Genomic DNA, 56,612 nt, shown 5'->3' with positions numbered 1-56,612 from the left:
GGGTCAGGCCATCATCGAAGCGGGTGATGCCGGTATGCGGCACGCGGTGCGAATCGGTACCGGCCGAGCGCATGAGGAAACCAACCGCGCCCTTGCGGATCGCCTCGGACGGGCCCTTGCTGCGGATCGCGCCGCCACGGCCGTAGTCACGGCCATCGCGGAACGGCAGCATCTGGTAATCGACGAAGGCGATCTTGCCCTTCAGCGAACCTTCCGGTGCCGCCTGCAGCGCGGCAAGGTCGGCAAACCGCACCACCTCGGCCTCGACGCTGCCGCCGGGGCTGCCGCCCAGGGCGGTGATCTGCAGCGGCTGCGGGTTCCTGCCGGTCACCGCGGCATGTTCAGTGCGGCGTTCCCACTTGGGGAAGGTCACAGGCTCTTTCCACACCTTGTCAAAGCCGAGTGCCTTGAACTTGGCTTCGGCCCAGGCCACGGCGCGGGCGTCGGCTTCGCTGCCGGCGATGCGCGGGCCGATCTCGGTGGTCAGCGATTCCACCACCTTCCAGCCGGTGTCGTCGGCCAGTGCCTGGTCACGCAGCTGCGCAGCGGTGGCCAGCGAGGCCGGGGGCAGGGTGGTGGTGCGCGGCGCCGCGAAGGCCGGCGCGGCCAGCAGGGCGAGGGAGGATGCGATGGCAAGGACGCGGCGACGCATGGACAGCTCCGGGAAGGGAATCAGCCTTGGAGCTTAACAGTCGTTCAGTGCCGCGCATGGGCGGGAGGTCACGGTGGCGGCGAACGCTGTTTTCCGGCCATGACCGGCAAAGCGGTAGCGCCGGGCCATGCCCGGCGAACGTCGACCAACCGCTGCGCTCGCCGGGCATGGCCCGGCGCTACCGGTGGCTGTCCTTATTTTTTCAGGCTGTCGCGGATCTCGCGCAGCAGCACCACTTCTTCCTTCGGTGCGGCCGGTGCCGCTTCCTTCTTGCGAGACAGGCGGTTGATCACCTTGATCACCATGAAGATGGCGAAGGCCACGATGATGAACTGCACCAGCGTGTTGAGGAAATCACCGTAGCCGATCACCACGGCCGGAATCTCCTTGCCATCCGGTCCGATGCTGGCGGCCGACAACGTCCAGGCCAGATCGGAGAAATCCACCTTGCCGATCAGCATGCCCAGCGGCGGCATGATGATCTTCTCCACCAGCGCGGTGACGATCTTGCCGAAGGCCGCGCCAATGACCACGCCGACGGCGAGGTCGATGACGTTGCCGCGCATCGCGAATTCCTTGAACTCGGTGAGCATTCCCATTCTTGTTCTTCTCCTGAGGGCGAGGGTTCGAGCGCAGGTTAACGCAGCCGATGTCAGCCTGCGATGACGCCGTGGCGTTCGGCCACGTTTTCCAGTCGTGCACTGAAACGGTCGCCCGGCTTCAATGCGGCCACGCCCGACGGGGTGCCCATGAACACCAGGTCGCCGGCGCGCAGCTGCCACAGCTTGGACAGCTCATGCAGGATTTCCGGCACGTTCCAGATCATCTGGTCGAGCAGCGATTGCTGGCGCACTTCGCCGTTCACTTCCAGCGACAGGTTCAATGCGGCCAGGTCGCCCACTTCACCGGCGTGCACGATCTCGCTGATCGGTGCGGAGGCATCGAAGCCCTTGGCCGAATCCCACGGGTGGCCCTTTTCCTTGGCGGCGGCCTGCAGGTCGCGGCGGGTCAGGTCCAGGCCCACGGCGTAGCCGTAGATCAGCGCCTCGGCATCGGCCACGGCCAGCTCGCCGGCGGGCGCATCAACGCCGATCGCCACCACCAGCTCCACTTCGTGGTGCAGGTTGCCGGTGGCGGGGGGATAGGGGATTACATCGTCATGGCCGACCACGATGGCATCGGCCGGCTTGCAGAAGAACATCGGGCGGCCGCGATCGTCGGCCGCCGGCACCGCAGCACCCATCTCACGCGCATGGTCGGCGAAGTTGCGGCCGACGCAGTAGATGCGGTGGACCGGGAAGGTACCACCGCCCACCACCGGTACGCGCGGAACGGTGGGGGCAGGGATCACATCGGAAACAACGGCAGTGGACATGCGGGGGTTCCAGTAGGAAGGCCCCTGCAGTCTAGAACGGTGCGGCGCCCACGTCAGCGGGCGAGCGCATCAGCGCGACATCGGCAAAGCTGATTTGCGCACCACGCGGTATTCGCCTTCCACCACGTTGGCATCCGCCGCACGGCGCGTGACGCTGGGCTTGCGCGACGCCAGCAGCTTCCACGCCAGGCCGATCAGGATCATCGCCGCCCCGACGAACACGCCGATGAACACCATCGCTGCCAGGATCGCCAGGCCGAGCAGGCCCACGGCAACACGCACCAGCGGGTGGCGCGGCTTGCGCGGCGCGAACAGGGTGCGGAACTGGTTGAAGGCGGAAGCGCGAGTAAACATGGCGGCTCGATAGGGCTGGGATCAGCGAAACCAGAGTATCGGGATGCGCCACTGTCATTGAGTGAAAAACTCGTTAAATATAGCCTTTGCTTATTACGGATCAATGACTTGTGTTCATGTCGCAGCCAGTCATATGAGCGGCCGTGCGACAATCCGGTTTTCCGCAAGAGCCTTCCGCCATGACTGCCGCCGCTGCCCTGATCGCCCTTGATGCCCTTGCCGACGGGGCCTTTGCCGAGGTCGAAGCGGTGGTCGAAGGCGATGCCGAATCGCTGGTGCTGTACCGCGATGGCGCGCAGGTGCGCGCATTCCTGAACATCTGCCCGCACGCCGGCCGCCGTCTTGACTGGGCTCCCGGCCAGTTCCTGAAGAGCCGTGAAGGCCACCTGGTGTGTGCTGCGCACGGCGCCTCGTTCGCGCTGGACAGCGGCGACTGCATTGCCGGCCCGTGCAAGGGCGACCGCCTGCGCGCGGTGCCGGTGGATATCCGCGACGGCCAGGTCTACCTGGCCTGAGGCCAGCGTCGGGGCGTCAGGGTAGAAGCAGAAGCATCCACGCATGGCGTGGATCTACTGTCGACCCAGGTCGACCGATCGCGGCCAGTAGATCCACGCCATGCGTGGATGGAACCCGTCAGATATCGAATTTCAGATTGGGGCCAGAGGCTGTTGCGCAGCAACGGGATCCGACCCCGTGCCGACCAACGGTCGGCACCCACCACACCCGTGGTGGTCCGCACCTTCCGCAGGTGCAGGGCTCAGAACATCAGGTTGATCATCACCACCACCACCAGCGTGTAGATCAGCGACAGCGGTCCGCCGACCCGCCACATCTCGCGCGGGGTGTAGTTGGCCGGGCCGGTGATCATCGAAATCACCGGGTTGGAGGCCGTCATCAGGTTGTTGGACGCTGACAACGCCACGATCAGCGCGAACGCAGTCGGATTGCCGCCCGCCGCCAGCGCCAGGTTCACCGCGATGGGCACCATCACGATCGTCGCGCCCACGTGGCTGATCACCAGCGAGAACACCGTGGTCAGCAGTGCCAGCGCAAGCTCCAGCACCCAGATCGGGATGCCGGTCGGCAGCTTGTCGATCGTGTGGCCGGCCACCCAGGCCGCCGCGCCGCTGGAATCCATTGCCCAGCCGAGCGGAATCAGCCCGGCCATCATGAATACCGTCTTCCAGTTGATGGAGGCATAGGCCTCGTCCATGCGCAGCACGCCGGTCAGCAGCATGCCGGCCACGCCGGTCATCAGGGTCAGCGCCACCGGCAGCTTGCTGGTCAGCGCGATCAGGATGGTCAGCGCGAAGATCGCCATCGCGATCTTGAACTTGTGCGGGCGCTGCTCGCCGGTCGGGTAATCGGTCACCACCACGAAGTCGCGGCTCTTGGCGGCCTGCGCCAGGTCGGTCCAGATGCTGTGGAAGACCAGCATGTCACCGGCGCGCAGCTGCACGTCGCGCACGTCCTCGCGGATCACCTGCTTGTCGCGGTTGATCGCCAGCAGGCTGATGCCGCGCTCCTTGCGCAGGCGCAGATCGGCCGCGCTCTTGCCGATCACGTTGGAGGTCGGCGGCACCACCGCCTCGGAAATACCGGCACGGCTGGGGTTGAACAGGTCGCCCAGGTGCTTCAGCCGCGAGGACATGCGCAGGAACTGGTTCTGCGCGAAATCGTGCACGTCCTGGCGCGGGCCCATCGCGCCCAGCACGCTGCCCACCCAGATGCGCATCTCCGCCGGCGGTGCCAGGCGGGTGTCGTTGCCGGTCTTCAGCGCCAGCAGCAGCGGCGCATCATGCAGGGTCTCGGCCTCGCCCAGGGTCATGCCCACCAGCGGGCTTTCGGCGGTGACCACCAGCTCGAACACATCGCCTTCGATGCCGTAGGTCTTGGCGAAATAGCTCTCGGTGCGTGCCGGGGTCACCCCGTCATTGACCAGGCTTTCCTCTTCGATCAGCTTGCGGTCGCCGTAGTAGCGGAAATACAGCAGCGAAGCGATCAGCAGGGCCACGCCGATCGGCAGCGGCGCGAACATGCGCAGCGGCTCGATGGTCGCCAGGCCCGAGGGCAGGTTGTTGTTGGCCGAGGCCAGCAGATCGTTCAGCAGGATCAGCGGCGAGTTGCCCACCATGGTCAGCGCGCCGCCCATCACGATCGCTGCCGAGATCGGCAGCAGCAGCCGCTGCAGGGTCAGCCCGGTGCGCGCGACCAGCCGCGAGGCGACCGGCAGGTACAGCGCCATCACCGAGGGGTTCTGCATGAAGGACGAATTCAGGCCGGCGATGGCCGTGGTCATCATCAGCAGCCGCTGCTCCACGCCGTGGCCGCGCCGCAGCAGCCACGCGGCCAGCCGGTTCAGCGCCCCGGTGCGGTCCAGGCCCGCACCAAGGATGGTGGTGGCGATGATGCTCATCACCGCGTTACCCGAGAAGCCACCGAAGATTTCCTCCGGGGCGATCAGGCCGGTGACGCCCAGCACCACCAGCACCACCAGCGCGACCACGTCGGCGCGGATGCGCTCGAACAGGAACATCGCCATCGTGAAGCCGACCAGCCCGAGCACGAGCTTCATGTCGTTGGTCAGCGTCAGCGCGGTATCCATGTGGGGCGCAGCGTCCTCGGGCGTGGGTCAGGTGCGGTCGTACAGCAGGTCCCAGACGCCGTGGCCGAGCTTCTGGCCGCGGGTCTCGAAGTGCGTCTGCGGGCGCCAGTCCGGGCGCGGCACGCTGCCACGCGGGCCGGCACGGTTGACCAGGCCAGCGGTGGCGTCCAGCACGTCCCACATCTGCTCGGCGTAGTCTTCCCAGTCGGTGGCGCAGTGCAGGCGGCCACCCGGGCGCAGCTTGCGCACGATCAGTTCGGCGAAGGCCGGCTGCAGCAGGCGGCGCTTGTTGTGGCGCTTCTTGTGCCACGGGTCCGGGAAGTAGATGCGCACTTCATCCAGCGCACCATCGGCGATCTCGTTCTGCAGCACTTCCACCGCATCGTGGTGGTACAGGCGCACGTGGTCGGCGTTGTCATCGGCCAGCGCATTCAGCAGGCGGCCCACGCCCGGGGCGTGCACTTCGATGCCGATGTAATCGCGCGACGGATCGTGCTGCGCGGCGAAACGCAGGGCAGCGCCGTTGCCGAAGCCGATTTCCAGCACCTTGTGCGCCGGACGGCCGAAGGTGGCATCCAGGTCGCGCGGCTGGCCGTTGTAGTCGATGCCGAAGCGCGGCCAGCGTTCGTCGAACGCGCGCTGCTGGGCGGGGGTGAAGCGGCCCTGGCGCAGCACGAAGCTGCGCACCTCGCGGCGGCCCTCGCTCACGGTGAAGGGCTTGGGCGGGGCCTTGGAGCCGGCGCTGTCAAAAGGATTGGTCATCAGCCGATCAGCCCATCCACCGGGGAGGAGGCGCTGGCGTAGCGCTTGCGCGGAATGCGCCCGGCCAGGAAGGCCTCGCGGCCGGCTTCCACGGCCTTGCGCATGGCGCTGGCCATCAGCACGGGATGGCGCGCACCGGCAATGGCGGTGTTCATCAGCACGCCGTCGCAGCCCAGCTCCATCGCAATGGCGGCATCGGAGGCGGTGCCCACGCCGGCGTCGACGATGATCGGCACCTTGGCGTCTTCGATGATCTGCAGCAGGTTGTACTTGTTCTGGATGCCCAGGCCCGAGCCGATCGGCGCGGCCAGCGGCATCACCGCAGCGCAGCCGATCTCTTCCAGGCGCTTGGCCAGGATCGGGTCATCGGAGGTGTAGACCATCACCTCGAAGCCGTCCTTGACCAGCTGCTCGGCAGCCTTGAGGGTCTGCACCACGTCCGGGTACAGCGACTTCTGGTCGCCCAGCACTTCCAGCTTGGTCAGGTTGTGGCCGTCCAGCAGCTCGCGGGCCAGGCGGCAGGTGCGCACGGCGTCTTCGGCGGTGTAGCAGCCGGCGGTGTTGGGCAGGATGGTGTAGCGGTCCGGCGGCAGCACGTCCAGCAGGTTCGGTTCGCCAGGGTTCTGGCCGATGTTCGTGCGGCGGATGGCCACGGTGACGATCTGGGCGCCAGCGGCCTCGGTGGCCAGGCGGGTTTCTTCCAGGTCCTTGAACTTGCCGGTGCCGGTCAGCAGCCGCGAGCCATAGGTCTTGCCGGCGATCACCAGCGAATCGGGGGAGACAGGGAGGTTCATGACGCGATTATCGCTTATCCGCCTGAAGATGGGGTCGTCACTTCGACGCCGCCGGGCATGGACCGGCGCTACCGGAAGAGATGCGCAGGGTAGCGCCGGGCCAAGCCCGGCGAGCGCGGAGCGTGGGTTTTCCTCAGCCGCCGCCGAGCGCGTGCACGATCTCCACCACGTCACCTTCGGCCAGCACGTGCTCGCCATGGCGGCTGCGGCTGACGATCTCGCCATTCACTTCCACCGCCACCCGGCGCTGCAGCAGCTGCTCGGTGGCGAGCAGGTCCAGGAGGGTCGCCGAAGCGGGCAGGGTGCGGGGTTCGCCATTGAGCTGGATGTTCATGCGCGCATTGTCGCTTATGGCCCGCCATGATCGGAACCGTCGCCTCCGTGCGTCGCACGCCATCACCGGCACAGCCCGCCAGCGCAGTCTCAGGCGACAATTCATGCGGCGGCGCAGCGTGAGCAATCGGCGACACGGTGAAACCATTCACCGTGCGCCGGCGTACGTGTGCGCCGGATCCCCAACATTTCCCCCCAGGAGTTCTACATGCTGCTCAGCAAACGCCCGATCCGCTCCCTGATGGCGGCCGCGATCGCGCTCGCCGCGCTGCCGGCCATGGCAGGCGAATCCCCGTTCACCCGCACCGTGTTCTTCGGCGACAGCCTGACCGACAGCGGCTACTTCCGCCCGCTGCTGCCGCCCGATGTGCGCCCGGTCACCGGCCAGTCCACCACCAACCCGGGCTGGGAATGGGCGCAGTTCGTGGCCGATTACTACGGCACCAACGCCAGCCCCAACGGCAACGGCCAGAACGGTGACAACTACGCCGTCGGTGGCGCCCGCGTGGGCGTCGACCTGACCCAGCCGGCGCTCGGCAACGTCGCCGTGCCCTCGCTGAAGACGCAGATGGCCAACTATCTGGCCGCCAACGGCGGCAAGGCCGACCCGAACGCCCTGTATACCGTGTGGGGCGGCGCCAACGACCTGTTCTCGATCACCGCCCCGGCCCAGGCACCGGCCGTCATCGGCGCGGCGGTCACCACCCAGATCGGCATCGTGTCCAGCCTGAAGCAGGCCGGTGCGCAGTACGTGCTGGTGCCCAACCTGCCTGATATTGGTTCCACCCCGGGCTTCATCGATCGTGGCGCCGCGGCGCGCGCACAGGGCACCGCCCTGTCCAACGCCTACAACAACGCGCTGTACGGTGGCCTGAAGCAGGCCGGCATCGAGTTCATCCCGCTCGATACCTACACCCTGCTGCACGAGATCATCGCCAACCCGGGCATGTACGGCTTCAGCAACGTCACCGGCCGCGCCTGCCTGGTGGCCTCGTCGCTGACCTGCAGCCCGCTGGCCTATGTGCGCCCGGATGCGGCCAGCACCTACCTGTTCGCCGATGACGTACACCCGACCACGGCCGCGCACCAGATGCTGGGCCAGTACGCCATCTCGATCCTGGAAGGCCCGCGCCTGCAGCAGATCCTGACCCACTCGGCGCAGACCATCGGCCGTTCGCGCGCCGACCAGGTCAGCCTGCACCAGGCCGGCCGTCCGGCCGATGGCATGTCCTGGTGGGGCGGCGTGCGCGGCGACATGCAGCGCTACGACCACGCCGACGTGTATGACGGCGTGGCCCCGGCCGGCCTGTTCGGTGTCGACTGGGCACGTGACGGCATGGTCGTCGGCGGCTTCGCCGGTTTCGGCCGCATGAACGCCGACTTCGGCAACAGCCGTGGCGACTTCACCCAGAAGGACACCACCGCCGGCCTGTTCGCGGGCTGGTACGGCGACCGAATCTGGGTCAACGGCCAGGTCAGCTACACCTGGCTGTCCTATGACGTGAACCGCAAGGTCCAGCTCGGCCCGGCCACCCGTGAACACGGCGGCTCGCCGGACGGCAGCAACCTGACCGCCGCCCTGAACGCCGGTTACGAGTTCGGCACCGAAGGCGGCTTCCGCCACGGTCCGATCGCCTCGGTGATCTGGCAGAAGGTGAAGATCGACGGCTACACCGAAACCGCCGATGCCAACACCCTGGCCACCGCGCTGGGCTATGGCAAGCAGGACGTCGATTCCACCGTCGGCCGCATCGGCTGGCAGGCCCGCTTCGATGGCGGCAGCGTCAAGCCGTACGTGCAGGTGACCTACGACCACGAGTTCGAGGACACCAAGCAGGCCAGCGCATGGGTGCAGAGCCTGCCGGACGTGGGCATGTACCGCGTGCCGGGCATGGACTTCGACAAGAACTATGCAACCGCCATCTTCGGCGCGCGCATGGAGCTGTTCGGCCTGCAGAGCAACATCGGTCTGAGTGCCACCACCCTGCAGAAGCGTGCGCAGGATGCCACGCTGTTCGCCAACTTCAGCGGCAGCTTCTGATCCAGGGCGGGGTCGGATCCCTTTCCACCCGGAAAGGGCTCTGACCCCGTTGCCGCCGGCATTGCGCAACACCGGCCGGTCCGCATAGACTTTCACCCTGCAATGCGGGCGTAGCTCAATGGTAGAGCTGTAGCTTCCCAAGCTACTGACGAGGGTTCGATTCCCTTCGCCCGCTCCAGTTCGGCCATTTGCACACCTAAGTGCATGAATGCGAAGGGGCCGAGTCAAAAAGGCTGCGTGCGCTCCTTGCCAGAGCTGCTTTTTCCTGCGCGCCCGTCTGGGCTTTATGCCCGCTTCCTTGTTCCTCTTTATCTTCGGTCCCGCTTGGATTGTCCCTTCATCGTCCGTGCGCCGGGTTTGCCCTCCGGCGATCGCGCACGATACGTTCGGATGATCTGCGGGGCGCAAAGGCGCGGTCCAGCAATCTCATTGAGAGCTGCCAGATACTCCGCACCCTGCTGGGGTCTGTAGGGGATATCCCTGCATCGGGCGACGACTGACTGTGTCAGGGCGTTGTGGGATGGCGTCCAGTATTGGCCGAAGAACGGAACCAGGCGCGTGAATACCGCAGGTCAAGCGTCCGGCAGACGGTTGCGCTTGCGGCGAAGACCTCTGGCTTCCTGTGGTCGGGGGCAGCAGAGGGTCGACCATAAGTGCCGCAACGGTGCCCCACGAGCAGGTAATCTTATCCCGGAAGCAGCAAGGGGCGATCGATCATGAGCCTGACCAAACTCGAGTTGTGGTGCCAGGATGCGATCACCATCCTCGCTGGCCCTGACGACATTCCCCGCCTTATCGAGCTGCGGAGGGAGACTGTCAGGGGATTTGCTCACAGTCCTCATCTCTACGAGGTGGCTGCCGATATTGCCGAGGATCTCAACGACCTCGTGCCGGACTCCCAGCGGGTGGTCAGGGAATACTTGATTGCCAATTATGGGTTCAGCTTCGAGTTTTTCATTGACAAGAAGTTGGCCGAGGTGAGGAAGGTTTTGGCGCGCGGACGGATAGACGGCGAAAAAGACGTTCGCCTCCTTTCTGATTTCGCTGCTGATACGTCAAACGACGAGGTCCTGACCGCAGCGGCCGATTCATTGCTGGAGGATTACGCGAGATTGATGAAGAGGTGATCGCTTACCGAGCTACGCCTGCTTCAACGTGCTGTCAGGCGATTTTATTCGCCGCTCAAGGCGCACTTCATTGTCTCTTTCCATTGCAACGCTTGAATGGTGCACGGATGCCGATGCGATGCCCGGATGACTGCTGATCGAAGCACGCTCCGTCGCTTTGCCCAATGGTTGCCGTTGCTGGCATGGGTGGCCATCTGTGTCGCCTGGTGGTCACCGTTGGGCGTGGTGGTCGGCCTTGCCGTGTGCATTGCGTTGGGCGTCGTGCTGCAGCGCCTTGACCTGGTCGGTGATGCCGTCGGCGGCGCACGGCTGCGTTCGCAGTTGCCGGGGCGCCTGGCCGAGCGTCCCCCCACTCATGATGTGCTGCTGGAATCGGCTGAAGTGGGCATGGGCGGGCCTGTTTACCGCGTCCAGATGCTGCGCGATGGCGCCATCGTCGAAGGGGTAGCCATCCTCGGCAGCAACGAGGCCAGCTGTGGATGGACGTCGCTGCCGGGCAGCGCGCTGCGCCTGGCCACCGGCTCTGTCGACCGGGGCGAGGGGGTGATCGTCTACGACGAGCAGCACAAGGTGGTGCATCTGCTGGCCGTCGCTCCAAGCGTGCTCGCGCAGGAACTGGGTGCCCGTCGGCAATCCGATGGCGATGTGGCGGCGGCATTGTGGCTGCGCAGCCTGCCTTGCCGCCTGATCCAGCTGCATCCCTGTCGAGGGCTATGGCTGGCGGAGGGGCACGCGGCACTGGCTGCAGGCGTGCCGAAGGCGCTTCGCCACGTCCTGCCCGACGGCCGGGTCCTGCAGGCCATCCCCATGCTTCCCGAGGATCTGCGCCCGACCGCGCATCCGGCCCTGTTCACGCGACTCTGTCCGTACTCGCTTCACTTCGACGGTGAGGCCACGGGCCGCCATGTGTGCGGTCTGGAGACGGTGATTGCCAGCCCATCGGGACGATGCGTGGTGGTAGCGGGCAGTGTGATGGATGCGGATCTGCGTCCCCGTCAGAGCGTGTGGCTCATTTACTGGCGGGGGCGTTGGCAGGCCATCGCCGGCCAGGCCGTGGGCGGTCGTGGCAAGGCCACGAGCATGGTCTGGATCAACGTGATCGAGGTGAGCGATGACGGCACGCTCCACGGCCAGGCCCAAGAAGATCACTGGGTGGCCGGTGCCATCAAACAGGTCCCCACGCCGCACACGGCACTGGAACTGCCCGTGGAGTGGCGGCAAACCGGGCTGGCCCTGCGGGTCCGCGACGGACGCTTCACGCTGCGCCTTCCCTGATCTGCGGCAGCACGTCGCGGAGCATCATCCTGCCGCCACACGCTCGCGCTATGCTGCGCGCCTGCCGTCCACTGCCGCCGCGATGAAGCTCGCCATCCTGTCCCGCAACAGCTCGCTGTACTCCACCCGCCGGCTGGTCGAGGCCGCGCGCGCGCGCGGCCATACCGTCCGCATCCTCGACCCGCTGCGCTGCTACATGCGCATTGCCGCCGATGGCTTTTCCATGCACTACAAGGGCCGGCCGATGACCGGCGTAGACATGGTCATCCCGCGCATCGGCGCCTCGATCACCCGCTACGGCACTGCGGTGCTGCGCCAGTTTGAGCTGATGGGCGCGCGGACGCCCAATCCGTCCGACGCGATCCTGCGCTCGCGCGACAAGCTGCGCGCGCACCAGCTGCTGGCGGCCAAGGGCATCGACATGCCGGTCACGGTGTTCGGCGACAACCCGGACGATACGGTCGACCTGCTCTCCATGCTCGGCCCGCCGCCGCATGTGGTGAAACTCAACGAGGGCACGCAGGGCCGCGGCGTCATCCTCACCGAGAAGGCCAGCGCCTCGCGCGGCATCGTCGAAGCCCTGCGCGGCCTGTATGCCAACTTCCTCATGCAGGAATTCATCGGCGAGGCGAAGGGCGCGGACCTGCGCTGCTTCGTCGTCGGCGACCAGGTGGTGGCCTCGATGCAGCGGCAGGCTCCGGAGGGCGACTTCCGTTCCAACCTGCATGCCGGTGGCACGGCGGTGGCGGCCAAGGCCAGCCGGGCTGAACAGCAGGTGGCGGTGCGCTCGGCCAAGGCCTTGGGCCTGTCGGTCTGCGGGGTCGACCTGATCCGCTCCGAACGCGGCCCGCTGGTGCTGGAGGTGAACTCCACGCCGGGCTTGGAAGGCATCGAAGCGGCCTGCCAGGTGGACGTGGCCTCACGCATCATTGCCCATGTCGAGAAGATTAAAAAGCCTTGATTATCAGAGGCTTGTAATTTTCCTGAAGATTGCCGGCCGGGTTTAACAAGGCTTTAATCGGGGCCGGCGTAGGCTTCAGCGAACCGCAGCTCTGCCTCTCAGCAGGATCGGTAATCGGGATACGACTTCAGGCCCAGGCGGGTAGACCGCCTGGGTCTTTTTTATGCCCGTCCGGTTCCTGCCAAAGGTCTCTTGTGGTGGCGCAGGGCGGCTCGTAGAGTTGGGCCTTCGTTCCGGGATGGATCGGGAGGCTGGCGATGTACCGCATCACCGTGTTTGCAATGTTGCTGGGGCTGTCCGCGGCCGCACAGGCCGGGTCGGAAAAGCCCGTCGTGCAGATGGACCGGCAGGCGCCGGTAGCCGACCAGGTGCGCCAGGTCGAAAAGGCGCTGGACAACGGCGAGTACGCCGAAATTTCAACGGATGACCGTGCGCAGGTGCGGCAGTCGCTGGCCCGCATCACCCAGCGGATGGGTGACCGCCAGACGGTGCAGGAGCTGCCCGCGACGGTGCAGAACGAGGTCTTCAACGACCAGGAGCGGATCAACACCATCCTCACCCGCGCCCACGCCGACAGCCGGCAGGTCTGCCAGCACACCCGTACCACCGGCAGCAACATGCCCAAGAGCCGCTGCCTGACCGTGGCCGAGCGTCGGAGGATCGAGGAGAAGGGCAAGGCGCTGCTCAACGACCAGCGCACCTTCACCGACCTTTCGCCTCCCGGCAACCGCTAGGCCGTCCGCCGCCCCTGCGCTTGGCACTTGCTGGCGTGAAGGCGGTGCGAATACAGTCAGTGATCCATTCAAACAAGGATTCGTTTGTCATGAAGTCCCTCCTGATGTCGGTGGTGCTGTTTTCGGGGCTGAGCCTGTCCATCGCCGCCTCCGCGTCCAAAGGGGCCGGCGAAGTCTTCATCCCCGGCAAGCCGCTGCAGCAGCAGATCGAGCGCATTGAAATCGAACTCAGCGATGGCGAAACCTACAGCGAGCTGAAGCTGGCCGACCGCAGTCGCGTGCGTGAGGCGCTGGTGCGCATGCGCGCTGCCGTAGAGCAGCACCCGAACCGCGATTCGATGCCTGAACAGGTGCGAACCGACGTCTTCAACGACCAGCAGCTCGTGAACACGGTTTTGACACAGGCGCGTGAGGATAGTCGTCTAATATGCCAACGTGAAAAGGCGACGGGTTCGAACCGGGCTACAACGCAGTGCTCCACCGTCGCCGAGCGAGCCCGGCAGAAGGAAAGGGCACAGCGTGATATGAGCCAGGCCCAGCGCACCGGCAAATTCGTCAATTAGAGGTGACAGTGAGAATTCTGGTAATCGAAGACAACAGCGACATTGCGGCCAATCTGGGTGATTACCTGGAAGACCGCGGGCACACGGTGGACTTCGCGGCTGACGGCGTCACCGGCCTGCATCTTGCCGTGGTGCACGAGTTCGACGCGATCGTGCTGGATCTCAACCTGCCGGGCATGGACGGCATCGAAGTCTGCCGCAAGCTTCGCAATGAAGCCCGCAAGCAGACCCCGGTGCTGATGCTGACCGCGCGTGATTCGCTGGACAACAAGCTGGCCGGTTTCGATTCCGGCGCCGATGACTACCTCATCAAGCCGTTCGCGCTGCAGGAAGTGGAAGTCCGCCTCAACGCCCTGTCGCGCCGCGGCAAGGGCGTGCAGACCCGCGTGCTGGAAACCGGCGATCTGGAATACAACCTGGACACGCTGGAAGTGCGCCGCCAGGGCAAGCTGCTGCAGCTCAACCCGACCGCGTTGAAGATCCTGCAGGCGCTGATGGAGGCTGCTCCGGCGGTGGTGACCCGGCAGGAACTGGAAACCCGCGTCTGGGGCGAGGAGCTGCCGGATTCGGATTCCCTGCGTGTGCACATCCACGGCCTGCGCGCGGTGGTCGACAAGCCGTTTGAAGTGCCGCTGATCCAGACCCGCCATGGCATCGGATACCGCATCGCCACCCCGGAAGCCTGATCCGGTGGCAACCAGGGGGGGGCGTCGGCGCACGCCTTATCGGCGGCGCCTGCGCAGTCGCATCATCGTCTCGTTCGTGTTGTTGGGCTTCTGCCTGACGACACTGTTCGCGTTCGCCACCAACTGGGCCCGCATGCGCGTGGAAACCCAGCTGGTCGAAGACGTGATGAACCGCAACATCAACGAGTACGCGCGGCGTTACTACGAAGACCCCCTGCGCAGCCCCGACCTTCCGGTGCAGCAGATCAAGGCGTATGCCTACCCGAAGGACAAGTTCGAACGGGTCAGGGAAGAACGCGCGCAGTGGGCGGCCTTCCCCGATGGCATCCACACGGTCACCGGTGACGAGCATGGCGAGCAGTATTCGTACAAGCTGGCCGTGCGCAAGACCCCTGACGCCTGGTTCTTCCTCGCCTATGACATGACCGACAGCGTGCGCGGCGGGCAGCAGCTCAACCGCGCGCTGATCCTGTCAGTGCTGGTGTTCAGCCTGCTGTCGCTGGTGCTGGGCTGGTGGTCAGCATCAAAGGTGATGAAACCGGTGTCCGACCTGGCCGCGCGGCTGCGTGCCTACCGCGGTGGCACCAGCGATCCCGAGCCGCTGGCGCCGCGCTTCCCGGATGACGAGGTGGGCCAGCTGGCGCAGGCGCTGGATGACTATTCCTCGCGCCTCACCGAGGTCGTGCAGCGCGATCGCGAATTCAATGCCGACGTCAGCCACGAGCTGCGTACGCCGCTGGCGGTCATCCGTGGCGCGACCGAGCTGCTGCTGACCCGCCCCGGCCTGGATGAGAAGGTGCTGCAGCGGCTGCAGCGCATCCAGCGTGCCGAACAGCAGTGTAGCGACCTGATCGGCGCCTTGCTGCTGCTGTCGCGCAACGAGCGCGGGCAGGGCACCAGCAATGTGGCGCGCGTGGCCGATCAGCTGCTGGATGCCCACCGCGCCCAGCTCGGCGGCAAGCCGCTGGAGCTGGTGCTGGAAGGCGAGCGCGACCTGGTGATCGATGCTCCCGAAGCCGCGTTGTCGGTGGCGCTGGGCAATCTCATCGGCAACGCCGTGAAGTATTCGCAGGATGGCAGCGTGCGCGTGCACGTCAGCAGCAATGCGGTCTCGGTGACCGACAGTGGCCCTGGTCTGAGTGAAGAAGATGCGGCCAAGCTGTTCCAGCGTGGCTATCGCGGTACCCATGCCGGCCACTCGCAGGGCGGCGGCATCGGCCTGTCGATCGTCAGCCGCCTGTGCGACCTGTACGGCTGGCAGGTGAGCGTGCGCCCCGGTGGCGACCGCGGCGTGATCGCGACCCTGACGTTCTCGCCGAAGCCGCTCTGATCATCCACGCATGGCGTGGATCTACTGAACCCTGCTGGCGGTGGGTGCGGACCGTTGGTCCGCACGGCGGATGAGTCCGGTGAGTGGTGGGTGCGGACCGTTGGTCCGCACGGCGGATGAGTCCGGTGAGTGGTGGGTGCGGACCGTTGGTCCGCACTGCAGGTGTCCTCATCCACGCATGGCGTGGATCTACTGTCGTAACCGGCGTGCTTGGGCTCTACTTCTGTCAGTGGACGTCCATCCATTCCCTTGCCGCAGAGCGCTTTGACGCATTTGCCTGCTGACATCGCCCCGCGCAGCTGGCCAGATGGCCTACCACCTGCACGGAGCCCGGCCATGTCCCATCGCACTCGTTACCCGAACCTGCACCAGCTGGTCGGTGATTCGATCGACCTTCTGTCCGCGGAGATCGCCGAACGCGTCGAAGCCGTCCTCAAGGAACCTGGTGACCTGATGCCCATCCTGCAGGAAAGGATGGAAGCCGACGCTGCAACCAGCCAGGCCGCCCAGCGCGCCGGGCTCAGCGAGCCGCAGACCGGCACGATGGCGGGCCTGAGGCGTACCGTGTCCGGTATCAGCACGCTGACCCGGCTCATGCACGCCGCGCACATCGCGCGGACGCGTGGCGGCCCGCTGCAGGCTGTGCCAGCAGAGACGATGGAAGGCCTGATGGTGGCCGCGCGTGAGCTGACCCGCCACGTGCAGCAGCAGCTGCAGGCCGAGCGCATGCGGGGCGCTGCGACGCTGCAGTAGGGCCGGGTCCATGCCCGGCTGCCGTGGCGGCGGTGCCGCCGCCCGGAAATCGAGCCCGGTGGACGGTGGGTGCGGACCGCTGGTCCGCACTGCCGATGCTCTCATCCACGCATGGCGTGGATCTACTGGGCCATCCACGCATGGCGTGGATCTACCGGGCCTTCGTGGCCGCGGGCTCGCCTGGGATCGGCGTCGCAGTGCCGAGCGCTTCGACGACATAGAGCCGCTTGACCAGCACATACAGCACCACCGTCAGTGGCGCCGCCAGCAGCACGCCGGCCGGGCCCAGCAGCGAGCCGATGCCGAACAGGGAGAACAGCAGCAGGGCAGGGGGAAGGTCAACCGCACGCTGCTGGATAAGCGGCTGCAGCAGATGTCCCTCCATCTGCTGCACCACCACGAACAGTGCCACCGTGGCCAGGGCAATCTCCGGGCTGACGGTGAAGGCCAGCAGGATGGCCGGAACCGCCGCGAGGATGGGGCCGACGATCGGTACGAAATCCAGCAGCGCAGTGATGATGCCCAGCCCGAAGGCGACCGGCACGCCCAGTGCCCACAGGCCCAGCCCGGTCAGCAGGCCGACGACCGCCATGGCCAGGAGCTGGCCGCCCAGCCAGGCCTTCAGTGCATTGCCGCTGGCGTGAAGTGCGTCGTCCACGGCCGGACGCTGCCGCGTCGGCAGCAGCTTCAGCAGGCCCGTGCGGTACAGCGCCGGTTGTGCGGCCAGATAGATGCCGCCGATCAGCACCAGGAACAGGTCCGCCACGCCGCCGGTGGCCGACATCGCCAGTGACCCGGCGCGGGCCGCCATCGTGGACACGCTCGATTGTGCGTTCTGGGTCAGCTCATGGACCGTGGGCCCGATAGGGCTGTCCGCCAGCCACGTCTGGAAGTTCTCCCATGCGGCCGGCAGCGTCTGCCGCAGGGTGGCCATCTGCGCACTCAGCTGCGACCCGAACAGCCACATCGCCAGCGCGAACAGCACCATCAGCAGCAGCACGGTCAGGCCCAGCGCCCACCCTTCCGACAGCGGCGTGTAGCGAAGCACCGCGCCGACGATCGTCCGCAGCAGCGCGGCCACGACCACGGCGCCGAAGATCAGCAGCACCAGTTGCGACAGTTGCCACAGCAGCAGGCCGAGGGCGACCAGCGCCAGGGTCACCGCCACGCGGGCGGTATAGCAACGGAGAGAGGCGGTGGGCACGGGGTGATCTCACAGGCAGGCGCAATGACAGGCGCAGGACCATAGCGGGAGGCGTGAGAAGACGGTGTGTGTCTGTCCGGTTACAGAGAGGTGGCTGCCAAGGCCTTACGGCGCAGCCAGTTCGAGATACCGCGTATGCAGGGCTTCCACCTGCGCCTGCAGGTCTTCCGGGTGGCCATCATTGACCACCACATCATCGGCCAGGGCCTGGCGCTGCGCGCGGCTGGCCTGGGCGGAAATCATCCGGTCCGCCAATGCAGCATCGATGCCGTCGCGCTGCATCAACCGCGCGTGCTGCACGGCCTCGGGCGCATCAACCAGCAGGATACGGTCCAGCCAAGGGTAGGCCTGGCGGCCGCCAACCTCGGTCAGCAAGGGAATGGCGGCCAGCGCATAGGGGCTGGCTGCCTGTTCGCACTGCTGCTGCATCAGGCGGCGAATTGCCGGGTGGGTGATTGCCTCAAGGGCCACCCGTTCGGCGGGGTCGGCGAACACATGGGCCCGCAGGCGGGCCCGGTCCAGGCTGCCATCGGGCAGCAGCATGGTGGCGCCGAAGCGCTCGGCGATCATGGCCAGCGCTGGGCTGCCGGCAGCGACCACCGCACGCGCGGCCAGATCCGCGTCGGCGACCACGATCCCCAGCGCCTCGAAGCGCCGGGTCACCTCGCTCTTGCCGGCGGCGATGCCGCCGGTCAGGCCGACCACGTAGCGGCTCATGACGGCAGCGTCAGCGCAGCCCGCTCATGACCAGATACTGGTTCACTACCGGCTCGCCCCACATGAAGTACACCCAGCCAGCCAGCGCCAGATAGGGGCCGAAGGGGATCGGCGTGGCCTTGTCGCGGCCGCGGGTGTACAGCCAGATCGAGCCGATGATGGCGCCCAGCACGGACGACAGCAGGATGATGGGCAGGATGCCCTTCAGCCCGCACCAGGCGCCCAGTGCCGCGAGCAGCTTGGCATCGCCACCGCCCATGCCGTCGCGGTTGGTCACCAGCTTGTAAGCCTTGGCCACGACCCACAGCACGAGGAAGCCGGCAGCGGCACCGATCAGGGCGGGCTTGGCTGGCATGTACAGGTTGTCCATGCTCCCGACCAGGCCCAGCCACATCAATGGCAGGGTGACCTGGTCCGGCAGGTACTGCGTGCGCAGGTCGATACCCGACAAGGCGATCAGGAAGCAGGTCAGCACGATGGCGCCGAAGCCCTGCCAGCCGAAGCCGAACTGCCAGACGCAGGCCAGCACCAACACCGCGGTCAGCGCCTCCACCAGTGGGTACTGGATGGAAATGGGCGCCTTGCAGTGGCGGCACTTGCCGCCCTGGATGATCCAGCTGAACAGCGGGATGTTTTCGTACCAGGACAGCTTGTGCTTGCAGTGCGGGCAGTGCGACGGCTCGACCACGATGCCGGGTGGAGGCGGGTCGTAGATGTCCGGCTGCTCCAGGACCTCACGCGCCTCGCGCTTCCACTCCCACATCATCCGCCTGGGCAGGCGCAGGATGACCACGTTGAGGAAACTGCCGATTAGCAGGCCCAGGGCGGCCGCGGCGGGGTAGCCGAGGCCGGGATGCTGGTCGAGAAATGCCATGTATTGATTATCCGACGACGGAAGCGAGCTTGAAGATCGGCAGGTACATGCCGATGACCATGCCGCCTACGATGGTACCAATGAAAACCATGATCATCGGTTCGAGCAGGCTGCTGAGGGCATCAACCGCGTTGTTGACTTCTTGCTCATAGTATTCCGCTACTTTGAACAGCATGGCGTCGAGAGCACCTGCCTCTTCACCAATACCGGTCATCTGGATGACCATGTGCGGGAAAAGGTTGGTCTGCTTCATCGCCATATTGACCGGGTAGCCCACTGACACGTCATCGCGCATGCGCAGAACGGCATCTTCGTACACCGCGTTGCCGGTTGCGCCGGCAACGATGCTCAAGGCCTCCACCAAGGGCACGCCTGCCTTGAAGGTCACCGCTGTGGTGCGGGCGAAGCGGGCGATGGCACTGTTGTGCATGATCTGCCCGATCACCGGAACCTTCAGGATCAGCCGGTCCATGCTGTGCTGCATCTTGGGTGATCGCTTGTAAGCGGCGACCAGTCCGACGGAAGCACCGATCAGGACCAGCAGCATCACCCACCACCATGCAACCATGAAGCGGGACAGGTTGACGATCATCTGGGTAAAGGCGGGCAGGTCGGCGCCGAATCCCTTGAAGACATCCTCGAACTGCGGAACCACCCACACCAGCAGGATGCTGCTGACCAGCAGGGCGACGGCCATGACCATGGCCGGATAGAACAGCGCCTTCTTGATCTTGCCCTTCAGCGCTTCGATGTTCTCCTTGTACGTGGCCACGGTGTCCAGCACTGTTTCCAGCACGCCGGCACCTTCGCCGGCCCGCACGAGGTTGCGGTAGAGCTCGTCGAACTGCACCGGGTGCCTGCTGACGGCCTCGTAGAGCGAGGAGCCGCCCTCGATGTCGGTACGGACCGAATCGACCATCTTCTTCATGCGCGGGTTCTTGTGCCCGCTGGCAATGATGTCCAGTGCGCCAACGATCGGCACGCCCGATTTCATCATGGTGGCCATCTGTCGGCTGAAAAACGCGATGTCCTTCGGCGAGATCTTCTTGCCGGCTGAACCGAACAGCGGCTTGGGCTTGAGCTTGACCACACCGGGGTTGATGCCCTGGCGGCGGAGTTCGGCCCGCAGCAGGTTCGCGTTCTTCGCGGCCTGCTCCCCTTTCATCTTTACGCCGCGCTTGTCGGTCCCCTCCCAGACAAACGGCTGAAGGTCCGTGGTGCTACGCGCCACGGGCTCTTTCTTTATCGCACTGCGACTGACAGACATGTTGGCTCCCCAAGGCCCGCCATCCCCAGGCGGGCATCATGACCGACGATGTTAGCTGGTTCGGGGGCGTCCGGGGAGTCCGCCAGCGTGACGTTCCGTGGGATTTCCGTCGTGACGGGGCGAAAGGTGACGCACCGCGTCACATTGGCGGATTCGTCGCATTTCCTGATCGGGGGGCTTCACATACAACAATTTGCTGCCATCATTGGCGCCGGGGAAATCCAGGGGGAGGCGTGCCGGGGTTGGCACGCAACCTGCGTTGATCCACCCGCAGGGTGCAGGATCTGCTCAGCCGGCCAGAGGCCGGTACGCTCCTGTGCACTGAACTCAACCACCACTATCTTGGGGACGTACGTATGAAGAACCAGAAGGGCTTCACCCTTATCGAACTGATGATCGTCGTTGCGATCATCGCCATCCTGGCTGCCATCGCTCTGCCGGCTTACCAGAACTACGTCGCCAAGTCGCAGGTCACTGCCGGCCTGGCCGACATCCGCGGCGGCGTGACTGCCTATGAAGAAGGCATTCAGTCGGGCACCAGGACCGGCACGCCGGTCGTCGCCGATCTGGGCCTGAACGCCAGCACCCCGCGTTGTGCCATCAGTGCCACCGGCGCCTGGGGTGATGATGCGGACCAGTCGATTGTGTGCACCCTGAAGGGCAATCCGAAGGTCGCAGGCGAAACCGTCACGCTGACCCGCAATGGTTCGGGTGCCTGGAACTGCACTGCTTCGTCCAAGCTGGCCGACTACAAGCCGGCTGGCTGCTGATAGCTGCCCTGCAGTTGTCTGAAGAAGGGGGCGGATTCGCCCCCTTTTTTATTTTCCATCGCGGAGATCAAAGGATTCAGGGGGCGCCATGCGAGGGGAGCGTGGTTTCACGTTGATTGAACTGATGATCGTGATTGCGATCATCGCGGTGCTTGCGGCCATTGCGTTGCCGGCGTATCAGACGTATGTGGCGAAATCGCAGGTGACGGCAGGTCTGGCTGAGGTCAGTGGTGGCCGGACGATGTTCGAGTCCCAGGTCTTGGCGAACAACATCATGACGTTCCAGCTGGCCGATATCGGCCTGCAGTCTAGTACCGCCCGGTGCGACATGAGCATGGACCCGTCGGAAACCGGAAACATCACCTGCCGCCTGAAGGGCAATCCGATGGTTAATGGAAAGACGGTCCAGATCGTTCGCAATACCTCCGGAACCTGGCGCTGCAGAGTGGACGCCAGCATCCCCGAGCAGCTCTGGCCGCGTGACTGCAGTTGATGTCGATGCCGTCGAATGAGTCGCCTGTGAATAAATTGTTCGCCTCACCCCGGGTGTGGATGGTGGTGCTTTTGCTTCTTGTAGCGGGCATCTACTGGCCAGGCCTGGGCGGTGCTTTCCTGTTTGACGACTTCGGCACGATAGTCGACAACAAGGCCGTCCATGCGACGGCCTTGGACTGGACGGAGCTTTGGAGGGCGACGACTTCGTTCGATCCGGGCGGCCTGCTTGGAGCGCGTCCGCTGTCGATGGCAAGCTTTGGACTGAACCACGCGCTCGGCGGTCTCGATCCCTGGGGGTTCAAGTTCGCAGGTTTGCTTGTTCATCTGGCCAACGTCGTTCTGGTACTGCAGCTTACCCGCCGTATCCTGGCTCACCTGCTCGAGGCTGCGCCGGGCGTTGCATTGCGCATCAGTTTCGTCGTCGCACTGGTCTGGGCCGTTCATCCCCTGCAGGTTTCAAGTGTCCTCTACGTCGTGCAGCGAATGGAGACGCTGGCGGCGACCTTCATGCTGAGTACCTTGCTGTGCTACGTGAAGGCGCGCGAGCGGCAGATCCGGGGCGAGCGGGCGTGGCCTTGGTTTTTTGCATGCGCGCCGCTTGCCCTGCTGGGCGTGCTTGCCAAGGAGTCGGGCATTCTGGTGGCGGCCTACGGTGTGTTGCTGGAGTGGGGTGTGCTCGGATTCCGAGCGCGCTCACCACGCGTTGCCCGTACTTGGAAGGTGCTTTGCATCGGTGCAGTGGTCGCGGCAGTAGCGGTATTTGTGCTGGTGGTGGCGCCCACCTACTGGGTGGATACCTACTTTGGCCGTGAATTCGGAACCTACGAGCGTCTGCTCAGCCAGCTGCGCATTCTCAGAATGTATCTGGGCCAGATGTTCCTGCCACTGCCGAGTGGCTTGACGTTCTACTACGATGATTTCCGGCCTTCGCGTGGTTGGCTGGACCCTGTCTCGACCTTCGTCTCAGGTGGGGTGTTGCTGGGGCTGCTGCTGGCAGCACTGCTGCTGCGTAGGCGGGCGCCGCTGTTCTGTCTGGGCATCGTCTGGTTCTTCGTTTCCCACATCTTGACCAGCAACGTTGTGGGGCTTGAGTTGATCTTTGAGCATCGCAATTACCTTGCGCTGCTGGGAATCCTCTGGTCCGTTGTGGCGGTACTCATGCACGTTCGCATTGCATCGCCACTGGTTCGCTGGTCCGCCGTCGGAGCGATCCTCGTACTGTTGTCCGGGGCATCGTTCATCCGTTCCAGCATTTGGGGCGACCGGCTGCTGCTGGCCACCGACTTGGTGCTGGAAAATCCGCGCTCGGCCCGTGCGGCCAACGATCTGGGTGCGACCTATCTGGAAATGTCCGATGGTTACGAGGATTCCCCGTTCAACGACTTGGCCATCGCCCAGTTCGAGCGTTCAGCTGCTCTGTCGGGAAGCTCGATCATCAGCGACCAGGCTTTGATCCTGGCCGCGACCCAGGCCAAGCGCCCGGTACCAGATGCTTGGTGGGAGCGTTTGATCGACAAGCTGCGGTACCAGCCGATAGCGCCCGAAGTGAGTGGTGCGCTGTTTTCGCTGATGAACAGCCGGTATCAAGGCTTTGCGTTGGATGATGGGCGTCTGGTGGAGGCATTCGGCGTGCTGTTCGAACGCGCCAGCTTGCCACCTAATAGTTACGCGCAGTTCGGCGATTATGCGTTGACCCATGCCAACAACCCGGCCATGGCTGACTGGGCGTTTGCCAAGGCGGTGGAAGAAAGCGTGACATGGCCGGGCTACGCGCAGAAGGTCGTTAATGGACTGGAGCGGAAGGGTCATGTCCGTCAAGCTACGATTGCGCGAGAGAAGGCGAAGCAATTGGGTATCGCACTGGCCCCGGTTGCCGCAACATCGGTGCCGAACGCTCAGTAGACGGCGCGGCCCGATATGCTCGCAAGAGTAAGCAGGTCGGCCAGAGCGGCTCCGCGGTGGTCCCAGTCGCGTACCTGCGCGCGGGCCGGATGCCGTGGAGAGGCCAGTTGACGGGCAACGGCTGCGACCAGCTCTTCAACATTTCCGGGACGGTACAGGCAGGCATTTTCGCGATTCACCAGAATGCTGGCATCCCCGATGTCGGCGGCGACCACCAGTATCCCACACGCCAGGCTCTCAGCCAACTTGAGGGGATAACAGCAGCGCCCGAAGGCGGTATCGCGATTGCAGGTGATGGCGACATCCAATGCATTGAGCAGTAGCGGTACTCGCTTCCAATCAAGTACGCCGAGGTCCAGCAGGCGAGGGTGTTCGAAACGAGCAGCTGTTCCATCGCCGGGGCCGGCAACCACGAGGTGGAGGCTGGGATCGTGTTCCGCCAAGTGCGTGAACGCCCGGAAGAGGTCCGAGATGCCGCGGCTCTCATCAATAGCTCCAGCGCATCCGATCAAGCGCGCGTTCGCAGGCAGCCCCATCGCCTGTCGGCATTGCTGTTTGTCCATAGCGCGAAAGATATCGGTACGCACTGCGTTGCCAATTACCTGCACGATCGCGCTTGGGCCGACGGTGGTGCGGACCTGGTCGGACAGCGTGTAGGTGACGGCACTGATGCCATTTGCCGATGCGCATGCATTTCTGAATGCGGTGGTGACGCTTGGGATGCGGCTTAGGCCAAAACTCTCATAGTTGTCGTACAGGTCGAGCACGTAGGGCACCGCAAGTCGATCTGCGACTTTCCTGCCAAGGATGCAGCAGGGGGCATCCGAGCTTGCAAGCACGACATCTACCGGGCTGCGGCGATGGATGGCCCGGATGGTACTAGGCAGGGTAATGAGGCCCAGCGGCCCGACATTGATCGATCGCCAATCAACCCCCGCTGCGGACCGATGCGCCCTTTCTGGCCGCGGGCGATAGCTGAGAGCGAGGCCGCTGACCGTAAACCCACGGCGGGCTAGACCTTCCGGCAGTTCGTAAAGCCTTCCGTACTGGTCATCGAGCAGGTCCCGCCCGGTGTACTGGCGCTTGCAGAGCATGAGCACATGCATGGAGGGACCTGTGTGGCTATTCTGTCGGGCAGTACCGCATGATGGGCAGTTGCAGGTGGAAAGTCACCTTGGGGAAAGGCGATGGGACTGACAGTAGTGCTTCGGCGGCTGGCAAACAATCTGAGCTTCGGTGAGCGGCCGGGGGTGGCGCAAAGCGTATTCCGGCGCGTATTCCGGCACTGGCGCGGGCGTCAGGTTGTTCATGATTTCGACGGGCGGTTCACAGTGGCTCTGGACCTGTCCGAGCATATGCAACGGCGCATGTTCTGGGTGGGTTACTACAATCTACGGCTGGTCTCGCTTCTGGATCGGATTCTCGAGCCCGGAATGACCGTGGTCGATGTGGGCGCGAACATCGGTGAGATCAGCCTGGTGTGTGCCAACCGCGTGGGACCGGACGGTGCAGTTGTAGCACTGGAGCCCATTGCCGGCATCGCAGACGAGCTGCAGGTCAACGTCCAGCGCAACAACTTGCAGGACGTGGTGCAGATCCATCGGCAAGGCCTGGCCGCCGGGATCGGGCGACTCCCCATCTACGCATCCTGCGGGCAGCACGATGTGGAGGAGGTGCACCAGGGCCTCGGCAGTCTTCATGGAACTGCTGGGGTGGATCACTACCTGGGCGAGGTCGACATCACCACGCTGGACGAGTTGGCACACCGTATCGGCTTGACGCGGTTGGATCTTCTGAAGATTGATATCGAAGGAGGGGAGCTTCCCTGTCTGCAGGGCGGATTGGAGACCGTGCGCCGTTTCCTTCCCGTGATCGCCATTGAAGTGCAGGATAGATCCAGCCTCGCGGCCGGTTACCACGGCCGGGACATCCTGGCGTTGTTGGAGCCGCTCGGCTATCGCTTCCATCGACTCGAACCGCACGGGCGTCTGGTGAGGATCAGGATCGAGGATCTGCGCGAGTACCAGGATGTCATCTGCATAGCCGGGCCTACCCTGGCAGTCGAATCGGCATGATCTGGCTGTTGGCCAGCCGCTGGGAGCCGGGCGGCCTGGAGCGTGTGCAGCTGAACCTGCTGCGCGGTTTCAGGGAACGGGGCGAGGCTGCCCGGGTCATCGCCGGCCGCGATCTCGGCGGCCCTGGCCATGCGGGGGAAGTCGATTTCGTTGCGCCGCGCGGTGCCTGGCAGCTGCTTCTGCGGTTGCCATGGCTGATCAGGCGCGAGCGTCCCGCGATCGTGGTGACGACCGCCAACGATCTCGCCATCTGGATTGTCTTCTGGCAACGGCTGCTCTATCCCGGCACGGCCGTGGTGATCGCCCAGCATCTTGCGCTGTCCGCACCGCGAAAGAAGGCGCGCGGTTCTGCACGATGCAAGCGGGAGGTCATCGGTTGGCTCATGCGTTTCGCCACGCCGGCAGCGCAGGCAGTAGTTGCAGTTTCAGCCGCTCTGGCCAGGGATATGGAAGAGGAGCTTGGCCTTCCGGTCGCGCAGGTTCGGGTCATCCACAACCCCATCACCCGCAAGGCGCGCAGCGCGCCGATCCTGCCGGACCAGGCATGGCCCTTCCCGGATGACGGGATCCCTGTGTTCATCTATGCCGGGCGCCTTTCGCCGGAAAAGCGCCTGGACCTGTTGTGGGAGGCGTACGTCCTTTTGCGGCAGACCCACCGGGCGCGCCTTCTGGTGCTGGGGCAGGGGGAGGAGGGAGGCCGTCTTGCCGGGTGGGTGGCAGCAAGCGCGCTGCAGGATGATGTCGCACTGCCTGGCCGCGTGGAGGACGTGCTGCCGTGGATGGTGCGCAGCACGGCGCTGGTGCTGTGCTCGGACTACGAAGGCTTTGGCAATGTCCTGGTCGAGGCCGTGCACTGTGGCATCCAGGTCGTGGCCACCGATTGCCCGCATGGCCCTGCCGAGGTGCTGGGGGAGGGGCGGTATGGGCAGCTCGTGCCGGTAGGGGATGCGGCTGCGTTGGCGCAGGCCCTGCGCAACGTCGTTGAGGGGAACGGCCACGTGCCTGCGCAGACGCTGCGCGCGCGCGCCGATGCCTTCTCCATCGAGACGGCGTGCCAGGCCTATCTGGATGTGTTCAGTGCTGCGCGCTCGCGCTTGCCGGCGCGGGACTGAAGGACACGACCAGCCAGGCGATGCAGGCCATCACGGCCTCGGCGGTGATGATCATCCACACCGCACCCTGCAGGCCGTACGCGGGGATCCACAATGCCGAGAGCGCCGCCATCAACAGCAGGCCCAGCGCTTCGACGAGGAACTTGCGCAGTTTCCAGCCGCGCCCCAGCAGCGTGTGGCAGCCGATCTGCCGCACGCTGTAGCCGACCACGAACAGGCCCATCCACTGCAGGCCCGGGATTGCCGGGGTGAAATCGCTGCCCAGCAGGTGCGGAAGCATGTGGGCGCCGTAGCCCAGCACCGCGCTGGCGGCGATGCCATAGCCCAGCGCGGCCAGGATCATCGAGGCGACGAGGCGCCGGTACTGGGCGTTGTCCCGTTGCGCCCGGAACAGGCGCGGCATGGCGGACATGATCATGGCGTCGAGCGGCATCGCGAACACTGCCGCGATGCGGTAAGCGGCCGAGTACTGGCCGGCAACCGCGCTGCCACCTGCATGCAGCACGAAGGACTTGTCCAGGGTGGTGACACCCACTGACGAACTCCACGCGACCGCGTGGCCGCTGCCGTGCATCAGGTCGCTTCGGCTGATCCGCGCCGTTGCCGGCCCCGGCGTGAGCAGGCAGCGCACCGCCAGCAGCGCGAGGAGTGCACTACAGGCGGACGCAGCCAGATGCAGCGCGAGATACGCGGTGAGGTCGGCCGATGCGGGCAGGGCGCTGAAGATGCAGATCGCGGCCAGCCGGAGCAAGGCATTCAGCGCGGGCAGGGCAGCCGACCATCCCATCCGCTCATTGGCCGAGAAGGCGAACGCCGCGTTGGTCACGAACGGAAACGCGACGATTTCCGACACTGCGATCAGGCAGAGCGCGGGCCATGACAGCAGCCCCGCACTGAGGAGATAGAAGACCAGCGAAAGCGGACCCGCGCTGATCACGCAGAGCAGCAGGCACTGCTTCCAATAGCGGGCGAAGCGCGAGCGGTCTGCGGCGGCGTACTGGTACATCAGCATTCCGCCGCCCAGGCCCACCAACCCCGCCAGCGCCGATGCGGTGCCCACCGTGCCGGAAAAGAGGCCGTAGTTGTCCGCACCCAGGACGCGCGCACCAACGATGATCCAGGCCGCCAGGCACAGCATGCGGATGCCCTGCCAGAACATCACCAGGAGGGACGTCCGGGCCAGGCCACCGAGGCGCGGCAGTTTAACGGGCACCCGGCATCTCCATGATTGCCTGCAGCTGGCGCGCATAGTTCGCTGCGACCTGGGCGTGGTCGAAACGGGCCAGCAGCGCGGGGCGCTGCGAGTGCGCCCATGCTTCGGCTACTTCCGGTGCGTCGAGCAGCGTCAGCAGTACGCTGGCAAGCGCTGTGGCGTCGCGCTGCGGGGCCAGGTAGCGTGGTGGTCCGGCCGGGAATGCATCCTGCACCGCCGGCACGTCGGTGGTCACCACGGGGCATCCACAGCCAAGTGCTTCGACGGTGACCAGGCCCAATCCCTCCTGGTCGCCATTGCGGGCCTGCACGAAGGGGGCGACGAGTGCGGTGGCCCGCTGGTAGTGCGCCGGCAGGGATTCCTGCGGGAGGGCGCCCAGGAAGCGTACGTGCGCTTGGAGCCCCAGGGCTTCCACCTGGGCTTGCCGCGCGTCGCGCTCCGGGCCATGGCCGATGACGGTGAGCGTCGTATCGGGGTGGTGTGCGAGCACCGCCGGCAATGCGTCGAGCAGGTGGACCAGGCCCTTCTTCTCGACCAGGCGGCCGACGAACAGCAGTTCATTGCGCGCCCGTGCTGCTGAAGAGGGCACGAAGTGGCGCTGCAGGTCCACGCCCATCGGCGAGACCGACAGGGGGAGGTGCGGGGCCAATGCTCGCATCGGGGCGACCATCGCTTCGCTGACAACCGTGGCTGCCTGTGCACGCAACAGCACGAAGCGCTTGATTGCATGGAACATGCGGCCACGCAGCGAGAACAGGTCGCCGCCATGGGAGGTGACCAGCATCGGGGGGCGCAGGCGTTCGGGCAGGAAGGCGCTGGCCAGGCCCTGCGGTACGATCCAATGGACGTGCAGCGCGTGATGGCCATGCCGCCGCAGTTCACGCCGCATGGCCCACCATTGACCCAGCAGGAAGGTGGGTACCAGGGCCAGCGTCCATGGGCGCTGGCGCAGGTTGGAGACGATGCCGCCCCCGTTGACCAGCTGCTCGAATGCTGTGGGTGCATAGCGGTAGCGGATGACCCTGACACCGTCGAGATCCTCCTGCGGAGCTGCGCCGGGCGCATGCGGACATAGCACCGTGACCTGGAAGTGGTCGGTCAGGTGCCGGCTCAGCGCATGCACGAACCCTGGCTCCGGGTCACCTCGCCAGCGCGGATAGGTGGAGGCCACGACCAGCAGCTTCGGAAGGGCTGCGGTGGCCCCGCCCTCCGATGTCACGGTTGTGAATCCTTCCGCGACGCCAGGTAGGTCAGGCCGGTGATCTGCTCGGAAACCAGCCCTATCAGGAAAATGATCACCGATGCACTGAACAGCAGCGTGCTCATGTTGGTGAAGCGGTGCATGGTCGCGAAGGTATAGCCGTAGTAGCCCAGGCCCACCAGGAAGAACGCCACTGCCACCGGCGCGAACAGCTTCAGCGGCGAGTACAGGGTGGCGATCTTGAAGATGATCAGGAGGAAGCGGATGCCGTCCTTGATGGGACGGATGTGGCTGCCGTTGCCGACCCGCTTGGCCACCGGGATCGGCACGTAGGCCACCGGGTATGCGCTGCGGAAGAAGGCCATGGTGCTGGTGGTGGGATAGCTGAACCCGTTCGGCAGCAGGTGCAGGAACTCGCGGAAGCGTCCTGCGCGCACCGCACGGAACCCCGAGGTCAGGTCCTTCACTTCGAACCCGGTCATGTGGCTGGCCAGCCAGTTGTAGAACCGGTTGGCGAGGCCGCGGTGGACGTTTGCCTGGCCGCTGCTGTCACGGGCACCCACGACCATGTCATAGCCTTCAGCCAGCTTGTCCAGCAGGGCCTGGATGTGGGCCGGATGATGCTGCCCGTCGGCATCCATGAACACCAGGATCTCGCCGGTGGCCTCGCGAGCACCGCGCTTGATCGATGCGCCGTTGCCCATCGAGTAGGGGCTGGAAAGCACCTTGACGCCGTGTTCGCGGGCGATGGCCGCGGTGGCGTCGGTGGAGCCATCATCAACGACGATGATCTCCGCGTGAGGGTAGTGCTGGCGAAGTGCCGGAAGCGTGCGCTGGAGCCCCTCGGCTTCGTTCTTTGCCGGCAGGATGATACTGAGCTGGTTCAAGGTGTTTCCCCGTTTTTCCCCGCCGTAATGTTACTCCGCCGCGATGCCTGAATGGGGTGCTGGCCGTTCCAGTCCGCAGGCCCGGAATGGGGGATGTTCACCGCTGCTGTGTTGGCCGGGCACCGGGAGAGCTATCATCACCCGGGGAGTCAGGATTGTGCCTGCCAGGCTGGACGCAGGAGGGCGGTCAGTGGCCGTGGCATGTCCTGGGACCCCGTGACGTGGCCTCGTGAACGAGCCACGGCATTGCCCGCCCCACGAGCCAAGGATTTCAATGAACGCCGTAACCACCGCCAATCTCGTCGGCATCACCGGCCTGGCGCGCCGCCTGGTCCAGGATGGCGCGCTGGATGAAGCTGCTGCCCGCGATGCGATGGCCAAGGCTACCGCCGCACGCCTGCCCCTCCCGACCTGGTTCGCGCAGAACAAGGTCGTGGGCGCCGCGCAGCTGGCCGCCGCCAATTCGGTCGAATTCGGCATGCCGCTGTTCGATGTGTCCACGTTCGACAGCAGCCAGAACGCCATTGCGCTGGTCAGCGAGGAGCTGCTGCGCAAGCACAACGTGCTGCCGCTGTTCAAACGCGGTGGCCGCCTGTTCGTCGGCACCAGCAACCCGACCCATTCGCTGGATGAGATCAAGTTCCACACCAACCTGGTGGTCGAGCCGATCCTCATCGACGAGGACCAGATCCGCCGCACGCTGGAGCAGTGGCAGGCCAAGCATGACACCATGTCCGACGCGCTCGGTGGCGATGACGAGGGCATGGCCAACCTCGACGTCAGCGGTGGCGACGAGGATCTCGCTGGCAGCAGCGACAGTGGCATCGACGCCAAGGGCGACGACACCCCGGTGGTCAAGTTCGTCAACAAGGTGCTGGTCGATGCGATCCGCAAGGGCGCTTCGGACATCCACTTCGAACCCTACGAAGATGACTACCGCGTGCGCCTGCGCATCGACGGCCTGCTGAAGATGGTCGCGCGCGCGCCGGTGAAGTTGAACCAGCGCATCGCCGCGCGCCTGAAGGTGATGGCGCAGCTGGACATCGCCGAGAAGCGCGTGCCGCAGGACGGACGCATCAAGCTGAACCTGTCCAAGACCAAGCAGATCGACTTCCGCGTCAGCACGCTGCCGACCCTGTTCGGCGAAAAGGTGGTGCTGCGTATCCTGGATGGCAGCGCGGCCAAGCTGGGCATCGACAAGCTGGGTTACGAGCCGGAGCAGCAGAAGCTGTTCCTGGAGGCGATCCACAAGCCCTACGGCATGGTCCTGGTGACCGGCCCGACCGGTTCGGGCAAGACGGTGTCGCTGTATACCGCGCTGGGCATCCTCAACGACGAGACCCGCAACATCTCCACCGCCGAAGATCCGGTGGAAATCCGCCTGCCCGGCGTCAACCAGGTGCAGCAGAACAACAAGCGCGGCATGACCTTCGCCGCCGCGCTGCGCTCGTTCCTGCGACAGGATCCGGACATCATCATGGTCGGCGAAATCCGCGACCTGGAAACGGCCGAGATCGCGATCAAGGCCGCGCAGACCGGCCACATGGTGCTGTCCACCCTGCATACCAACGACGCGCCGCAGACCATCGCGCGCCTGATGAACATGGGCATCGCGCCGTACAACATCACCAGTTCGGTCACCCTGGTGATCGCCCAGCGCCTGGCGCGCCGCCTGTGCAGCAACTGCAAGCGTCCGTCCACCCTGCCGGCGCACGCGCTGCTGGCCGAGGGCTTCACCCAGGAGCAGCTGGATGCGGGCATCGAGCTGTACGAAGCGGTGGGCTGCGATGAGTGCACCGAGGGCTACAAGGGCCGTACCGGTATCTACCAGGTGATGCCGATGACCGACGAGATCTCGACGATCATCCTGGCCGGTGGCAATGCCTTGCAGATCGCAGAGGCAGCGCAGGCGATCAAGGTGAACGACCTGCGCCAGTCCGCGCTGAAGAAGGCCGCAGCGGGCGTGACCAGCCTGGCCGAGATCAACCGCGTCACCAAGGATTGATCAGCGCCGAGGCATTGGGGTTGTAGCGCCCGAGCCCATGCTCGGGCGGCGGCGCAGCCGCCGAAGCAGCCGAGCGTGGGCTCGGCTCTACTCCATCCCGAGCTTCTTCAGCTTGTAGCGCAGCGCCCGGAAGGTGATGCCCAGCTGCGCGGCGGTGCGCGTCTTGTTCCAGCGGTTCTCTTCCAGCGCACGCTGGATGGCGCTGCGCTCTAGCTGCTCGATGTAGGAGGGCAGGGCGGCACTGCCAGGCTGCAGGTCGACCACGGCCTCGGGCGCGGCAGGGCCTCCGGCGGCGCGCGGGGCGTGCTGCGGCAGGCGCAGGTCATCGGCACCGATACGGTCTTCCTCGGCCAGGGCCAGGGCGCGCTCGAGGATGTTCTCCAGTTCGCGCACATTGCCCGGGAAGCCGTAGTGGGACAGCGCGTCCAGCGCCGAGGGCGCCAGCAGCGGAGTGGCACGGCCGTGGCTGCGGGCCAGCCGGGCCAGGATCGAACCGGCCAGGTCCGGCAGGTCCTGGCGGCGCTCGCGCAGCGGCGGCACCTTCAGTTCGATGACGTTGATGCGGTAGTAGAGGTCATGGCGGAAGCGCCCGTCCTCGACCAGTTCGGCCAGGTCCTTGTGGGTGGCCGAAAGAATGCGCACGTCCACCGGTTCCTCGTTGGCCGCACCCAGTGCACGCACCGATTTTTCCTGGATGGCGCGCAGCAGCTTGACCTGCATCTGCAGGGGCAGCTCGGCCACTTCATCCAGGAACAGGGTGCCGCCGTGTGCCGCCTGGAACAGGCCGGGCTTGTCGGCGTGGGCACCGGTGAAGCTGCCCTTGCGGTGGCCGAAGAACTCGCTTTCCATCAGCTCGGTGGGGATGGCGCCGCAGTTGACCGGAATGAAAGGGCCCGAGGCGCGTGCGCCCTGCGCATGGATGGTGCGCGCGACCAGCTCCTTGCCCACCCCGGATTCGCCCAGGATGTAGACCGGCGCCTGGCTGCGGGCAACCTTGCCGATGGTGGTGCGCAGCACGTCCATCGCCGGCGAACTGCCGAGCAGGCGCGCGGCCTGTTCGGTGGCCGCCGCGGCGACCGGCCGCTCGCTGTTGTTGAGTTCCAGGGCGTGCTTGACCAGGCCCCGCAGGACGCTGATGTCCACCGGCTTGCTGACGAAGTCGAAGGCGCCGGCTTTCAGCGCTTCCACGGCCAGGTCCATGCTGCCGAAGGCGGTGATCATCGCCACCGGCGTACGTGGGTAGTGGTGGGCGATCTCGCTCACCAGTTCGATGCCGTTGCCGTCGGGCAGCCGCATGTCGGTGATGCACAGGTCGTAGGGGTTGCTGGCCAGCAGTTCGCGGGCTTCGGCGAGGTTGGCGGCGGTGCTGATGCGCAGGCCCATGCGGCCAAGGGTCAGCACCAGCAGTTCGCGGATGTCGCGTTCATCGTCGACGACGAGGGCGCTGCGGGTTTCGTTCATGGGCAGGGAAGATAAACGACGGGGGCTGGAAGCGACAAATGTTTGACGCGGCGGATCACTGCGGAATCAATGCATGCGGGCCGGGCAGGACCAGGCGGAAACAGGAACCACCCGCCGGCACGGGGATGTAGTCCAGCCGTGCCTGGTTGGCGCGGCACAGCTCGCGGGCGATGTACAGGCCCAGGCCGGTGCCGTGTTCGGAGGTGGTGAAGAACGGGCGGAACAGCTGCGCGGCCACGGCCTCGGGAATGCCGGGACCACGGTCCATCACATCGATCACCGCGCTGCGCTCGTGCTGGGCCACGCGCAGGCGCACGCGCGCCGGCTGCTCGCCCACGCGGCCGTACTTCAGCGCGTTGTGCACCAGCACGGTCAGCACCTGGTACAGGTGGCGGGTATCGACCAGGGCCGGGACCGAGGTGTCGTTGATGATCGGCTCGATGCTGTCCGTTTCCAGGGTCTGGCCCTGCTTGTACTCCAGCACGAAGCGGCGCACGAAGGCGGCCAGGTCGACGTTCTCGGGCGTGGCGCGCTCGCGCCGGGCCAGGCCCAGCACGCTTTCCACGATGCCGTTGGTGCGCTGGCACTGCTGGTGGATGATCTGCAGCAGGCGGCGGTCGCTTTCATTGAAACCGGTGCCTTCCTCCAGCAGCTGCACGGCGTAGTTGATGGCTGCCAGCGGGTTGCGGATCTCGTGCGCCAGGCTGGCCGAGAAGCGGCCCATCGCCGAAAGGGTGAGCGATTCGGCGCGGCGCGAGACCACGCTGGAGTCGTCCAGGAAGACCAGGGCCAGCTCGCTGCCGGCCAGCAGGCGGGCAAAGCGCGGCTGCACCTCGGGCTGGTCCGGGTTGAGCTGCAGCGGCAGTTCGTCCTGGGTCCAGCCGTTGCGCCAGCGGTTCAGGCGCCGGGCCAGTTCGGGCGCGATGCTGGCCAGGTCCAGCTGGCCGGTCTCGCCCACGCCGTCGTTGTCACCCAGCAGCAGGGAGGCGGCCTCGTTGGCCAGGGTGATCCGGTTGTCGCCATCGACGACGATCACCCCGGTGCGCATGCGGCGGATGATCAGCTCGTTGATCTGGAACAGGTTGGCCACTTCATCGCCGCGCTGGTTGGCCAGCTGCTGGTTGCGGCGGGCGCGGCTGCCCACCTGGTAACTGATGAAGGCCAAGGCCAGGTAGCTGGTGGCGAACATGGCCAGTTCGGCCAGGGTACGGGTGGGGTCGCCGCCCTCCACCACCTTCCACAGGTACTCGGCGGCGGTGGCGGCGCTGGCGGCCAGGGCCAGCGCCAGGCCCCAGCTGAGGGGCAGCAGGGTGGCCGCCGCGGCGATGTTGAACAGCAGCGACATGGAGATGCCGGCGCTGGCACCGGGCAGGGCGTGGGCCAGCAGGCTGGCCGCGACGATGTCCAGCAGCACGCCGGTGACCACGATCGGCAGCAGCCAACGCTCGCTGCGGCCGACCAGCAGGAGCAGCAGGGACAGGACCAGGTAGGTGGCCCCGACCAGGTAGGCCAGGCGGGGGTGGTGCGCTTCGCCGACGAGCATGGACAGCGGGCTGTACAGCAGCGCGGCGATGACCGAAGCGATCAGCACGCGGTACAGCGCGAAGAAGTACAGCTCGCGCCGGGGAATCGATTCGATGCGGTCGATCAATGAAGCGCTGGGTGACACGCCGGAACTCCCCTTCTGGCTGCCTGGATCTGGTTGTGACGGCGTTGGTGCTGCAGCGTACCCGACGTTCCCCCGATCGTCGGACCCGCGGCGGGGTAGAGTCGAGCTTGCTCGACTGTCGTTCTCTGTAGAGTCGAGCTTGCTCGACTGCTCCAAGCATCAGTCGAGCAAGCTCGACTCTACGGCCCAAGTATAGGCCGGTGGAAGCGGTTTCCTGCGCAATCGGCCCACACCGGGCCCGGGCGGGCCGCCCCCGGGGCGGCGCAACTGCCTGAATGAACGTGGAAATCTGGCCGGGTCTGGCCGTTCGTCCCGGGTTCTTTGCGCCCCGGCGCTGGCTCGGCCACAATAGTGGGCCCGCCGCGGTCCATGCCGGCGCCCCGCCGGGGCCCCTGAGGAATTGCGTGCGGTCGTTCCTATTCCCACGGTGACGCATGAATTTCCACGAATACCAGTCAAAACAGCTGCTTGCCGAGTACGGCATCCCGGTCCCGGCCGGCAAGGTCGCGGCGACCCCGGACGAAGCAGTCGAAGCTGCCAACTCCCTGGGCCAGGGCCCCTGGATGGTCAAGGCGCAGATCCACGCTGGCGGCCGCGGCAAGGCTGGCGGCGTCAAGTTCTGCAAGACCACTGACGACGTGAAGGCCGCTGCGGCCAAGATGCTCGGCACCAAGATGGCCACCTACCAGACCGCAGGCGTCGAACTGCCGGTCAACCTGGTGCTGGTGACCACCGCCGGCGAGATCGTCAAGGAACTGTACCTGTCGGTGCTGGTTGACCGTGGCACCAAGACCATCACCTACATCGCTTCTTCGGAAGGCGGCGTGGAGATCGAGCAGGTCGCTGCTGAAACCCCGGAGCTGATCCACTCGCTGAACGTCGACTTCGTCGAAGGCGTGCAGGGTTACCACGGCCGTGATTTCGGCTTCAAGCTGGGCCTGACCGCCAAGCAGGCCGGCCAGTTCGCCAGCATCATGGTGAACCTGTACCGCCTGTTCAACGAAAAGGACCTGGCCTTGGTTGAAATCAACCCGCTGGCCATCCTGGACGACGGCAACCTGTACGCGCTGGACGGCAAGTTCGACAGCGACGACAACGCCGCCTTCCGCCAGAAGGCCCTGGTCGCCATGCGCGACAAGACCCAGGAAGATCCGACCGAAGTGATCGCTTCGGAGCTGGACATCAACTACGTCACCATGGACGGCAACATCGGCTGCATGGTGAACGGCGCCGGCCTGGCCATGGCCACCATGGACGTCATCAAGCTCAACGGCGGCGAGCCGGCGAACTTCCTGGACGTGGGCGGCGGTGCGAACAAGCAGCGTGTCATCGAAGCCTTCAAGCTGATCCTGTCCTCGGACAAGGTCGAAGGCATCTTCGTCAACATCTTCGGCGGCATCGTCCGCTGCGACATGATTGCCGAAGGCATCATTGCCGCCGTGAAGGAAGTGGGCGTCAAGGTTCCGGTCGTGGTGCGCCTGGAAGGCACCAACGTGGAAGAAGGCAAGCAGCTGCTGCGTGACAGCGGCATGGCCATCATCCCGGCTGACAACATCAACGATGGCGCCAAGAAGATCGTTGAAGCTGTCAAGAACGCCGCCTGATACCGACACCAAGGAATTCCAATGTCTGTTTTGATCAACAAGAACACCAAGGTGATCGTGCAGGGCTTCACCGGCCAGCAAGGCACCTTCCACGCCACTCAGATGATCGAGTACGGCACCCAGGTCGTCGGCGGCGTGACCCCGGGCAAGGGTGGCACCACCCATATCGACCTGCCGGTCTTCAACACCGTTGCCGACGCCGTGCAGAGCACCGGCGCCAACGCTTCGGTCATCTACGTGCCGCCGCCGTATGCGGCTGACGCGATCCTGGAAGCCGCTGCTGCCGGCATCTCGGTCATCGTCTGCATCACCGAAGGCATCCCGGTGCTGGACATGCTGCGCGTCAAGAACGTGCTGACCCGTGCCCACCCGGACACCGTGCTGATCGGGCCGAACTGCCCGGGCGTCATCACCCCGGGTGAGTGCAAGATCGGCATCATGCCGGGCCACATCCACAAGCCGGGCAAGATCGGCATCGTGTCGCGTTCGGGCACCCTGACCTATGAAGCGGTCAAGCAGACCACCGAAGTCGGCCTGGGCCAGTCCACCTGCATCGGCATCGGTGGTGACCCGATCAACGGCCTGAACTTCGTCGACTGCCTGAAGCTGTTCAACGAAGACCCGCAGACCGAAGGCATCATCATGGTCGGCGAAATCGGCGGCGACGCTGAAGAAGCCGGTGCCGAGTACATCAAGAACCACGTGAAGAAGCCGGTCGTCGGTTTCATCGCCGGTGCGTCGGCTCCGGCCGGCAAGCGCATGGGCCACGCCGGTGCGATCGCCTCGGGCGGCAAGGGCACTGCAGAAGGCAAGTTCGCCGCAATGGAAGCTGCCGGTGTTGTCACCGTCCGCTCGCCGGGCGACCTGGGCGCTGCCATCGCCAAGCTGGTCAAGTAAGCGACCCGCCCATGTGTTGATTGAAGGCCCGCATCCGTGCGGGCCTTCTTTTTGGACAGGAGCAACTGCGTGGAATTTCGAAAGGAAATCGAGGGTCTGCGCGGCGTCGCCGTGCTGCTGGTGGTGCTGGCACACGCGGGCGTTCCGGGGTTCGCAGGCGGGTACATCGGCGTCGATGTCTTCTTCGTCATTTCCGGCTATCTCATCACCGGGCGCCTGGCACAGGAGCGGGCGGACACCGGCGATATCAGCCTGATGGCCTTCTACGCACGACGCGCGCGCCGCCTGCTGGCGCCGTTGGCGGTCCTGCTGCTGGTGGTCGCGGCATGCACGGTGCACCTGCTGCCGATGTCCGCCTGGCAGCTGCAGCTGGACAGTCTTGGCTGGGCCGCCTTGTGGGCCTCCAACGTCTTCTTCTCCAATGCATCGTTCGGCTACTTCAGTGAAGGGGCCGATACCAGCCTGCTGCTGCACACCTGGTCACTGGGAGTAGAAGAACAGTTCTATCTGATCTGGCCTGCCGTGGTGCTGCTGCTCTGGCGCTGGCGGGGCAGGAACGCCCTGGTCGTGGGCTGCTGGCTGCTTGTCTTCGCCGGTTTTGCTGCGGCAGTGGTTGCCGCTGAGTACGCGTCGGTGTCTGCCTATTACCAGATGCCTTTCCGCCTGTGGCAGTTGGCTGCCGGCGCAGCCGTACAGCTGACCTTTGCTGCACGGCATGGGCTGGCGCGATTCACGGTCCTCTTCCACGTGCTCGGCGCGGCTCTGCTGGCGGTATCGGCCGTCTTCTTCGTGCCTGAGTGGATCAGCTACCCGGGGGCCTGGGCCCTGCTGCCGACGCTGGGCGCGTCGTTGCTGCTGCTCGGGGGCAGGGATGTGCTGCTGCAGGCACGGCCGCTGCGCTGGTTCGGTCGCATTTCCTACAGCCTGTACCTCTGGCATTGGCCGGCGATTACGCTGGCTGTTGCGTGCCTGGGCACATCGCCGGCAATTCGCGCGGGCGCCGCGATTGCCAGCATTCCCCTGGCCTGGTTGAGCTGGCGATGCATCGAAACGCCGGTACTGCGCCGACCCATTGGTGATGGGCGGGCATGGGTTGCCGTATTTCTTACGACTGCTGCGGTTTTTGCCGGTACCGCCCATTGGAGCTCGTGGCAGATCGCGAAGATCGAGCTCAGCGCGAAGCAACCTGCGGTGTTGCGTACCGTGGCCCTTCCGGCACTGTATTCCGATCCCTCCTGTGATGAGTTCTACTCCGCTTCGCGCGTGGTGCCCTGCAGGCTCGTCAGCCAGGCGGAACCCGGCCGGCCACGGGTCATCCTGGCTGGCGACAGCGTCGCGGCGCAGTGGTCCACGGCGCTGTCCGCGATTGCCGTCGCGCGCGGCTGGGACCTGACGGTCATCACCAAATCATCCTGCCCGATGGTCGATCAGTCCTTCGTCTACGCGCCCATCAAGCGGCGTTATGTGGAGTGCGAGCAGTGGCGCGACGGTCTGGTGGAGTACCTGCACGCACATCCCGCCGATCTGCTGCTGTTGGGCTCGTCCGCGGCGTATGGCTTCTCGCCGCAGGAATGGGAACAGGGCGGCAGCCGCCTGCTTGCGCGAGTGGCATCCACGGCGGACCAGGTGCTGGTGCTGGCGCCGACACCGTTGCTGCCGTTCAATGCTTCGCAATGCATCCAGTCGGTCTTTTCGATGAACACGGCGGCGACGGCGGCCGATGATTCCTGCAGCGCGGCGCTGGCTGATGTCCGCCCGGACGAAGTGACGTCGAGGATCGGCGCGGCGGTGGCAACGCAGCCCAACGCCCGGTTGATCGAGGTTGCCGATCTGGTCTGCCCTGATGGCCTGTGCCGCGCGGAGCAGGGCGGGGTGATGCACTACCGGGATGGCCAGCATCTCAACGCCGCCTATGTACTTTCACTGGCGCCGGCGCTGGGCGATGCCCTGGATGCGGCGACAGGGCATCCTGCCGGGAAATAGGACCGTCCACCGGGGGCCGCAGGGCAGGGTGAGGCGGTGCCCGTCAGGCAGGCGGCGCTACAATGGCCGCATTGCAACCACAGGCTGGATTCCCATGGCTTCGATCCGCATCGCGATGGCGCAGTTCGATTTCCCGGTCGGCGATGTCGCCGGCAACACCGAGCGCATCATCGAGATGATCGGCCAGGCGCGCGAGGAGTACGGCGCCGAGCTGGTGATGTTCCCCGAGCTCGCGGTCAGCGGCTATCCGCCGGAAGACCTGCTGCTGCGCCCGGGCTTCCTGTACGAGTGCGAACAGGCCATGGGCCGCATCGCTGCTGCCTGCCGTGGCATCACGGCCGTGGTCGGCTGGCCGCAGGCCGCCGGTGCGGTGGTCTACAACGCCGCCAGCGTGCTGCGCGACGGCCTGGTCGAGCGCACCTACCGCAAGCGCGAGCTGCCCAACTATGCGGTGTTCGACGAGCGCCGTTACTTCGACGTGGATCCGGACGGCGGCAGCTGCGTGTTCGACGTGAACGGCGTGCCGGTCGGCCTGCTGATCTGCGAGGACCTGTGGTTCGCCGAGCCGCTGGCCGACACGGTGCGCGAGGGCGCGCAGCTGGTGGTGGTCCCCAACGCTTCGCCGTACGAGCGGGGAAAGCACGCCCAGCGTGACGCCGTGCTGGCCGCGCGCACCCGCGAGAGCGGTGCAGCGATTGCCTACCTCAACGTGGTCGGTGGCCAGGATGCGCTGGTGTTTGACGGCGCCTCCGTGGTGGCCGATGGCGACGGCACGGTGCATCCGGCGGCCGCCGCCTTTGTCGACCAGTGGCTGGTGGTGGACTACGACGGCGAAACCCGCCGCTTCCTGCCGCATGTGTGGATGGACGATGGCGACGAGAGCATGGATGCGCTGGCATGGCGCGCAGTGACCCGCGGCATCCAGGACTACTGTGGCAAGAACGGCTTCAAGAAGGTGTGGCTGGGCCTGTCCGGCGGCATCGATTCGGCCCTGGTGCTGGCCCTGGCGGTCGACGCGATGGGAGCGGAGAACGTCACCGCCGTGCGCCTGCCGTCGCGCTATACCGCTGGCCTGTCCAACGACCTGGCGGCCGAGCAGTGCCAGGCACTGGGCGTGAAGCTGGAGGCGGTCTCCATCGAGCCGGCCTTCAAGGGCCTGATGGAGTCGCTGGCGCCGATGTTCGAGGGCACCACGCCGGACGTGACCGAGGAGAACCTGCAGTCGCGCAGCCGTGGCGTGATCCTGATGGCGCTGGCCAACAAGTTCGGCGGCCTGCTGCTGACCACCGGCAACAAGAGCGAGTATGCGGTCGGTTACGCCACCATCTACGGTGACATGTGCGGCGGCTACGCGCCGCTGAAGGACCTGTACAAGACGGAGGTGTTCGGCCTGTCCAAGTGGCGCAACACCGTGGGCGGCGCGCCGGTGATCCCGCCGGCGGTGATCAGCCGCCCGCCGTCGGCCGAGCTGCGCGACAACCAGCTGGACCAGGATTCGCTGCCGGCCTATGACGTGCTGGACGGCATCCTGTACCGCTACGTGGACCAGGAGCAGTCGCGCACGGAGATCGTGGCGGCAGGCTACGACGCGGCCGTGGTGGACCGCGTGCTGCGTCTGGTGCGCATCAGCGAGTGGAAGCGGCACCAGGCGGCACCGGGCCCGAAGGTTTCGCGCCGGGCGTTCGGCCGCGAGCGCCGGTACCCGATCAGCAACGGCTACAAGAGCTGATCGGCGGTCGCCGGGCATGGCCCGGCGCTGCCGGGCCATCCACGCATGGCGTGGATCTACAGGGCCATCCACGCATGGCGTGGATCTACAGGGCCATCCACGCATGGCGTGGATCTACTGTAGAGCCGAGCCCATGCTCGGCTTGAAGCCAGAAGCAGTCGAGCACGGCTCGACTCTACAAAAGAAGAGGGCCCCTTGCGGGGCCCTTTCCTTTATTTCTTTTCCAGCCGCGCGTTGCGCTGGCCGGTGCTGGCCGACTTCTCGCCGGCGAACGGGTTCAGCTTGCGGATCATCCACGGGTACTTCGGCCAGTTGCCTTCCAGCCACGGGTGCTGCGGCTGGTTCAGCGTCAGCACGCGACGGGCGTCGTCGGCCAGGGTCTTGTTGCCCAGGTGGGTGTAGGCCTCGCCCAGCACCGCCACGGCGTCGTACTGGAAGGCGCTCTGCGGGTAGGTTTCCAGCAGGTAGTTGGCGCGGCCGGCGGCCGAGACATAGGCCTCGCGACGCAGGTAATACAGGGCGTTGTCCAGCTCGTGCTGGGCGAACACGTCACGCAGCTCGATCATGCGCTGGCGCGCATCGGCGGCATAGCGGCTGTTCGGGTAGCGGTCGACCACGATGTTGAAGTCCGAATACGCCTGGTGCGGCGTGGACAGATCGCGGCGGCTCGGATCCAGGGACCATACGCGGCGCAGGAAAACCGTATTGCGGTTGGAGTTGGCCAGGCCGCGCAGGTAGTACAGGTAGGCGATGTTGCGGTGGGTCGGGTAGGTACGGATGAAGCGGTCGATGCTGGACACGGCGTCATCGTGCTTGCCGGCCTTGTACTGGGCGTAGGCGGTTTCGATCATCGCCTGCTCGGTGTACGGGCCATACGGGTACTGCGCCACCAGGCGACGGAAGCTGGCTTCGGCGCCGCTCCAGTTGCCGCCCTGCATCAGCGAGTGACTCTTGTCGTACAGTTGTTCGACCGGCGTTCCTTCATCGGGGCGATCACCCTTCTTGGCGCCGCGATGGCAACCGGTGGCGGCGATGACCAGCACCAGCAGCAGGGCGGTGAGGCGGACGGGCGCGGAGAGCATGGAGGAGCGTCGGATCATGGGGTCAAGGCGGGACGCGTCTGGAATACGAAGGGTCGATGATAGCCTAGTGTCCTGTCCAGCGACTGAAACCGGTCGGCCGGACCCCAAAATTTCGAAGATACCCCCCTGCCATGTCTGAACAATCCTCCGAATCGGCCCGCCAGGCCATCGTCCCCGACACCTCCGCCGGCCGCCGTTTCGACGCGGTCGTGGCCGAGCTGTTCCCCGAATACTCGCGCTCGCGCCTGACCGAGTGGATCAAATCCGGCAATGTGCTGCTGGACGGCGCCCAGGCCCGCCCGCGCGACCCGCTGCGCGGCGGCGAGGCCGTCACCCTGAACGTGGTGCTGGACACCCAGACCGACGCCCAGCCGGAGGACATCCCGCTGGACGTGCTGTTCGAGGACGAGCACCTGCTGGTGATCAACAAGCCGGTGGGCCTGGTGGTCCACCCGGGCGCCGGCAACCACAGCGGCACCCTGGTCAACGCCCTGCTGTACCGCGACCCGTCGGTGGCGGTGCTGCCGCGCGCGGGCATCGTGCACCGCCTGGACAAGGACACCAGCGGCGTGATGGTGGTGGCGCGCACCCTGGAAGCGCAGACCGCGCTGGTCGAGCAGCTGGCCGCGCGTGACGTGCACCGCCAGTACCTGGCCATCGTGATGGGCGCCCTGGTGGCCGGCGGTACCGCCGATGCCCCGATCGACCGCCACCCGCGCGACCGCCTGAAGATGGGCGTGCGCGAGGACGGCAAGGAAGCGATCACCCATTACCGCCTGCGCGAGCGCTTCCGTGCGCACACCGCGCTGGAATGCCGCCTGGAAACCGGCCGCACCCACCAGATCCGCGTGCACATGGCGCACATCCGCCACCCGATCGTGGGTGACCCGCTGTACGGCGGCGCGCTGAAGCTGCCCAAGGGCGCCAGCGATGAGCTGATCGCGGCCCTGCGCGGCTTCAAGCGCCAGGCCCTGCACGCGGAAACCCTGGAGTTCGTGCACCCGATCACCGGCGAGCAGGTGCGCAATACCGCACCGGTGCCGGCGGACATGCTGCACCTGATGAAGGTGCTGCGTGAAGACAGCGCGGCCTTTGCCGAGCGCGAGCGGGACCGCTGGTGATGGACGCCACGCTGCCGCTGCTGCAGGCCGACTGGCCGGCGCCTGCGGGCGTCCGCGCGCTGACCACCCGCCGGCATGGCGCGGGCATCTCGCCGGCGCCGTTCGCGCAGTTCAACCTGGGCAATCGGCACGCGGCCGACGGTGATACCCCGGCCAACGTCGAGCACAACCGGCAGCTGCTGCAGCAGGGCCTGGCCCTGCCATCGGCACCGCACTGGCTGCGCCAGGTGCATGGCACCACCGTGCTGCGTTTCGACGCGGCACCGGTGGCCGGTGCCAGCGAGCCGGTGGCCGACGCCGCGGTGACCTCGGTGCCGGGCGTGGTGCTGGCCATCCTCACCGCTGACTGCCTGCCGGTGGTGTTCGCCGCCGCCGATGGCAGCGAGGTGGCGGCGGCGCATGCCGGCTGGCGTGGGCTGGCCGACGGCATGCTGGAAGACACCGTGGCTGCCATGAACACCCCGCCGGCGCAGCTGCGTGCCTGGCTGGGCCCGGCAGCTGGCCCGCAGGACTATGAAATCGGTGAAGAGGTCTACCACGCCTTCGTTGGCCACGATCCGGGCGCGGAAGCCGCCTTCGTCGCTACCCGCGCCGGGCACTGGAAAGTGGACCTGTTCGCCCTGGCCCGGCAGCGCCTGCAGGCCGCCGGGCTGGATGCGGCCAGCATCCATGGCGGCACGGTCTCGACCATGGCCGACCCGGACCTGTATTCGCACCGTCGCGACCGCCGTACGGGGCGCATGGCGACCCTGGTGTGGATGGAATGAAGCCGGCTGGCGGTCCTGTGGGGTCAGAGCCCTTTTCTGGCGAAAAGGGATCCGACCCCAACCAGGCGGCAGTGATCGTCTTCGACGGTGTCTGCGCGCTGTGCAGCCGCTGGGTGCGTTTCCTGCTGCGGTTTGACCGGCACGGGCGCTACCGCTTCGCGGCGATGCAGGGTGCACAGGGCAGCGCCCTGCTGCGCGCCCATGGCCTGGACCCGAACGACCCGCTGTCCTTCCTGCTGGTGGACGCGCAGGGCGCCTGGACCGATACCGACGCGATCCTGCGCGTGCTGACGGGGCTGGGCGGCCTGTGGCGCGTGGCCGGCGTGCTGCGCCTGCTGCCACGTGGTTGGCGCGACGTGGCCTATCGCGCGCTGGCGCGCAACCGCTACCGCTGGTTCGGCCGGCACGACGCCTGTTACCTGCCGGGTCCGGAACAGGCCGCGCGGTTCCTGGATTGACCGCCGCCGGGCGTGGCCAGGCGCTACGACGTGCGCGGGCCAAGGTAGCGCCGGGCCACGCCCGGCGGGCCCATTACCCTTCCAGGGCTTCCAGGTAGCTGCGGCGCCAGTGGTTGATGTCGTACGTGCGCAGGTGGTCCATCATCGCGTGCCAGCGTTCCTGGCGCCGGCGCAGCGACATCGTCGCCGCGGTGGCGATGGCATCGGCCACGCCGTCCAGGTCGTGCGGGTTCACCAGCAACGCCTGCTTCAGTTCGTCAGCGGCACCGGCCAGCAGTGACAGCACCAGTACGCCGGGATCACCCGGGTCCTGCGAGGCCACGTACTCCTTGGCTACCAGGTTCATGCCATCGCGCAGCGGGGTCACCAGGCCCACGGCTGCGGCACGGTAGAAGCCGGTCAGCGTGGCGTGGGTGAAGTTCTGGTTGACGTAGCGCAGCGGGGTCCAGTCGGGCTCGGCGTGGCCGCCGTTGATGTGCCCGGCAATCTGCTCCAGCTGGCTGCGCAGCTGCCGGTACTCGGTGACATCGCCCCGTGAGACCGGGGCGATCTGCAGGTAGGTCAGCGAGCCGCGCTGGTCGGGGTGGCGCTCCAAGTAGCGTTCGAAGCCCTGGAAGCGCTCGGGCAGGCCCTTGGAATAGTCCAGGCGGTCCACGCCGATGGCCAGCTGGCGGTCGCGCAGGCTGCTGCGCAGGTTCTTCACCGAGGGCTTGGTCGCTGCCGTTGCCGCCTGGCGGGCGATGAGGTCGGTATCGATGCCGATCGGGAAGGCTGCCGCGCGGAAGCGGCGCCCACCGGGGGCTTCCAGCCGGCCATCGTCCAGTACGCGGCCACCGCCGAACAGGCGCAGGTAGGTCTGGAAGCGGTCGGCGTCGCGCTGGGTCTGGAAGCCGACCAGGTCGTAGGCATAGAGCGAGGAGAACAGCCGCAGGTGGTCGGGCATGGCCTGCAGCAGGTCGGCCGACGGCATCGGGATATGCAGGAAGAAGCCGATCCTGCAGCCGATGCCGCGCTCGCGCAGCATCGCGCCCAGCGGGATCAGGTGATAGTCGTGGATCCAGACGATGTCGTCTTCGCGCAGCAGCGGCGCGAGCTTGTCGGCGAACAGCGCATTGACCTTGTGGTAGGTCTCGCGGGTGCCGCGGTCATAGTCGACCAGGTCCAGGCGGAAGTGCAGCAGCGGCCACAGCGTGCGGTTGGAAAAGCCGTTGTAGTAGCCATCCACATCGCGCTTGGCCAGGTCCATGGTGACGTACTCGATGTCACCGTCCTTCTGCTGGTGCAGCGTGCCGCTGGCATCCTTCGCGTTCTTCCCGCTCCAGCCGAACCACATGCCGCCGCGTTCCTTCAGTGCCGCAAGCAGGCCCACGGCCAGCCCGCCAGCGCGGCTTTCACCGGGTACGGCCACCCGGTTGGACACTACGACCAGACGACTCACGACGCCTCCTGCCAGGAACGCGACAGGCGCATGGCGGCGGTGATCAGGCCGACGTGCGAATAGGTCTGCGGGAAGTTGCCCCACGCTTCGCCACCATCGAAGGCCAGGTCTTCGGAGAGCAGGCCCAGGTGGTTGCGCTGATTCAGCAGCAGCTCGAACATCTCGCGCGCTTCGTCCATGCGGCCGATCGCCGCCAGCGCGTCGATGTACCAGAACGTGCAGATGGTGAAGCTGGTTTCCGGTTCGCCGAAATCATCCGGGGCCACGTAGCGGTACAGCGAATTGCCGTGCTTGAGGTCACGGCCGATCGCCTCGACGGTGGCGACGAAGCGGGCGTCCAGTGCATCGATGAAACCGATGTCGGCCAGCAGCAGCAGCGAAGCATCCAGGCGGTGGCCGTCGAAGGTGTCGGTGAAGTGGCCAAGCTCCTCGCTCCACGCCTTTTCCATGATGCGGGCGTGGATGGTGTCGGCGCGCTCGCGCCAGTAGTTCGCGCGGTCGTCGCGCTTGAGGCGCACGGCGATCTTGCACAGGCGGTCGCAGGCGGCCCAGCACATCGCGCTGGTGTAGGTATGCACTTCGGTGCGGCCGCGGAACTCCCACAGGCCGGCATCGGGCACGTCATGCAGGGCGAAGGCCTGCTCGCCCAGCGGCTCCAGCCGCGCGAAGGTGTGCGCATCGCCCGGGTCCTGCAGGCGGCGGTCGAAGAACAGCTGGGTGGATGCCAGCACCACGCTGCCATAGACATCGTGCTGGCGCTGCACCCAGGCCAGGTTGCCGCGGCGCACCGGGCCCATGCCGCGGTAGCCGGACAGGCTGGGCACTTCATCCTCGTCCAGCTTGGCCTCGAAGCCGATGCCGTACAGCGGCTGCAGGGTGCCGTCGGTGGTGGCCAGGTTGAAGATGTAGCCGAGGAACTGTTCCATCGTGCGGGTGGCGCCGAGGCGGTTCAACGCACGCACCACGAACGCCGCATCGCGCAGCCAGCAGTAGCGGTAATCCCAGTTGCGCACGCTGCCGGGCGCTTCGGGAATGGAGGTGGTCATCGCGGCGATGATCGCGCCGCTGTCCTCGTACTGGCACAGCTTGAGGGTTATCGCGCTGCGGATGACCGCGTCCTGCCACTCCAGCGGAATGGACAGATAGCGCACCCATTCGCGCCAGTAATCGCGGGTGCGCTGGAAGGCTTCCTGCACGTAGCCGCTGATGGAGCGGTTGAGCGATTCATCCACGCCCAGGATCAGGTGGATGGGGTGGTTGAGCACGAACGGCAGGCCTTCGCGCACCATGCGCACGGGCACGTCGGTGGTCAGGCGCAGCACGTGTTCGGGCAGGATCCAGCGCACGTGGTTGCTGCCCCAGGTCGATTCGGGCACGCGGGCGCCCCAGTCGGCCAGCGGGCGCGCCAGCACGGTGATGCGCGGGCTGCCGGTGAGCGGCCGCACCTGGCGGATCAGGCTGACCGGACGGTAGAAGCGGTCGTTCTGCCGCCAGCGTGGGGCGAAGTCGAGGATTTCCAGCGAACCGCCGTGGCTGTCGTGCAGCACGGTGCGCAGGATCGCGGTGTTGGTCAGGTATTCCTGCTCGCTGCTGGCGAAGTCCTCCAGCTCGATGGCGAAATCGCCGCCGGTCTGCTGGTTGGGCCCCAGCAGGGCGCAGAACGTAGGGTCGCCGTCGAAGGTGGGCAGGCAGCTCCAGACAACGCGGGCATGTTTGTCGACCAGGGCGCCGAAGCTGCCGTTGCCGACCACGCCCAGATCAAGATCGGGATGGGTCATCACGCGGTACATCTCGGTTGCGGCCGTGGGGTGGCCGGGTCAATACGCATTCTCACGCAGCCAGGCGTGCACGCTGCGTATGTCAGGCAGCGCGAACACCGCCGCGCTGGGTTCACGTTCGCCGATCAGCACGCTCCAGCCATGCTGTCCGTTGGCGGCCTCGAAGCCGAACTCATCGGTGAGGTCATCGCCCAGGAACACCGGCAGGCGGCCACGGAACGGCAGGTACTGCATCAGGCGGCGCACGGCGCGGCCCTTGTCGGTGCCGACGGGAACGAATTCAATCACGTGGTCACCGGGCTGCAGCCGATAGCTTGGCCGGCCGCGGGCATGGCGTTCGGCGAAGGTGCGTACATCACTGGCGGCATGCGGTGCGCCACGCCAGTGCAGGGCCAGGCCGGCACCCTTTTCCTCCACCAGCACGCCGGGATAGCCGTGGGCGAAACGCATCGCCTGCTGGTGCAGGGCATGCAGCCAATCGGCGGTGTCATCGTCCTGTTCTTCACGCAGCACGCGCCCGTCCTCGCCACGCAGTTCGTGGCCGTGCAGGCCGGCGGCGGGCAGCTGCAGGGGGGCGAACAGCTGGTCCAGCTGTTCCAGTGGGCGACCACTGACGAGGGCGACAGCGCCTTCGAGGCGATCACTGATACGGCCGATGGCTTCACGCACATCCGGCAGGAGCTGCACGGCATCCGGGCGCGCAGCGAATTCTATGAGGGTGCCGTCGACATCGAGGAACAACGCACAGGCGTCGTCCAGCAATGGCGGTGGCGGACGCAGGGGGAGCGGTTCAGCCATGCCGACCAGCTTGCCAGCGGCGGCGTGTAGGGCAGGTCGAGGCGGGGCGACAACTGCCTGACCGGTAGGTGCCGACCGTTGGTCGGCACGAAGGGCAGTGCGGACCAACGGTCCGCACCCACCAGAAAAAATGAAGACCGGTAGGTGCCGACCGTTGGTCGGCACCGAAGGGCAGTGCGGACCAACGGTCCGCACCCACCAGAAGAAATGAAGACCGGTGGGTGCCGACCGTTGGTCGGCACGAAGGGCAGTGCGGACCAACGGTCCGCACCCACCAGAAGAAATGAAGATCGGTGGGAGCCGACCGTTGGTCGGCACGAAGGGCAGTGCGGACCAACGGTCCGCACCCACCAGAAGAAATGAAGATCGGTAGGTGCCGACCGTTGGTCGGCACCGAAGGGCAGTGCGGACCAACGGTCCGCACCCACCAGAAGAAATGAAGACCGGTAGGTGCCGACCGTTGGTCGGCACGAAGGGCAGTGCGGACCAACGGTCCGCACCCACCAGAAAAAATGAAGACCGGTGGGTGCCGACCGTTGGTCGGCACGAAGGGCAGTGCGGACCAACGGTCCGCACCCACCAGAAAAAATGAAGACCGGTAGGTGCCGACCGTTGGTCGGCACCGAAGGGCAGTGCGGACCAACGGTCCGCACCCACCAGAAGAAATGAAGACCGGTGGGTGCCGACCGTTGGTCGGCACGAAGGGCAGTGCGGACCAACGGTCCGCACCCACCAGAAGAAATGAAGATTGGTAGGCGCCGACCGTTGGTCGGCACCGAAGGGCAGTGCGGACCAACGGTCCGCACCCACCAGAAGCGGTCAGAACGTGTAACGCACGCGGCCGTAGTAGTACGCGCCGTTGCTGCCGATCGGCGACAGCACGTCATACGGCAGGTTGCCGTAGTAGTAGATATCGTCGTTGGACTTGTCCGGGTAGTTGTCCGTCAGGTTCTGCCCGCCGATGGCCACGCTCCACTGCTTGTTGAAGCGGTATTCCACCTCCGCATCCAGCTGCCACTCGGCCTGGTAGGTCTGGCGCGGAATGTAGCCATCGCCGAAATTGAACACGCGGGTGGCGCTGCCGTAGCGGTTCACGCGGCTGCTCAGCGACCAGTGGTCGTTGCTCCAGGCGGCCGAGAAGCTGGCACGGGTGCGCGGGGTCGCGTCGGTCAGCGTGTTGGTTTCCTCGATGCCGAACAGCACGTAATCCGCGTCCAGCGCCTGCAGCTGGGCCGGGGTGGCCAGCACGTTCTTCAGCGTGGTCTTGGTATAGGCATAGGTGCCGGTCAGCAGCAGCTGGCCATCGCCCAGTGCCTGGCGCCAGTTGGTCACCAGCTCGGCGCCACGGGTGCGGGTATCGGCGGCGTTGACGAAGAAGCTGGCACACTGCAGGCCGGTGACGCCGTAGTTGGCGGCCACGAAGTCGGTCAGCGCATCGCCGGTGATGCTTTCCGACAGCGCGATGCGGTCGTCGATGTCGATCTGGAAGAAGTCCAGCGACAGGTCGAAGTGCTCACCGATGCGGCTGGTGAAGCCCAGCGAGGTGTTCAGCGACTTCTCCGGCTTCAGGTCCTGCGCGCCGAGGCCGCGGGCGATCGGGTTGTTGACCGACAGCAGCCGGCCCTGCACCAGCTGGCCAGCGGCGTTGTAGCCGGTGGACGTGGATTCGTAGCCGATCTGTGCCAGCGACGGCGCGCGGAAGTTGTTGGAGATGGCACCGCGCAGGGCGAAGGCCGGGGTGAACTCGTAGCGCAGGCCGAGCTTGCCGGTCAGTTCGCCGCCGAAATCGTCGCTGTGCTCGTAGCGCGCGGCCAGATCAGTGGAGAAGTGGTCGCCGAACTGGCTGGACAGGCTGGCATAGGCACTGGCCACGTCGCGCGCCAGCGAAGCGGCATCCTGCGGGGTCAGGCCGCCACCGGCCTGCGAGCCGGTCGGGCGATCGGTGTACGGGCCGGCCGCATAGCTGGACGGATCACCCGGACGGGTCTGGTAGCGCTCGTGGCGCACTTCCGCGCCCAGGCCCAGGGTGTGGGTGATGCTGTCGCTCTGCGAGAACACGCGGCTCAGGTCGAGGTTGCCCACGGTCTGCGCGTACTGGTAGTCGGCGGTCTTGAAGCGGGTCGGGCTGGTCGGGCCCAGCGAGGCATTGATTGAATCGCGCAGGCGGTAGGTGAAGTCGTTCTGGCCGTAATCCACGCTGCCGTCATAGCTCCACTCGCCCCACTGGCCACGCACGCCGGCCACGGCCTGCACGTCGCGGTTCTCACCTTCGGAAATCGGGCGGTAGCCGTTCGGGTAGACCTCCTTCCAGTTGGCATCGCCGTCGGGGTAGCGGAAGTAGTTCGCGCCTTCGGTGTCGCGCTGGTTGAAGGTGCCGAAGGCATAGAAGGTTGCGGTCTTGCCCACCGGAATCTCGGTGTTCAGCCACAGGTTGATGTCCTTGCTGGCGCCATCGCCGAGCACGTAGTTGCGCTTGCCCTGCAGCGCCAGGTTGGCCTCGGTCTGGTCCCACGGCGGGATCAGGTCGTAGCCGGCGCGGTTGGTGGCGTTGCGCTTCTTGTATTCCAGGCCTACGCGCAGGAAGCCGCCATCCTCGCCCAGCGACGTGCCGACCTTGGCGCTGATGTTGCCGGCCTGGCCATCGGTGAGGGTGCGGCCGATCGGCTTGAGGTCGGTGTGGTTGGCGCCGTAGCTGGCTTCGATCTCGCCGCCGTCGCCACCGTTGTCCAGGATCACGTTGATCACGCCGGCCACGGCATCGGAGCCGTACAGGGCGCCGGCGCCGTCACGCAGCACTTCGATGCGCTTGATGGCGCTGACCGGGATCGAGTTGAAATCGACCGGCGTGGTGCCCTTGCCGATCTTGCTGTCCGTGTTGACCAGTGCGGTGTGGTGGCGGCGCTTGCCGTTCACCAGCACCAGCACCTGGTCCGGCGACAGGCCACGCAGCTGCGCGGCGCGCACGTGGTCAGCGCCGCCGGAGTTGGACTGGCGCGGGAAGTTGAACGACGGCAGCAGGGCCTGCAGCGCACTGCCCAGCTCGCCGTTGACCACGCCGGCCTTGCGGATGTCCTCGGCGGTCAGCACGTCCACCGGCGAGGTGGATTCGAGCACGGTGCGGTCGGCGGCGCGGGTGCCGGTGACGATCACCGTGTCCAGGTTGGTGGCCGCATCCTGGGCAGAGGCGAGGGCGGGGGACAGGGCGAGCGCGATGGCGAGGCCAAGCGGCGACGCGGACAGGCGGGGGGACATGCGGACTCCAGCAACAACGACGTGGGGAAGGGGCGGGGGAGAGAACGTTTCACTTACATCCATCCGGATGAAGCGATATATTATCTTGGCGTGAGGAGGGGGTGTGACGCAAGCCCCGCTTCCAATCGCATCAGCTGATGCCCCTGTGGCATGAGTGATTGGTTGCAACCGCAACCGAAACGCAGGTGTACCCTCCGTGCCCCTTCGTCGTGCTTTCCCCCTTCCCCGGAGTGCTGTCCCCCATGAAACACCTTGGCCTGATCTTTGCCGTGCTGCTGGCGACCAGCGGCTGCGCCAGCCTGTCCTCGAAGGCGCCCAGCGCCTATGCCACCACCGCCGAGATGCAGGGCGACGCCGCGCGGCCGTCCAACGGCCAGGGCTGGGTGCGCAGCGAGCTGTACTTCGGCGTGGGTGAGGAGCAGGGCGCGGGCAACCGGCCGCAGGCCGACACCATCAGCGAGGCGCAGTGGCGCGCCTTCCTGGACAAGGAAGTGACCCCGCGCTTCCCCGATGGCCTGACGGTGTTCGATGCCTACGGCCAGTGGCTGTTCCGCGGTGATACCTCACCCAACCGCCTGCGCACCAAGGTGCTGGTGGTGCTGCATGAAGACAGCCCGCAGCGTCGTGCCGACATCGAAGCGATCCGCCTGGCGTGGAAGCAGCAGACCAAGCACCAGTCGGTGCTGTGGTCGCGGCAGGCAGTTGACGTATCGTTCTGACCTGGAGGCGCCGTCGTGGCGCCGCAGGGAACGACGATGAGACACAGGGACACCGTGATGGGCCTGCTGCTGGCGGGCCTGATGATGCCGCTGGCGCATGCCGCTGAAAGCAATGCACCGCTGCGCTTCGAGGCGGCGCCCGGCGTCCGCGTGCAGGCTGAGGTGACGGAGGGCGGCAGCATTGCCGTGCAGGTACTGCCCGAGGGCAAGCGGCAGAGTCTGCCGGGGGCCCCCGATGTCGACGGCAATTCCCGCCTGTCTGCCGAGGATGTCGATTTCGATGGGCGCCCGGAGCTGGTTGCGCGGGCGTCGGTGGGCATGGTCAACGAAGCGGTGGCGGTGTATCGCTACGATCCGGCCAGCGGCGGTTTCCGCGCGCTGCAGGCCCGGACCCATGGCCGTGACAACTGCGGCGGCCTGATGGGCCTCACCGTTGATGCCGCCACGCGCACGCTGACCAGCAGCTGCCGCGGCGGGCCGATGTGGTACACCGATCAATACCGCTTCGATGGCAGCACGCTCTATCTGTACCGCTCGGAGGACGTGCTGCGCCTGGGCGACACACTGAACAACACGTTGCAGCCGGACCGGACCGAGGAAAACGGCCCGCTGGCGGTCTGGCGCACCCATGATGCGTCCGGCCGCGTGCTGGAAAGCGCCATCGCCGATGGCCTGAGTGCACCGGCCGCCAATGCACCGCTGCGCGGCCAGCAGGCCACGGTGCTGACCGCGCGCCTGTTCCTGTTTGATCGCCCGGGTGCTGCAAGCACCAAGCGCTATCTGCTGCAGGGCGACCGGGTCGAGATGCTGGATGAGCAGGATGGCTGGATGAAGCTGCGCTATCGCAACCCGAAGCGCGGCGCGATCGAGGGCTGGGTCAACGTCAACGATTGAAACTGGCGCTCAATCACCGACGCAGCGGATGGTGCTGCTCTGGCGATATGCCTGGTCGAACAGCACCAGCAGACGCAGCGCCACCTCGGCCAGCGGGGAGTCTGCGCCCTGCGGTTCCTCCAGCATGCGGCCGATGATTTCCTGCACCAGTGCCTGTGACTGCCCGGGCGAGATGGAGGGCTGCGCGTAGAACTCACGCGCGAGCCGGCACAGCTGCGGGTAGCGCTGCGCATCGGAACTGAGGATGGCTTCCTCGTGCGGCGCAATCCAGGCACGCTGTTCCGGGTCGCGCCCGTTGTCGAGGTAGAGGTCGAAGGCCACGTCAGTTCCTGTACGGGTCAGCGGGTCTGCCAGGCCACGGCCTGGCCATTGCGGTGGGCGGCGGCAAACACCAGCAGCAGGCGCAGGCCGCCCCTGCGCTGCACGTCGTCACCGGGGACGGTGGCCAGGCACTGCAGCAGTTCGTCCATCGCGGTTGCGAGCGTGGTGCCCTCGAGGCTGCCGCGCGGCTGCGCACGCAGTGTTGCCAGATGCGGATGCAGGGTGGCGTCGAGCCCCTGCAGCCACTGCAGTTCGTGGTAGTTCAGGGTGTCGCGCGATTCAGCGCGGTGCAGGATGAGCTGCATGGGGGCAGGCCGGGGAATCTGCCGTCAATGTATCGGATCAGCCTGCACAATGCCCACAGTGGCATCACTTGGCCGGGTCTAGCCTCGGGTTTCCCCCGAACCCCGGCTGTGCCCCCATGAGCAAGCGCGTTGCAGAAATCGTCATCGACACACTTCAGCAGGCCGGCGTCCGCCGCTGCTACGGCATTGTGGGCGATACCTTGAACCACGTGACCGATGCGATGCATCGCAGCGATATCGAATGGGTGCACGTGCGCCACGAAGAAGTGGCCGCCTTCGCTGCCGGCGCTGATTCGCTGGTGAGCGGACAGCTGACCGCCTGCGCCGGTTCCTGCGGGCCCGGTGGCCTGCACTTCATCAACGGCATCTTCGAAAGCAACCGCAACCGCGCGCCGATGGTGCTGATCGCCAGCCAGATCGTCACCAGCGAACTGGGTATGGAATTCCCGCAGGAAGTGGATTTCAAGGCGGTCTATGGAAGTTGCACGGTGTTCTGCGAGCAGGTGCACAGCCCCGAGCAGGCGCGACGCGTGGTGGCGCTGGCCTGCCAGGCGGCGATCAGCCGCCGCGGCGTGGCAGTGGTGATCCTGCCGGCGGATATCAGCGAGGTGGAGGTGAAGCACGATGTGCCGTTCTCGGTGCATTACGCCCAGCCCGTACTTCGCCCCTCCGATGCGGAGCTGCTGCACATCGCCGAGCTGCTGGGGCAGGGCAAGCGCACCGGCATCTACGCCGGCGCCGGTTGCCAGGGCGCGCACGCGCAGTTGCTTGAACTTGCCCGGCGTCTGCAGGCGCCGGTTGCGCACACCTCGCGCGCCAAGGATTTCGTCGAACCGGACAATCCTTACAACATGGGCATGACCGGCATCTTCGGCATCGAATCGGGCTTCCACACGCTGATGGAGTGCGACACGCTGCTGCTGCTGGGCGCTGACTTCGCCTGGGGCCAGTTCTACCCGGACAAGGCGACCATCATCCAGATCGACCGCGATGGCAGCCACCTCGGCCGCCGCCACCCGGTCAACCTGGGCGTGGTCGGCGATATCGCACCGACGCTGGACGCGCTGCTGCCAATGCTGCCGCCGCGCGAGGACAGCACCTTCCTGGACGAGTGCATCACGCACCGGGACAAGGCGCTGCAGAAGCGCGAACAGGAAGAACAGCCCGGCGAAGGCGAACTGATCCACCCGCAGCACCTGACCGCATTGCTGTCGAAGCACGCCAGCGACGATGCCCTGTTCACCGCCGACGGGGGCTCGCCGATGGTCTGGGTGCTGCGCCATATCCGGGTGAACGGCCGCCGCCGCACGCTGACCAGCCTGCTGCACGGCACGATGGCCAATGCGATGCCGCAGGCGCTCGGCCTGCAGAAGGCCTTCCCCGGCCGGCAGGTGATTTCGCTGTCCGGCGATGGTGGCCTGGCGATGCTGCTGGGTGACCTGCTGACCGCCGTGCAGGAGAACCTGCCGATCAAGGTGGTGGTGTTCAACAACGGCTCGCTGAATTTCGTCGAGCTGGAGCAGAAGGTGGAGGGCCTGCTGGACAACTACACCGACCTGAAGAATCCCGATTTTGGTCGCCTGGCCGAGGTGATCGGTTTCCACGGCCGCACGGTGACCCGCAGCGAGGATCTGGAGGAAGCGGTACTGGATTTCCTGGCCCAGCGCGGACCGGCATTGCTGGATGTGCATACCAGCCGCGCGGAGCTGGTGATGCCGCCGCAGATCGAAGCCAAGCAGGTGGCGGGTACGGCGTTGTATGCGGCCAAGGCGGTGTTGAACGGCCGCTTCGACGATGTGAAGCACCTGCTGGTGGACAACTTCCTGAAAAAGTAGGGGGTGGTCGATGCAGGGCTGCGCCCTGCACCTGCGGTAGTGCCGGCCGCTGGCCGGCAACCTCAACGTCAAAAGCCTGCTGTCCGTAGGTTGGCGCGCCTGGTAGGTGCCGACCGTTGGTCGGCACGGTAGATCCACGCCATGCGTGGATATCGAAAGAATGATCGGAGTGATCTTCCGTAGCGCCGAGCCATGCTCGGCTCATGACTCTCGCGTACAGCAGCCGAGCATGGGTTCGGCTCTACAACGAGAGCCTGCTTCTGATCTTTTGATTCTCTTCCGTGGCCGGCGCGCGCAGGAAATTGTCAGGGGCCGGGCGGGTGGGTGGCGCGGGGGTGTCCGCGGCATGGATGCCGCGGCCAAGCCCCCAAGGATGGGTTTACGGCGTCCCCCGCGCGGTCACGCCGCCCCGCCCAAACCCAGACAACCCAGCG

At 66.1% G+C, this 56,612-nt stretch carries 51 protein-coding genes and 1 tRNA gene (1 of these 52 running past the window's edge); 27 read left to right on the top strand and 25 right to left on the bottom strand.

Going from position 1 to position 56,612, the window contains the following annotated elements; translation table 11 throughout:
- From QMZ26_RS16390 to QMZ26_RS16375, 4 genes are all read right to left on the bottom strand, one after another.
- Positions 1-652: the start of a M28 family peptidase gene (locus QMZ26_RS16390; protein ID WP_283222071.1), read on the bottom strand. 770 nt of this gene lie to the left of the window's left edge; only the first 652 of its 1,422 coding nucleotides appear in the window; the start codon lies at positions 650-652; its stop codon lies off the left edge, out of view.
- Positions 653-846: 194 nt separating this feature from the next.
- Positions 847-1,251 (bottom strand): large-conductance mechanosensitive channel protein MscL, encoded by a 405-nt coding sequence (gene mscL / locus QMZ26_RS16385; protein ID WP_108766133.1) that lies wholly within the window; start codon positions 1,249-1,251, stop codon positions 847-849.
- Between the two features lie 53 nt (positions 1,252-1,304).
- The gene (locus tag QMZ26_RS16380) at positions 1,305-2,027 is read right to left on the bottom strand and encodes a fumarylacetoacetate hydrolase family protein (protein ID WP_283222070.1); all 723 of its coding nucleotides are present in this window, start codon (positions 2,025-2,027) and stop codon (positions 1,305-1,307) included.
- A gap of 69 nt (positions 2,028-2,096) precedes the next feature.
- Positions 2,097-2,381, bottom strand: a complete 285-nt coding sequence (locus QMZ26_RS16375; protein ID WP_079222969.1) for a hypothetical protein — start codon at positions 2,379-2,381, stop codon at positions 2,097-2,099.
- 179 nt (positions 2,382-2,560) lie between these two features.
- Here QMZ26_RS16375 and QMZ26_RS16370 point away from each other — a divergent pair, with 179 nt between their 5' ends.
- On the top strand, positions 2,561-2,896 hold the full coding sequence (locus QMZ26_RS16370; RefSeq protein WP_079222968.1) for a Rieske (2Fe-2S) protein: 336 nt from the start codon (positions 2,561-2,563) through the stop codon (positions 2,894-2,896).
- A gap of 242 nt (positions 2,897-3,138) precedes the next feature.
- Here QMZ26_RS16370 and QMZ26_RS16365 read toward each other — a convergent pair whose 3' ends face one another.
- The 4 genes from QMZ26_RS16365 to thiS all read right to left on the bottom strand — a co-directional run bounded on the left by QMZ26_RS16365 (position 3,139) and on the right by thiS (position 6,876).
- Positions 3,139-4,986 (bottom strand): SLC13 family permease, encoded by a 1,848-nt coding sequence (locus QMZ26_RS16365; RefSeq protein WP_079222967.1) that lies wholly within the window; start codon positions 4,984-4,986, stop codon positions 3,139-3,141.
- 27 nt (positions 4,987-5,013) lie between these two features.
- A complete protein-coding gene (gene trmB / locus QMZ26_RS16360; RefSeq protein WP_200732119.1) occupies positions 5,014-5,748 on the bottom strand; it encodes a tRNA (guanosine(46)-N7)-methyltransferase TrmB in 735 nt (244 codons plus the stop codon).
- Positions 5,748-6,542, bottom strand: coding sequence for a thiazole synthase (locus QMZ26_RS16355; RefSeq protein ID WP_079222965.1), 795 nt, complete (start codon positions 6,540-6,542; stop codon positions 5,748-5,750). The genes trmB and QMZ26_RS16355 overlap by 1 nt, the downstream gene beginning before the upstream one ends.
- 133 nt (positions 6,543-6,675) lie before the next feature.
- Entirely contained in the window at positions 6,676-6,876 is a 201-nt protein-coding gene (gene thiS, locus QMZ26_RS16350; RefSeq protein ID WP_108747263.1) for a sulfur carrier protein ThiS, read from the bottom strand.
- A 207-nt stretch (positions 6,877-7,083) separates the two neighbouring features.
- Between thiS and QMZ26_RS16345 the strand changes: the two genes are divergently transcribed.
- From QMZ26_RS16345 to QMZ26_RS16300, 10 genes are all read left to right on the top strand, one after another.
- Entirely contained in the window at positions 7,084-8,916 is a 1,833-nt protein-coding gene (locus QMZ26_RS16345) for an autotransporter domain-containing protein (protein ID WP_283222069.1), read from the top strand.
- Between the two features lie 104 nt (positions 8,917-9,020).
- A tRNA-Gly gene (locus QMZ26_RS16340) sits at positions 9,021-9,094 on the top strand.
- Positions 9,095-9,632: 538 nt separating this feature from the next.
- A complete protein-coding gene (locus QMZ26_RS16335; protein WP_283222068.1) occupies positions 9,633-10,043 on the top strand; it encodes a hypothetical protein in 411 nt (136 codons plus the stop codon).
- A gap of 126 nt (positions 10,044-10,169) precedes the next feature.
- Positions 10,170-11,318 (top strand): hypothetical protein, encoded by a 1,149-nt coding sequence (locus tag QMZ26_RS16330; RefSeq protein WP_283222067.1) that lies wholly within the window; start codon positions 10,170-10,172, stop codon positions 11,316-11,318.
- A gap of 82 nt (positions 11,319-11,400) precedes the next feature.
- Positions 11,401-12,279 (top strand): 30S ribosomal protein S6--L-glutamate ligase, encoded by an 879-nt coding sequence (gene rimK / locus QMZ26_RS16325; protein ID WP_079222961.1) that lies wholly within the window; start codon positions 11,401-11,403, stop codon positions 12,277-12,279.
- 257 nt (positions 12,280-12,536) lie between these two features.
- Positions 12,537-13,013 (top strand): hypothetical protein, encoded by a 477-nt coding sequence (locus tag QMZ26_RS16320; RefSeq protein ID WP_200732124.1) that lies wholly within the window; start codon positions 12,537-12,539, stop codon positions 13,011-13,013.
- 89 nt (positions 13,014-13,102) lie between these two features.
- Positions 13,103-13,576: a hypothetical protein gene (locus QMZ26_RS16315; protein WP_283222066.1), complete on the top strand. Its 474-nt coding sequence runs from the start codon at positions 13,103-13,105 to the stop codon at positions 13,574-13,576.
- A gap of 8 nt (positions 13,577-13,584) precedes the next feature.
- Complete coding sequence (locus QMZ26_RS16310) at positions 13,585-14,262, top strand: response regulator transcription factor (protein ID WP_005410804.1); 678 nt, start codon at positions 13,585-13,587, stop codon at positions 14,260-14,262.
- A 4-nt stretch (positions 14,263-14,266) separates the two neighbouring features.
- Complete coding sequence (locus tag QMZ26_RS16305; protein ID WP_283222065.1) at positions 14,267-15,592, top strand: HAMP domain-containing sensor histidine kinase; 1,326 nt, start codon at positions 14,267-14,269, stop codon at positions 15,590-15,592.
- Positions 15,593-15,928: 336 nt separating this feature from the next.
- On the top strand, positions 15,929-16,345 hold the full coding sequence (locus QMZ26_RS16300; RefSeq protein ID WP_200732127.1) for a hypothetical protein: 417 nt from the start codon (positions 15,929-15,931) through the stop codon (positions 16,343-16,345).
- 151 nt (positions 16,346-16,496) lie between these two features.
- Here the strand turns inward: QMZ26_RS16300 and QMZ26_RS16295 are convergent, their stop codons facing one another.
- The 4 genes from QMZ26_RS16295 to QMZ26_RS16280 all read right to left on the bottom strand — a co-directional run bounded on the left by QMZ26_RS16295 (position 16,497) and on the right by QMZ26_RS16280 (position 20,407).
- A complete protein-coding gene (locus QMZ26_RS16295; protein WP_283222064.1) occupies positions 16,497-17,549 on the bottom strand; it encodes an AI-2E family transporter in 1,053 nt (350 codons plus the stop codon).
- Positions 17,550-17,654: 105 nt separating this feature from the next.
- A complete protein-coding gene (gene coaE / locus QMZ26_RS16290; protein ID WP_283222063.1) occupies positions 17,655-18,266 on the bottom strand; it encodes a dephospho-CoA kinase in 612 nt (203 codons plus the stop codon).
- A gap of 10 nt (positions 18,267-18,276) precedes the next feature.
- A complete protein-coding gene (locus tag QMZ26_RS16285; RefSeq protein ID WP_108747255.1) occupies positions 18,277-19,140 on the bottom strand; it encodes an A24 family peptidase in 864 nt (287 codons plus the stop codon).
- Positions 19,141-19,147: 7 nt separating this feature from the next.
- A complete protein-coding gene (locus QMZ26_RS16280; protein WP_283222062.1) occupies positions 19,148-20,407 on the bottom strand; it encodes a type II secretion system F family protein in 1,260 nt (419 codons plus the stop codon).
- A gap of 356 nt (positions 20,408-20,763) precedes the next feature.
- On the opposite strand from QMZ26_RS16280, the gene QMZ26_RS16275 reads away from it, so the two are divergent.
- The 3 genes from QMZ26_RS16275 to QMZ26_RS16265 all read left to right on the top strand — a co-directional run bounded on the left by QMZ26_RS16275 (position 20,764) and on the right by QMZ26_RS16265 (position 23,574).
- On the top strand, positions 20,764-21,177 hold the full coding sequence (locus tag QMZ26_RS16275; RefSeq protein WP_283222061.1) for a pilin: 414 nt from the start codon (positions 20,764-20,766) through the stop codon (positions 21,175-21,177).
- Positions 21,178-21,265: 88 nt separating this feature from the next.
- Entirely contained in the window at positions 21,266-21,670 is a 405-nt protein-coding gene (locus QMZ26_RS16270) for a pilin (RefSeq protein WP_283222060.1), read from the top strand.
- Between the two features lie 26 nt (positions 21,671-21,696).
- Positions 21,697-23,574: a hypothetical protein gene (locus QMZ26_RS16265; protein WP_283222059.1), complete on the top strand. Its 1,878-nt coding sequence runs from the start codon at positions 21,697-21,699 to the stop codon at positions 23,572-23,574.
- Here the strand turns inward: QMZ26_RS16265 and QMZ26_RS16260 are convergent.
- On the bottom strand, positions 23,568-24,680 hold the full coding sequence (locus QMZ26_RS16260) for a glycosyltransferase family 4 protein (RefSeq protein ID WP_283222058.1): 1,113 nt from the start codon (positions 24,678-24,680) through the stop codon (positions 23,568-23,570). The genes QMZ26_RS16265 and QMZ26_RS16260 overlap by 7 nt on opposite strands.
- An 81-nt stretch (positions 24,681-24,761) precedes the next feature.
- Between QMZ26_RS16260 and QMZ26_RS16255 the strand changes: the two genes are divergently transcribed.
- Both QMZ26_RS16255 and QMZ26_RS16250 read left to right on the top strand, forming a co-directional pair.
- Positions 24,762-25,649 (top strand): FkbM family methyltransferase, encoded by an 888-nt coding sequence (locus tag QMZ26_RS16255; RefSeq protein ID WP_283222057.1) that lies wholly within the window; start codon positions 24,762-24,764, stop codon positions 25,647-25,649.
- Positions 25,646-26,761 (top strand): glycosyltransferase, encoded by a 1,116-nt coding sequence (locus QMZ26_RS16250; RefSeq protein WP_283222056.1) that lies wholly within the window; start codon positions 25,646-25,648, stop codon positions 26,759-26,761. Before QMZ26_RS16255 ends, QMZ26_RS16250 begins: the two co-directional genes overlap by 4 nt.
- Here the strand turns inward: QMZ26_RS16250 and QMZ26_RS16245 are convergent.
- Genes QMZ26_RS16245 through QMZ26_RS16235 form a run of 3 tightly spaced genes read right to left on the bottom strand, consistent with a single transcriptional unit; the run spans position 26,724 to position 30,062 of the window.
- Entirely contained in the window at positions 26,724-27,974 is a 1,251-nt protein-coding gene (locus QMZ26_RS16245; protein WP_283222055.1) for an oligosaccharide flippase family protein, read from the bottom strand. The genes QMZ26_RS16250 and QMZ26_RS16245 overlap by 38 nt on opposite strands.
- The gene (locus QMZ26_RS16240) at positions 27,964-29,193 is read right to left on the bottom strand and encodes a glycosyltransferase (protein WP_283222054.1); all 1,230 of its coding nucleotides are present in this window, start codon (positions 29,191-29,193) and stop codon (positions 27,964-27,966) included. Before QMZ26_RS16240 ends, QMZ26_RS16245 begins: the two co-directional genes overlap by 11 nt.
- Positions 29,190-30,062 (bottom strand): glycosyltransferase family 2 protein, encoded by an 873-nt coding sequence (locus QMZ26_RS16235; protein ID WP_283222053.1) that lies wholly within the window; start codon positions 30,060-30,062, stop codon positions 29,190-29,192. Before QMZ26_RS16235 ends, QMZ26_RS16240 begins: the two co-directional genes overlap by 4 nt.
- A 274-nt stretch (positions 30,063-30,336) precedes the next feature.
- Here QMZ26_RS16235 and pilB point away from each other — a divergent pair, with 274 nt between their 5' ends.
- Positions 30,337-32,067: a type IV-A pilus assembly ATPase PilB gene (pilB, locus tag QMZ26_RS16230; RefSeq protein ID WP_079222942.1), complete on the top strand. Its 1,731-nt coding sequence runs from the start codon at positions 30,337-30,339 to the stop codon at positions 32,065-32,067.
- A gap of 87 nt (positions 32,068-32,154) precedes the next feature.
- Here the strand turns inward: pilB and QMZ26_RS16225 are convergent, their stop codons facing one another.
- Together QMZ26_RS16225 and QMZ26_RS16220 are read right to left on the bottom strand one after the other, a co-directional pair.
- Entirely contained in the window at positions 32,155-33,528 is a 1,374-nt protein-coding gene (locus QMZ26_RS16225) for a sigma-54 dependent transcriptional regulator (RefSeq protein WP_079222941.1), read from the bottom strand.
- 55 nt (positions 33,529-33,583) lie between these two features.
- Positions 33,584-35,197 carry an ATP-binding protein gene (locus QMZ26_RS16220; protein WP_200732142.1) on the bottom strand — a complete coding sequence of 538 codons (1,614 nt, stop codon included), beginning with the start codon at positions 35,195-35,197 and terminating at the stop codon, positions 33,584-33,586.
- A 434-nt stretch (positions 35,198-35,631) separates the two neighbouring features.
- On the opposite strand from QMZ26_RS16220, the gene sucC reads away from it, so the two are divergent.
- From sucC to QMZ26_RS16200, 4 genes are all read left to right on the top strand, one after another.
- Positions 35,632-36,801 carry an ADP-forming succinate--CoA ligase subunit beta gene (gene sucC, locus QMZ26_RS16215; RefSeq protein WP_079222939.1) on the top strand — a complete coding sequence of 390 codons (1,170 nt, stop codon included), beginning with the start codon at positions 35,632-35,634 and terminating at the stop codon, positions 36,799-36,801.
- 21 nt (positions 36,802-36,822) lie between these two features.
- Positions 36,823-37,698: a succinate--CoA ligase subunit alpha gene (gene sucD / locus QMZ26_RS16210; protein WP_108760494.1), complete on the top strand. Its 876-nt coding sequence runs from the start codon at positions 36,823-36,825 to the stop codon at positions 37,696-37,698.
- Between the two features lie 69 nt (positions 37,699-37,767).
- Positions 37,768-39,681 carry an acyltransferase family protein gene (locus QMZ26_RS16205; RefSeq protein ID WP_283222052.1) on the top strand — a complete coding sequence of 638 codons (1,914 nt, stop codon included), beginning with the start codon at positions 37,768-37,770 and terminating at the stop codon, positions 39,679-39,681.
- A 94-nt stretch (positions 39,682-39,775) separates the two neighbouring features.
- Positions 39,776-41,410 (top strand): NAD+ synthase, encoded by a 1,635-nt coding sequence (locus QMZ26_RS16200; protein ID WP_079222933.1) that lies wholly within the window; start codon positions 39,776-39,778, stop codon positions 41,408-41,410.
- A gap of 212 nt (positions 41,411-41,622) precedes the next feature.
- On the opposite strand, the gene QMZ26_RS16195 is transcribed toward QMZ26_RS16200, so the two are convergent.
- Positions 41,623-42,510, bottom strand: coding sequence for an outer membrane protein assembly factor BamD (locus QMZ26_RS16195; RefSeq protein ID WP_079222932.1), 888 nt, complete (start codon positions 42,508-42,510; stop codon positions 41,623-41,625).
- Positions 42,511-42,623: 113 nt separating this feature from the next.
- Between QMZ26_RS16195 and rluD the strand changes: the two genes are divergently transcribed.
- The 3 genes from rluD (at position 42,624) to QMZ26_RS16180 (ending at position 44,838) form a co-directional block, all read left to right on the top strand.
- The gene (gene rluD / locus QMZ26_RS16190) at positions 42,624-43,613 is read left to right on the top strand and encodes a 23S rRNA pseudouridine(1911/1915/1917) synthase RluD (RefSeq protein ID WP_200732144.1); all 990 of its coding nucleotides are present in this window, start codon (positions 42,624-42,626) and stop codon (positions 43,611-43,613) included.
- On the top strand, positions 43,613-44,380 hold the full coding sequence (gene pgeF / locus QMZ26_RS16185) for a peptidoglycan editing factor PgeF (RefSeq protein WP_283222051.1): 768 nt from the start codon (positions 43,613-43,615) through the stop codon (positions 44,378-44,380). The genes rluD and pgeF overlap by 1 nt, the downstream gene beginning before the upstream one ends.
- A gap of 71 nt (positions 44,381-44,451) precedes the next feature.
- Positions 44,452-44,838: a thiol-disulfide oxidoreductase DCC family protein gene (locus QMZ26_RS16180; protein WP_345782685.1), complete on the top strand. Its 387-nt coding sequence runs from the start codon at positions 44,452-44,454 to the stop codon at positions 44,836-44,838.
- A 73-nt stretch (positions 44,839-44,911) separates the two neighbouring features.
- On the opposite strand, the gene otsA is transcribed toward QMZ26_RS16180, so the two are convergent.
- The 4 genes from otsA to QMZ26_RS16160 all read right to left on the bottom strand — a co-directional run bounded on the left by otsA (position 44,912) and on the right by QMZ26_RS16160 (position 52,104).
- Positions 44,912-46,276: an alpha,alpha-trehalose-phosphate synthase (UDP-forming) gene (gene otsA / locus QMZ26_RS16175; RefSeq protein WP_283222049.1), complete on the bottom strand. Its 1,365-nt coding sequence runs from the start codon at positions 46,274-46,276 to the stop codon at positions 44,912-44,914.
- Entirely contained in the window at positions 46,273-48,054 is a 1,782-nt protein-coding gene (locus QMZ26_RS16170; protein WP_283222048.1) for a glycoside hydrolase family 15 protein, read from the bottom strand. The genes otsA and QMZ26_RS16170 overlap by 4 nt, the downstream gene beginning before the upstream one ends.
- 39 nt (positions 48,055-48,093) lie before the next feature.
- Complete coding sequence (gene otsB / locus QMZ26_RS16165) at positions 48,094-48,852, bottom strand: trehalose-phosphatase (RefSeq protein WP_283222047.1); 759 nt, start codon at positions 48,850-48,852, stop codon at positions 48,094-48,096.
- 819 nt (positions 48,853-49,671) lie between these two features.
- The gene (locus tag QMZ26_RS16160) at positions 49,672-52,104 is read right to left on the bottom strand and encodes a TonB-dependent receptor (protein ID WP_283222046.1); all 2,433 of its coding nucleotides are present in this window, start codon (positions 52,102-52,104) and stop codon (positions 49,672-49,674) included.
- Between the two features lie 242 nt (positions 52,105-52,346).
- On the opposite strand from QMZ26_RS16160, the gene QMZ26_RS16155 reads away from it, so the two are divergent.
- Together QMZ26_RS16155 and QMZ26_RS16150 are read left to right on the top strand one after the other, a co-directional pair.
- Positions 52,347-52,823: a DUF3574 domain-containing protein gene (locus tag QMZ26_RS16155; RefSeq protein ID WP_079222925.1), complete on the top strand. Its 477-nt coding sequence runs from the start codon at positions 52,347-52,349 to the stop codon at positions 52,821-52,823.
- A gap of 36 nt (positions 52,824-52,859) precedes the next feature.
- Positions 52,860-53,717, top strand: coding sequence for an SH3 domain-containing protein (locus QMZ26_RS16150; RefSeq protein WP_283222045.1), 858 nt, complete (start codon positions 52,860-52,862; stop codon positions 53,715-53,717).
- 9 nt (positions 53,718-53,726) lie between these two features.
- Here the strand turns inward: QMZ26_RS16150 and QMZ26_RS16145 are convergent, their stop codons facing one another.
- Complete coding sequence (locus QMZ26_RS16145; RefSeq protein ID WP_283222044.1) at positions 53,727-54,038, bottom strand: hypothetical protein; 312 nt, start codon at positions 54,036-54,038, stop codon at positions 53,727-53,729.
- 17 nt (positions 54,039-54,055) lie between these two features.
- Positions 54,056-54,343 (bottom strand): hypothetical protein, encoded by a 288-nt coding sequence (locus QMZ26_RS16140; RefSeq protein WP_200734489.1) that lies wholly within the window; start codon positions 54,341-54,343, stop codon positions 54,056-54,058.
- A gap of 116 nt (positions 54,344-54,459) precedes the next feature.
- Here QMZ26_RS16140 and QMZ26_RS16135 point away from each other — a divergent pair, with 116 nt between their 5' ends.
- The gene (locus tag QMZ26_RS16135) at positions 54,460-56,178 is read left to right on the top strand and encodes a thiamine pyrophosphate-dependent enzyme (protein ID WP_283222043.1); all 1,719 of its coding nucleotides are present in this window, start codon (positions 54,460-54,462) and stop codon (positions 56,176-56,178) included.
- Positions 56,179-56,612 lie beyond the last annotated feature (434 nt).

The organism is Stenotrophomonas sp. PFBMAA-4, assembly GCF_030053215.1.
Taxonomy (GTDB): domain Bacteria; phylum Pseudomonadota; class Gammaproteobacteria; order Xanthomonadales; family Xanthomonadaceae; genus Stenotrophomonas.
Note: the sequence above shows the minus strand (reverse complement) of the source record. Positions and strands in the feature narration are given on the sequence as shown.

What these genes read in the sequence shown, in the direction of transcription:
- QMZ26_RS16150 (WP_283222045.1), top strand. Translation starts at nt 52,860, where the DNA reads ATGAGACACAGGGACACCGTGATGGGCCTGCTGCTGGCGGGCCTGATG.
- QMZ26_RS16330 (WP_283222067.1), top strand. Translation starts at nt 10,170, where the DNA reads ATGACTGCTGATCGAAGCACGCTCCGTCGCTTTGCCCAATGGTTGCCG.
- trmB (WP_200732119.1), bottom strand. Translation starts at nt 5,748, where the DNA reads ATGACCAATCCTTTTGACAGCGCCGGCTCCAAGGCCCCGCCCAAGCCC.
- sucC (WP_079222939.1), top strand. Translation starts at nt 35,632, where the DNA reads ATGAATTTCCACGAATACCAGTCAAAACAGCTGCTTGCCGAGTACGGC.
- QMZ26_RS16320 (WP_200732124.1), top strand. Translation starts at nt 12,537, where the DNA reads ATGTACCGCATCACCGTGTTTGCAATGTTGCTGGGGCTGTCCGCGGCC.
- QMZ26_RS16375 (WP_079222969.1), bottom strand. Translation starts at nt 2,381, where the DNA reads ATGTTTACTCGCGCTTCCGCCTTCAACCAGTTCCGCACCCTGTTCGCG.
- pilB (WP_079222942.1), top strand. Translation starts at nt 30,337, where the DNA reads ATGAACGCCGTAACCACCGCCAATCTCGTCGGCATCACCGGCCTGGCG.
- QMZ26_RS16280 (WP_283222062.1), bottom strand. Translation starts at nt 20,407, where the DNA reads ATGTCTGTCAGTCGCAGTGCGATAAAGAAAGAGCCCGTGGCGCGTAGC.
- sucD (WP_108760494.1), top strand. Translation starts at nt 36,823, where the DNA reads ATGTCTGTTTTGATCAACAAGAACACCAAGGTGATCGTGCAGGGCTTC.
- QMZ26_RS16270 (WP_283222060.1), top strand. Translation starts at nt 21,266, where the DNA reads ATGCGAGGGGAGCGTGGTTTCACGTTGATTGAACTGATGATCGTGATT.
- QMZ26_RS16370 (WP_079222968.1), top strand. Translation starts at nt 2,561, where the DNA reads ATGACTGCCGCCGCTGCCCTGATCGCCCTTGATGCCCTTGCCGACGGG.
- QMZ26_RS16250 (WP_283222056.1), top strand. Translation starts at nt 25,646, where the DNA reads ATGATCTGGCTGTTGGCCAGCCGCTGGGAGCCGGGCGGCCTGGAGCGT.
- QMZ26_RS16260 (WP_283222058.1), bottom strand. Translation starts at nt 24,680, where the DNA reads ATGCATGTGCTCATGCTCTGCAAGCGCCAGTACACCGGGCGGGACCTG.
- coaE (WP_283222063.1), bottom strand. Translation starts at nt 18,266, where the DNA reads ATGAGCCGCTACGTGGTCGGCCTGACCGGCGGCATCGCCGCCGGCAAG.
- otsB (WP_283222047.1), bottom strand. Translation starts at nt 48,852, where the DNA reads ATGGCTGAACCGCTCCCCCTGCGTCCGCCACCGCCATTGCTGGACGAC.
- QMZ26_RS16275 (WP_283222061.1), top strand. Translation starts at nt 20,764, where the DNA reads ATGAAGAACCAGAAGGGCTTCACCCTTATCGAACTGATGATCGTCGTT.
- rimK (WP_079222961.1), top strand. Translation starts at nt 11,401, where the DNA reads ATGAAGCTCGCCATCCTGTCCCGCAACAGCTCGCTGTACTCCACCCGC.
- thiS (WP_108747263.1), bottom strand. Translation starts at nt 6,876, where the DNA reads ATGAACATCCAGCTCAATGGCGAACCCCGCACCCTGCCCGCTTCGGCG.
- QMZ26_RS16170 (WP_283222048.1), bottom strand. Translation starts at nt 48,054, where the DNA reads ATGACCCATCCCGATCTTGATCTGGGCGTGGTCGGCAACGGCAGCTTC.
- rluD (WP_200732144.1), top strand. Translation starts at nt 42,624, where the DNA reads ATGTCTGAACAATCCTCCGAATCGGCCCGCCAGGCCATCGTCCCCGAC.
- QMZ26_RS16160 (WP_283222046.1), bottom strand. Translation starts at nt 52,104, where the DNA reads ATGTCCCCCCGCCTGTCCGCGTCGCCGCTTGGCCTCGCCATCGCGCTC.
- QMZ26_RS16300 (WP_200732127.1), top strand. Translation starts at nt 15,929, where the DNA reads ATGTCCCATCGCACTCGTTACCCGAACCTGCACCAGCTGGTCGGTGAT.
- mscL (WP_108766133.1), bottom strand. Translation starts at nt 1,251, where the DNA reads ATGGGAATGCTCACCGAGTTCAAGGAATTCGCGATGCGCGGCAACGTC.
- QMZ26_RS16155 (WP_079222925.1), top strand. Translation starts at nt 52,347, where the DNA reads ATGAAACACCTTGGCCTGATCTTTGCCGTGCTGCTGGCGACCAGCGGC.
- QMZ26_RS16315 (WP_283222066.1), top strand. Translation starts at nt 13,103, where the DNA reads ATGAAGTCCCTCCTGATGTCGGTGGTGCTGTTTTCGGGGCTGAGCCTG.
- QMZ26_RS16195 (WP_079222932.1), bottom strand. Translation starts at nt 42,510, where the DNA reads ATGATCCGACGCTCCTCCATGCTCTCCGCGCCCGTCCGCCTCACCGCC.
- QMZ26_RS16365 (WP_079222967.1), bottom strand. Translation starts at nt 4,986, where the DNA reads ATGGATACCGCGCTGACGCTGACCAACGACATGAAGCTCGTGCTCGGG.
- pgeF (WP_283222051.1), top strand. Translation starts at nt 43,613, where the DNA reads ATGGACGCCACGCTGCCGCTGCTGCAGGCCGACTGGCCGGCGCCTGCG.
- QMZ26_RS16345 (WP_283222069.1), top strand. Translation starts at nt 7,084, where the DNA reads ATGCTGCTCAGCAAACGCCCGATCCGCTCCCTGATGGCGGCCGCGATC.
- QMZ26_RS16200 (WP_079222933.1), top strand. Translation starts at nt 39,776, where the DNA reads ATGGCTTCGATCCGCATCGCGATGGCGCAGTTCGATTTCCCGGTCGGC.
- QMZ26_RS16285 (WP_108747255.1), bottom strand. Translation starts at nt 19,140, where the DNA reads ATGGCATTTCTCGACCAGCATCCCGGCCTCGGCTACCCCGCCGCGGCC.
- QMZ26_RS16355 (WP_079222965.1), bottom strand. Translation starts at nt 6,542, where the DNA reads ATGAACCTCCCTGTCTCCCCCGATTCGCTGGTGATCGCCGGCAAGACC.
- QMZ26_RS16225 (WP_079222941.1), bottom strand. Translation starts at nt 33,528, where the DNA reads ATGAACGAAACCCGCAGCGCCCTCGTCGTCGACGATGAACGCGACATC.
- QMZ26_RS16135 (WP_283222043.1), top strand. Translation starts at nt 54,460, where the DNA reads ATGAGCAAGCGCGTTGCAGAAATCGTCATCGACACACTTCAGCAGGCC.
- QMZ26_RS16255 (WP_283222057.1), top strand. Translation starts at nt 24,762, where the DNA reads ATGGGACTGACAGTAGTGCTTCGGCGGCTGGCAAACAATCTGAGCTTC.
- QMZ26_RS16140 (WP_200734489.1), bottom strand. Translation starts at nt 54,343, where the DNA reads ATGCAGCTCATCCTGCACCGCGCTGAATCGCGCGACACCCTGAACTAC.
- QMZ26_RS16380 (WP_283222070.1), bottom strand. Translation starts at nt 2,027, where the DNA reads ATGTCCACTGCCGTTGTTTCCGATGTGATCCCTGCCCCCACCGTTCCG.
- QMZ26_RS16335 (WP_283222068.1), top strand. Translation starts at nt 9,633, where the DNA reads ATGAGCCTGACCAAACTCGAGTTGTGGTGCCAGGATGCGATCACCATC.